Origin of the sequence: Hymenobacter rigui (assembly GCF_003944715.1) — a bacterium.
GTDB lineage: Bacteria > Bacteroidota > Bacteroidia > Cytophagales > Hymenobacteraceae > Hymenobacter > Hymenobacter rigui.
Genome location: NZ_RWIT01000020.1, coordinates 1 through 57671, shown reverse-complemented (window position 1 = coordinate 57671; position 57671 = coordinate 1). Strand labels below are relative to the sequence as shown.

At 60.0% G+C, this 57671-nt stretch carries 45 protein-coding genes and 2 tRNA genes (1 of these 47 running past the window's edge); 20 read left to right on the top strand and 27 right to left on the bottom strand.

Annotated elements, in window-relative coordinates; genetic code table 11:
* A protein-coding gene (locus EI291_RS20970; RefSeq protein ID WP_125424244.1) for a SusC/RagA family TonB-linked outer membrane protein crosses the window boundary here: on the bottom strand, positions 1–1324 show its 5' portion. It extends 1688 nt beyond the left edge of the window; only the first 1324 of its 3012 coding nucleotides appear in the window; its start codon is at positions 1322–1324; its stop codon lies off the left edge, out of view.
* A gap of 267 nt (positions 1325–1591) precedes the next feature.
* On the opposite strand from EI291_RS20970, the gene EI291_RS20965 reads away from it, so the two are divergent.
* Positions 1592–2626: a LacI family DNA-binding transcriptional regulator gene (locus EI291_RS20965; RefSeq protein ID WP_125424243.1), complete on the top strand. Its 1035-nt coding sequence runs from the start codon at positions 1592–1594 to the stop codon at positions 2624–2626.
* A gap of 121 nt (positions 2627–2747) precedes the next feature.
* Positions 2748–3581: a 4,5-DOPA-extradiol-dioxygenase gene (gene ygiD / locus EI291_RS20960; RefSeq protein ID WP_125424242.1), complete on the top strand. Its 834-nt coding sequence runs from the start codon at positions 2748–2750 to the stop codon at positions 3579–3581.
* Positions 3582–3651: 70 nt separating this feature from the next.
* On the opposite strand, the gene EI291_RS20955 is transcribed toward ygiD, so the two are convergent.
* Positions 3652–4065: a hypothetical protein gene (locus EI291_RS20955; protein ID WP_125424241.1), complete on the bottom strand. Its 414-nt coding sequence runs from the start codon at positions 4063–4065 to the stop codon at positions 3652–3654.
* 362 nt (positions 4066–4427) lie between these two features.
* On the opposite strand from EI291_RS20955, the gene EI291_RS20950 reads away from it, so the two are divergent.
* A complete protein-coding gene (locus EI291_RS20950) occupies positions 4428–7133 on the top strand; it encodes an MGH1-like glycoside hydrolase domain-containing protein (RefSeq protein ID WP_125424240.1) in 2706 nt (901 codons plus the stop codon).
* Here EI291_RS20950 and EI291_RS20945 read toward each other — a convergent pair.
* From EI291_RS20945 to EI291_RS20910, 8 genes are all read right to left on the bottom strand, one after another.
* Positions 7084–7323 carry a hypothetical protein gene (locus EI291_RS20945; protein ID WP_125424239.1) on the bottom strand — a complete coding sequence of 80 codons (240 nt, stop codon included), beginning with the start codon at positions 7321–7323 and terminating at the stop codon, positions 7084–7086. The two genes, EI291_RS20950 and EI291_RS20945, sit on opposite strands and share 50 nt — an antisense overlap.
* Positions 7324–7560: 237 nt before the next feature.
* Positions 7561–8010 (bottom strand): ankyrin repeat domain-containing protein, encoded by a 450-nt coding sequence (locus tag EI291_RS20940; protein WP_125424238.1) that lies wholly within the window; start codon positions 8008–8010, stop codon positions 7561–7563.
* 138 nt (positions 8011–8148) lie between these two features.
* Positions 8149–9186 carry a bile acid:sodium symporter family protein gene (locus EI291_RS20935; RefSeq protein ID WP_240635623.1) on the bottom strand — a complete coding sequence of 346 codons (1038 nt, stop codon included), beginning with the start codon at positions 9184–9186 and terminating at the stop codon, positions 8149–8151.
* A 91-nt stretch (positions 9187–9277) separates the two neighbouring features.
* Positions 9278–10519: a PepSY-associated TM helix domain-containing protein gene (locus EI291_RS20930; protein ID WP_125424237.1), complete on the bottom strand. Its 1242-nt coding sequence runs from the start codon at positions 10517–10519 to the stop codon at positions 9278–9280.
* Between the two features lie 95 nt (positions 10520–10614).
* The gene (locus EI291_RS20925; RefSeq protein ID WP_125424236.1) at positions 10615–13098 is read right to left on the bottom strand and encodes a TonB-dependent receptor; all 2484 of its coding nucleotides are present in this window, start codon (positions 13096–13098) and stop codon (positions 10615–10617) included.
* Positions 13099–13424: 326 nt separating this feature from the next.
* Complete coding sequence (katG, locus tag EI291_RS20920; RefSeq protein WP_125424235.1) at positions 13425–15722, bottom strand: catalase/peroxidase HPI; 2298 nt, start codon at positions 15720–15722, stop codon at positions 13425–13427.
* Between the two features lie 313 nt (positions 15723–16035).
* Complete coding sequence (locus EI291_RS20915) at positions 16036–17100, bottom strand: LLM class flavin-dependent oxidoreductase (protein ID WP_125424234.1); 1065 nt, start codon at positions 17098–17100, stop codon at positions 16036–16038.
* A gap of 86 nt (positions 17101–17186) precedes the next feature.
* Positions 17187–17834: a CatB-related O-acetyltransferase gene (locus tag EI291_RS20910; RefSeq protein WP_125424233.1), complete on the bottom strand. Its 648-nt coding sequence runs from the start codon at positions 17832–17834 to the stop codon at positions 17187–17189.
* Positions 17835–17899: 65 nt separating this feature from the next.
* Between EI291_RS20910 and EI291_RS20905 the strand changes: the two genes are divergently transcribed.
* Complete coding sequence (locus EI291_RS20905) at positions 17900–18670, top strand: sulfite exporter TauE/SafE family protein (protein ID WP_125424232.1); 771 nt, start codon at positions 17900–17902, stop codon at positions 18668–18670.
* A gap of 23 nt (positions 18671–18693) precedes the next feature.
* Here EI291_RS20905 and EI291_RS20900 read toward each other — a convergent pair whose 3' ends face one another.
* Complete coding sequence (locus EI291_RS20900) at positions 18694–20352, bottom strand: serine hydrolase (protein ID WP_170172753.1); 1659 nt, start codon at positions 20350–20352, stop codon at positions 18694–18696.
* A gap of 221 nt (positions 20353–20573) precedes the next feature.
* Entirely contained in the window at positions 20574–21029 is a 456-nt protein-coding gene (locus tag EI291_RS20895) for a hypothetical protein (protein WP_125424230.1), read from the bottom strand.
* A gap of 219 nt (positions 21030–21248) precedes the next feature.
* Between EI291_RS20895 and EI291_RS20890 the strand changes: the two genes are divergently transcribed.
* Together EI291_RS20890 and EI291_RS20885 are read left to right on the top strand one after the other, a co-directional pair.
* Positions 21249–22274: an SDR family NAD(P)-dependent oxidoreductase gene (locus EI291_RS20890; protein ID WP_125424229.1), complete on the top strand. Its 1026-nt coding sequence runs from the start codon at positions 21249–21251 to the stop codon at positions 22272–22274.
* A 57-nt stretch (positions 22275–22331) separates the two neighbouring features.
* Positions 22332–23195, top strand: a complete 864-nt coding sequence (locus EI291_RS20885) for a prolipoprotein diacylglyceryl transferase (protein ID WP_317127676.1) — start codon at positions 22332–22334, stop codon at positions 23193–23195.
* 50 nt (positions 23196–23245) lie between these two features.
* Here the strand turns inward: EI291_RS20885 and EI291_RS20880 are convergent, their stop codons facing one another.
* Entirely contained in the window at positions 23246–24115 is an 870-nt protein-coding gene (locus tag EI291_RS20880) for a bestrophin-like domain (protein ID WP_125424227.1), read from the bottom strand.
* 166 nt (positions 24116–24281) lie between these two features.
* On the opposite strand from EI291_RS20880, the gene EI291_RS20875 reads away from it, so the two are divergent.
* Genes EI291_RS20875 through EI291_RS20860 form a run of 4 tightly spaced genes read left to right on the top strand, consistent with a single transcriptional unit; the run spans position 24282 to position 26633 of the window.
* Positions 24282–25682: a radical SAM protein gene (locus EI291_RS20875; RefSeq protein ID WP_125424226.1), complete on the top strand. Its 1401-nt coding sequence runs from the start codon at positions 24282–24284 to the stop codon at positions 25680–25682.
* A gap of 2 nt (positions 25683–25684) precedes the next feature.
* Positions 25685–25969 (top strand): hypothetical protein, encoded by a 285-nt coding sequence (locus tag EI291_RS20870; protein WP_125424225.1) that lies wholly within the window; start codon positions 25685–25687, stop codon positions 25967–25969.
* Between the two features lie 51 nt (positions 25970–26020).
* Positions 26021–26302, top strand: coding sequence for a hypothetical protein (locus tag EI291_RS20865; RefSeq protein WP_125424224.1), 282 nt, complete (start codon positions 26021–26023; stop codon positions 26300–26302).
* Between the two features lie 49 nt (positions 26303–26351).
* On the top strand, positions 26352–26633 hold the full coding sequence (locus tag EI291_RS20860; protein ID WP_125424223.1) for a hypothetical protein: 282 nt from the start codon (positions 26352–26354) through the stop codon (positions 26631–26633).
* A 104-nt stretch (positions 26634–26737) separates the two neighbouring features.
* On the opposite strand, the gene EI291_RS20855 is transcribed toward EI291_RS20860, so the two are convergent.
* From EI291_RS20855 to EI291_RS20845, 3 genes are all read right to left on the bottom strand, one after another.
* Complete coding sequence (locus EI291_RS20855; RefSeq protein ID WP_170172752.1) at positions 26738–27238, bottom strand: DUF5004 domain-containing protein; 501 nt, start codon at positions 27236–27238, stop codon at positions 26738–26740.
* A 310-nt stretch (positions 27239–27548) separates the two neighbouring features.
* Positions 27549–28373 (bottom strand): DNA-formamidopyrimidine glycosylase, encoded by an 825-nt coding sequence (gene mutM, locus EI291_RS20850; RefSeq protein WP_125424221.1) that lies wholly within the window; start codon positions 28371–28373, stop codon positions 27549–27551.
* 149 nt (positions 28374–28522) lie between these two features.
* Complete coding sequence (locus tag EI291_RS20845; protein WP_125424220.1) at positions 28523–29413, bottom strand: M48 family metalloprotease; 891 nt, start codon at positions 29411–29413, stop codon at positions 28523–28525.
* 245 nt (positions 29414–29658) lie between these two features.
* On the opposite strand from EI291_RS20845, the gene EI291_RS20840 reads away from it, so the two are divergent.
* Positions 29659–31665, top strand: a complete 2007-nt coding sequence (locus tag EI291_RS20840; protein WP_170172751.1) for a T9SS type A sorting domain-containing protein — start codon at positions 29659–29661, stop codon at positions 31663–31665.
* 17 nt (positions 31666–31682) lie between these two features.
* Here the strand turns inward: EI291_RS20840 and EI291_RS20835 are convergent, their stop codons facing one another.
* The 5 genes from EI291_RS20835 to EI291_RS20815 form a co-directional block, all read right to left on the bottom strand.
* A complete protein-coding gene (locus tag EI291_RS20835) occupies positions 31683–33464 on the bottom strand; it encodes an ABC transporter ATP-binding protein (protein WP_125424218.1) in 1782 nt (593 codons plus the stop codon).
* A 133-nt stretch (positions 33465–33597) separates the two neighbouring features.
* Complete coding sequence (locus EI291_RS20830; protein ID WP_125424217.1) at positions 33598–35292, bottom strand: MFS transporter; 1695 nt, start codon at positions 35290–35292, stop codon at positions 33598–33600.
* A gap of 111 nt (positions 35293–35403) precedes the next feature.
* Positions 35404–37569 carry a hypothetical protein gene (locus EI291_RS20825; protein ID WP_125424216.1) on the bottom strand — a complete coding sequence of 722 codons (2166 nt, stop codon included), beginning with the start codon at positions 37567–37569 and terminating at the stop codon, positions 35404–35406.
* Positions 37570–37740: 171 nt separating this feature from the next.
* A tRNA-Glu gene (locus tag EI291_RS20820) sits at positions 37741–37812 on the bottom strand.
* A 125-nt stretch (positions 37813–37937) separates the two neighbouring features.
* Complete coding sequence (locus tag EI291_RS20815) at positions 37938–38654, bottom strand: TVP38/TMEM64 family protein (protein WP_205701644.1); 717 nt, start codon at positions 38652–38654, stop codon at positions 37938–37940.
* Positions 38655–38831: 177 nt separating this feature from the next.
* Here EI291_RS20815 and EI291_RS20810 point away from each other — a divergent pair, with 177 nt between their 5' ends.
* On the top strand, positions 38832–40619 hold the full coding sequence (locus tag EI291_RS20810) for a glycoside hydrolase family 15 protein (RefSeq protein ID WP_125424215.1): 1788 nt from the start codon (positions 38832–38834) through the stop codon (positions 40617–40619).
* A 204-nt stretch (positions 40620–40823) separates the two neighbouring features.
* Here EI291_RS20810 and EI291_RS20805 read toward each other — a convergent pair whose 3' ends face one another.
* The 5 genes from EI291_RS20805 to EI291_RS20785 form a co-directional block, all read right to left on the bottom strand.
* Positions 40824–42998 carry a bifunctional alpha,alpha-trehalose-phosphate synthase (UDP-forming)/trehalose-phosphatase gene (locus EI291_RS20805; protein WP_125424214.1) on the bottom strand — a complete coding sequence of 725 codons (2175 nt, stop codon included), beginning with the start codon at positions 42996–42998 and terminating at the stop codon, positions 40824–40826.
* 140 nt (positions 42999–43138) lie between these two features.
* Entirely contained in the window at positions 43139–43504 is a 366-nt protein-coding gene (locus tag EI291_RS20800) for a DUF4260 domain-containing protein (protein ID WP_125424213.1), read from the bottom strand.
* Between the two features lie 345 nt (positions 43505–43849).
* Positions 43850–44443 (bottom strand): Crp/Fnr family transcriptional regulator, encoded by a 594-nt coding sequence (locus EI291_RS20795; protein WP_125424212.1) that lies wholly within the window; start codon positions 44441–44443, stop codon positions 43850–43852.
* A 200-nt stretch (positions 44444–44643) separates the two neighbouring features.
* Positions 44644–47394 (bottom strand): alpha-L-rhamnosidase-related protein, encoded by a 2751-nt coding sequence (locus EI291_RS20790; RefSeq protein ID WP_125424211.1) that lies wholly within the window; start codon positions 47392–47394, stop codon positions 44644–44646.
* Positions 47395–47499: 105 nt separating this feature from the next.
* A tRNA-Glu gene (locus EI291_RS20785) sits at positions 47500–47571 on the bottom strand.
* Positions 47572–47875: 304 nt separating this feature from the next.
* Between EI291_RS20785 and gap the strand changes: the two genes are divergently transcribed.
* The 5 genes from gap (at position 47876) to EI291_RS20760 (ending at position 53766) form a co-directional block, all read left to right on the top strand.
* Positions 47876–48883: a type I glyceraldehyde-3-phosphate dehydrogenase gene (gene gap / locus EI291_RS20780; protein WP_125424210.1), complete on the top strand. Its 1008-nt coding sequence runs from the start codon at positions 47876–47878 to the stop codon at positions 48881–48883.
* A gap of 106 nt (positions 48884–48989) precedes the next feature.
* The gene (locus tag EI291_RS20775) at positions 48990–50084 is read left to right on the top strand and encodes a hypothetical protein (RefSeq protein WP_125424209.1); all 1095 of its coding nucleotides are present in this window, start codon (positions 48990–48992) and stop codon (positions 50082–50084) included.
* A gap of 76 nt (positions 50085–50160) precedes the next feature.
* On the top strand, positions 50161–51030 hold the full coding sequence (locus tag EI291_RS20770) for a diacylglycerol/lipid kinase family protein (protein WP_125424208.1): 870 nt from the start codon (positions 50161–50163) through the stop codon (positions 51028–51030).
* Positions 51031–51126: 96 nt separating this feature from the next.
* On the top strand, positions 51127–51471 hold the full coding sequence (locus EI291_RS20765; protein WP_125424207.1) for a translation initiation factor: 345 nt from the start codon (positions 51127–51129) through the stop codon (positions 51469–51471).
* A gap of 162 nt (positions 51472–51633) precedes the next feature.
* Positions 51634–53766 carry a glycoside hydrolase family 97 protein gene (locus EI291_RS20760; RefSeq protein ID WP_125424206.1) on the top strand — a complete coding sequence of 711 codons (2133 nt, stop codon included), beginning with the start codon at positions 51634–51636 and terminating at the stop codon, positions 53764–53766.
* A gap of 181 nt (positions 53767–53947) precedes the next feature.
* Here the strand turns inward: EI291_RS20760 and kdsB are convergent, their stop codons facing one another.
* Positions 53948–54706, bottom strand: coding sequence for a 3-deoxy-manno-octulosonate cytidylyltransferase (gene kdsB, locus EI291_RS20755; protein WP_125424205.1), 759 nt, complete (start codon positions 54704–54706; stop codon positions 53948–53950).
* 241 nt (positions 54707–54947) lie between these two features.
* Between kdsB and EI291_RS20750 the strand changes: the two genes are divergently transcribed.
* The 3 genes from EI291_RS20750 (at position 54948) to EI291_RS20740 (ending at position 57534) form a co-directional block, all read left to right on the top strand.
* Positions 54948–55967 (top strand): LysM peptidoglycan-binding domain-containing protein, encoded by a 1020-nt coding sequence (locus EI291_RS20750; RefSeq protein WP_125424204.1) that lies wholly within the window; start codon positions 54948–54950, stop codon positions 55965–55967.
* Between the two features lie 114 nt (positions 55968–56081).
* Positions 56082–56840 (top strand): TIGR02757 family protein, encoded by a 759-nt coding sequence (locus EI291_RS20745; protein ID WP_125424203.1) that lies wholly within the window; start codon positions 56082–56084, stop codon positions 56838–56840.
* 172 nt (positions 56841–57012) lie between these two features.
* Positions 57013–57534, top strand: coding sequence for a hypothetical protein (locus EI291_RS20740; RefSeq protein WP_148103435.1), 522 nt, complete (start codon positions 57013–57015; stop codon positions 57532–57534).
* Positions 57535–57671 lie beyond the last annotated feature (137 nt).

Here is a 57671-nt window from a genome sequence, read left to right as displayed (position 1 = left end):
TGTCGTTGAAATATTCCTGCGCCGCCAGGGGGTTCACCACGTCGCCGGCCTTGATGAAGAGGGAGCCATCAGGGTTGCGGAGCGGCTGCGTGGGGTTCCACTGCAGCGCCTGCCCGATGAGGGAGCCTCGGAAGCCGGCGTCGGTGGTAATGTTGGCCAGCTCTTCCCGGAACTGGCTGGTGGAAATGTTCATGTCGAGGCCCAGCTTCTTACTCTCCAGAAACTGCAGGTTAGTGGAGAGGTTGGCGCTGTACTTCTTAAAGCCGGTTTTGCGCACAATGCCTTCCTGATCCAGATAGCCCAGCGACAGACGGTAGCGGCCGGTTTCGCCACCACCGCTCATGGCCACGTTGTAGTTCTGTAGGTAGCCTTTGCGCAGAATGGCATCCAGCGCATCTACGTCGCCGCCCTTGTCGGTAGCAGCGGGCACGCCGTAGTAGGCAATGGCCCGGCGGTACTGACCGGCATCCAGAAACTCCGGCCGCCGCAGCAGCTGCGAGAAGCCGTTGGATACGCCCACGCTGAGCACTGGTGCCCCCGAACGGCCTTTTTTGGTGGTGATGAGCACTACCCCGTACGCGGCCCGGGAACCGTAAATAGCCGTAGCGGAAGCATCCTTCAGCACGGTCACCGATTCCACGTCGTCGGGGTTCAGGAAGTTGAGCGGGTTGCTGTCAGCCCCGGTTCCTACGTCGGCGGAGGCCACCAGACCGGGGCGTGCCGAGCGGCCGTCGAGCGGCACGCCATCCACCACGTACAGCGGCTGGCCCGTACCGGTCACGGCCGAGTTACCCCGGATGCGAATGGTTGCTGGTCCGCCGGGCTGGCCACTGTTGTTGCTCACCTGTACCCCCGATACCCGCCCCTGAATGAGCTGGTCGGGCGAGGCGTAGGTTCCTTTGTTGAACTCCTTAGGGGTAAGGGTAGTAACGGCTCCGGTAAGGTCGCTTTTCTTGGCGGTGCCGTAGCCAACCACCACTACCTCACTCAGCGCCTGGGCATCCTCGGAAATGGTTACGTTCAGCGCTACCGGCTCGGTGCCCACGGTAACGGTGCGGGTCTGGGCTTTGTAGCCTATTGAGGACACGACCAGCTCATAGCTGCCGGGCGCTACCCGCAGCTCATATTTACCGGTAACATCGGTAGGCGCAGCCTGGGTAGTGCCCTTTACCAGTACCGTGGCACCCACAACGGGTGTCCCGTTGGGCTCCGTTACCGTACCCCGGATCAGACCTTGTCCCAGTACGCTGCCAACCAGCGTCAGAAAGACGACCAGCAGGCCGGCGCGCAATAGCAGGGCGCGCGGTTGTAAAAATACAAACATAAGCAGTTGGTTTTTTGGTGGGAACTGTTCTAAAGGTGGGTGATTACTCACCACAAAATCAAGCAATTAAATACCAGCAAAAGCGTGTTTTTTTCCGAAATCGGTAACGTAATCGATTTCGGAATCCAAAACTTTTTTAGCTTGAGTCACATTTTTCCCCGCTCCTTGTCAGCCGTAGCCCTCGGCCGACCGATTGCCCGTTGCCGCGCCCCTGCCACACACACCAGGGATGATGGATTCCCACCTCCGTTCAATCAGCCTCATACCATGAAAAGAGCGACCCTGCGCGACATTGCCCAATCATTGGGCGTTACAGTAGCCACCGTGTCGCGGGCCCTGAAAAACTACCCGGACATCAGTAAGGCCACCAAGCAGACTGTACTGGCCGCTGCTGAGCGGCTACACTATGCCCCACACCCAATGGCCGTTAAGCTGCGCCAGCAGGCCTATAAGGTGGTGGGCGTGGTGATTCCCGACATCATCCACCCGTTCTTCTCCGATGTTATCAGTGGTATCGTGGACGTGATGGAAGATCTGGGCTACCACATTATCCTGAGCCAGAGTAACGAGAGCTACGAGAAGGAAATCCGGGTGACGCAGATGCTGCAGGCCACCGGAGTAGATGGCCTGCTGGTATGCCTCTCCAACGAAACCGTGGATGTTGGTCATCTGCAGGCCTTGCAGGAGTATGATGTGCCCGTGGTGCTGTTTGATAAAATCAGTCCGCTGCTGGAAGCTAGTAGTGTGGTAACCAATGACTTTCAGGGTGCCTATGATGCCGTGGCTCATCTACTCGACCAGGGCTACACCCGCGTGGCGCACATCAAAGGCCCGCCGCACCCCGAAAATACTCGCCAGCGCTTTGCCGGCTACCGGGCGGCACTGGCGGCCTACGGGCTGCCCTACCGCGCCGAGTATGTGGCCGAATGCACACACGTAACCCAGGATGAGGGTGCCTTTTTCAATCGGCAGTTTATGGCCTTGGCCGAGCCGCCGGAAGCTCTGTTCGCCGTTACCGATTCCGTAGCCATCGGGGCTATTACAGCCCTGAAGGAGGCCGGCTGGCGGGTGCCGCAGGATATGGCCGTCATCGGGTTCAGCGACTGGGCCGTATGCCGGCTGCTGGAGCCCAGCATCAGTTCAGTATCCCAGCCCGGCTACGATATCGGCCGCCGGGCCAGTGAGCTGCTATTGCGGGAGATTCGGCAGCTGCGGGAGGCGCTGCCGCTGGAACACAGCCAGCTGGTGCTCGATGCCCGGATACAGATCCGGCAGTCGTCGCAGCGGCCGGTATCGGTCTGATTTTCTTATCCTACATCAAGGCACCGCCGCTTAACGCCGGGTACTTTTGTTATCGTTATTTCGATAACCATATACAACGACGCGCCTTCAGTTGGTAGGAGCGTTGCCGGTTGCCACTGCCATGAACTCCCTGCAAGACCTCCACAAAGCCGCCAGCGGCTTCCAGAAAACGGCCAAAATGCCCGTGCTCTTCGTGGGCCACGGCTCGCCCATGAATGCCTTGGCCGATAACCCGTTCACGCAGGCTCTGCACCAGCTGGGGCTGGATATCCGCAACCGGCAACCACCCCGGGCGGTGCTGGTGGTGTCGGCGCACTGGCTCACGCGCGGCACCTTCGTGGCCGTAAATGAGCGGCCCGAAACCATTCACGACTTTGGGGGCTTCCCGCAGGAGCTGTTTGAGATGCAGTACTCTGCACCCGGCGCGCCCGATGTGGCCCGGGAAGTGCTGAAAGCCCTGCCCGACGCGCACCCCACCGACGAATGGGGCCTTGACCACGGCACCTGGACGGTACTGCACCACATCTTCCCGGAGGCCGATATTCCGGTGTTCCAGCTCAGCATCGACTATCACCAGCCCATTACCTACCATGCTGAGCTAGCCCGGCAGCTGCAGTTTCTGCGGCGGCGGGGCGTGCTGATTCTGGGCAGCGGCAACATCGTGCACAATCTGCGCCAGAGCATGCCCAAATTCATGCAGGATGACGCAACGCCCTACGCCTGGGCCTCGGAGTTTGATGAGTGGGCCAAGCGCAAAATCGACCAGCGCAACCTGCTGGCCCTGACCCACTACCAGCAGGCCGGCGCCAGCGGCCCCCTCGCCGTGCCCACCCCCGACCACTACATTCCGATGCTCTACAGCCTGGCTCTGGCCGAGCCCGACGACGACATCCGCCACGCCTACGAGGAGGTGAGCTACGGCGGCATGAGCATGCGCACGTTTGTGGTAGGGTAATACCACCAGTATCGTATTCAGAGTCAAATCCGCCTGTTTTCATGTGACTTGAAAGCAGGCGGATTGCGTGTTAGGATACGGTGCGGTCAGCCAGCTGATTAATGCGCGGCTGGATAAACCATATACCTACCGGGTAAAACCAGAGCAGAAAAAACTCGCCCACACACTCACTGAACTGAGCCTGACGCTGCAGCTCCACGCTGCGCAACGCGCGGGCTACGTAATACAGGCTGTAAAATATGCAGGCCATGGACAGCAGATGCAGCGGCACAATAGCCAGCGCCCATGCCGGCTGAAAAGAAGACCCAGTTGTCGAAAACCCGCGCGGTAGTACAGCCAGAATCAACAGGATGTACAGGCCGGGAATGGTAAGGGCCGTATGCAGCCACCGCACGGAGGCAACAGTTCCGGCAGGTAGCAGCCGGGTCAGGTAAGCACCCAATGCCCATAACCACCCGAACAGGCTGCCAAGCATCAGTAGCATAACGCAGGAGTAGATGGCAAAGAAAATGGGGAGCTGTAGCTGTAGTAAAATCAGGGCCATACTGCCCCCCATCATCACGCCAAATGGCAGAACAAACGTGAGTAGGAATAAAGCCCAGGGCTGTAGGCGTAGGAAAAAACTCATCTGCGGAACATAGTAGAAACTCCGCCAAAGATAGAGCCGTACCAGAATGCAGTTTGTGACGATGAAGGAAGATTTCTCTGAACAATGCCAGCCGGAGGATGCACACCCATCCGTCGGCATTGACCGGTTTTGGTGCTGTATGGCCCGAAACCGTGCAAATCCATAACCAGCCGCGCCCACAACCGTACCTTTGCGCTTGGAGCATTCCTTCAGATGCCATGATGCAAGAACAACTACGCCTACAGGAACACAGTACCGGGGCGGCGGCCTGGAAGAAATTCGGCCCCTACCTCACCGAACGGCAGTGGGGCACGGTACGCGAGGATTACAGCCCCGACGGCAACGCCTGGAACTACCTCACCCACGATATGGCCCGCAGCGTGGCCTACCGCTGGGGCGAGGAGGGCCTGGGCGGTATCTCCGACGACCGGCAGCACCTGTGCCTGGCTGTGGGCCTCTGGAACGGGCAGGATGAACTGCTGAAGGAGCGGCTGTTCGGTCTCACCAACGGCCAGGGCAACCACGGCGAGGACGTGAAGGAGTTGTACTACTACCTCGACAGCACCCCCTCGCACTCCTACATGAAGATGCTCTACAAGTATCCGCAGCAGGAGTTTCCGTACGAGGAGCTGCGTCAGGAAAATGCCCGCCGCACCCGCCAGGAGCCCGAGTTTGAGCTGCTCAATACCGGCATCTTCGCCGAGAACCGCTACTTCGACGTGTTCATCGAGTACGCCAAAGCCGGCCCCGACGATATTCTGCTCCAGATAACGGCCCACAACCGCGGCCCAGAGGCGGCCCCGCTGCATGTGTTGCCCCAGCTCTGGTTCCGCAACACCTGGGCCTGGGGTTACCCCAACCAGTCCGCCGCGCCGCTGCTGCGGGCCACTGGTGCGGCCACGGCCCAGGCCGAGCACCCGGCGTTGGGCCGCTACCACGTCTACTCAGATCAGCCTGCCGCCTTGCTGTTCTGCGACAACGACACCAACTACCACCGCACTGGGGGGCCCTCGGGCACGCCCAAAAATGGCCGCTACTTCAAGGACGGCATCAACGATTACCTAGTAGAGGGCGACTACACAGCTATCAACCCCCACCGCCAGGGCACCAAAATGGCCGCCCACCACAGCCTGGAAATCGGGCCGGGGGAGGCGCGGGTGGTGCGGTTCCGGCTGAGCTTGCAGGAGTTGGCCATGCCCTTTGCCGATTTCGACGCCATAGTGGCCGAGCGTCTGCGCGAGGCCGACGACTTTTACAGCTGCATGCAGCAGGAAGTGGCCGCTGATGCCGACGCCCGCAACATTCAGCGGCAAGCGTTTGCGGGCATGCTCTGGAGCAAGCAGTTCTATTATTATGATGTAACGCAGTGGCTGGACGGCGACCCGGCGCTGCCCCGCCTGCCCGCCCGCCGCCGCAAGGGCCGCAACAGCAACTGGCGCCACCTGCACAATGAGGACATCATCTCAATGCCGGACAAGTGGGAGTACCCGTGGTATGCGGCCTGGGACCTGGCGTTTCACTGTATCCCGCTGGCTATGGTGGACGCCGACTTTGCCAAAAACCAGCTGCGGCTGCTGTGCCGCGACTGGTACCTGCACCCGAGCGGGCAGCTGCCGGCCTACGAGTGGAATCTGAACGACGTAAACCCGCCCGTACACGCCTGGGCTACCTGGCGGGTATATCAGATGGATAAAAAGCTCCACGACGGCGAGGGTGATACTGCCTTTCTGGAAGCGGTTTTTCATAAGCTGACGCTAAACTTCACGTGGTGGGTAAACCGCAAAGACAAGAGCGAGCGGAACATCTTCGAAGGGGGCTTTCTGGGGCTGGATAACATTGGTGTATTTGACAGAAGCGCTCCGCTGCCCACCGGCGGCTACATCGAGCAGAGTGACGGCACCAGCTGGATGGCCATGTTTGCCCTGAACATGATGCGCATGGCCATGGAGCTGGCCCGCACCAATCCTGTCTATCAGGAAATTGCCGGCAAGTTCTTTGAGCACTTCCTCTACATTGCCGATGCCATGACCCGCGGCGGCGACGGGCAGTTCAATCTCTGGGACGACGAAGACCAGTTTTACTACGACGTCCTCCACACCCCCGACGATGCCCGCACCAAGCTGCGCGTACGCTCCATTGTGGGCCTGATTCCGCTGTTTGCGGTGGAGGTAATTGATGAAGAGCTGCTCAACTCCCTGCCCGAATTCACGGAACGAGCCCGCTGGCTGCTGGAAAACCGCCCCCACCTGGCCCAGTTGGTGGCCCGGTGGCAGGAGCAGGGCAAAGGTGCCCGCCACCTGCTGAGCCTGCTGCGCCGCAGCCGCCTGCGCAACCTGCTCAAGCGGATGCTCGATGAGCAGGAATTCCTGTCCGATTTCGGCATCCGGGCCATGTCGCGCTACCACCTCGATAACCCTTACGTGTACAGCACCCCCGATACCGACTTCACGGTGCAGTACGTACCCGGCGAGGCCGAAAGCAGCATGTTTGGCGGCAACAGCAACTGGCGCGGCCCCATCTGGTTTCCCATCAACTACCTCATCATCGAATCGCTGCAGCGCTTCCATGCGTATTACGGCGACGCTTTTCAGGTAGAATACCCGACCGGCTCCGGCAAGCGGTTTAATCTGGCCGAAATTGCCGAAGCGCTGTCGGGGCGGCTTACGCGGCTATTCCTGCAGGATTCAACCGGCCGCCGTCCCGCTTTTGCCGATGACGAACTGCTCCAGACCGACCCCCACTTCCGCGACTATCTACTCTTCCACGAGTACTTCCACGGCGACACCGGCCGGGGCCTGGGGGCCAGCCACCAAACCGGCTGGACGGGCCTGATTGTGCGGCTGCTGCGGTATCAGCAACCACACAGCCAGGAGCTTAATTCGACGGCGGGAGCAGCCACGGCAACGCAAGCGCCTGCTCAATAGGGCCGTTAAACACCAATCGGCTCTGACGTAGCGTACCCGCGTACACCTCTATACCCGAGCCATCGGCCGGAATGAAGATGCGCACAGTTTCGTTGGCCTGGGGCCGCACGTAAGTGATGCCGGGCTGAGGCGGTTCAACTGGACCGGAAATCTCAAAAAAACCGGCGTTAGTCAGTTGGGAATCAAGCATGTACTTAAGTATGGTTGTTTCGGGAGCACAAAGCCCAATTTGCCCTTACTTAGTTCCGTGGTTCTGGAATATTTACTAATCAATTGTCATATTGTACAGCTTTGAGTGCTTATTCTGAATAGAACTAAAGCCGGATAAAGTAAAACAAGTAGCCCAAAGTTTAATACGTACTCAAGCCTGCAAAACAAAGGGCCGGACAGAAATGTCCGGCCCTTTGTATATAAGCAAAATGCAATATTATTGCTTGCTCTGGATCAGCTTGAGTACCTCGGCATTGCCGCCTTCCTTGGCATTGGCCAGTACGTCTTTACCGTCCTTATCCTTGGCTTTGGGGTTAGCCCCCCCGGCCAGCAGGGCCTGCACAATCTCCAGGTTACCCTTGGCGGCGGCGGCCATTAGGGGAGTGGTTCCGAATGAATCGGGCTTATCTACCTGGGCCTTGTGCTTGAGCAGCGTTTTTACCACTTCAGGGTGGCCATTCTCAGCGGCCAGGAACAAATAGGTCGTCGGGAAGCCCGGCATCATTTCCACCGTGGCGTTGACATCGGCCCCGGCGGCCAGCAGCGCCTCAACGGCAGCGGCCTGGTTTTTCACCACGGCGGTATATACTTTCTGGGTTGGAGTCTGGGCCTGGGCGGCAGCTACGGTTGCGAGAAATAGGGCAAAACCGAGAAGAAATTTTTTCATGCCGGGAAATACACGCGGAAAGGAAGAGCAAAATCAAAGATACACCCAGCCTGCCGGAATATCCCAATTTCGCCGCCCGGCTTCACCGACTGAAACGGGTAGTCCTTCCGGACTTGCGTAATGACAACCAGAATTGCACTATGCCTCCGTTTGGCGGCCCATCTGCTGGGCCATCATGCTGGCCAGAATAATCTGCAGCGCGTGGTAAAGCATCAGAGGCAACAGCAGCAGCCCGGTGGCGGCCATGCCCGGAAACAGCAGGCTGGCCATTACGCTGCCGTGCACCAACGACTTCTTGGAGCCGCAGAACAAGGCCGTAATCCGGTCTTCGCGGGAGAAGCCCAGCAGCCGGCTCAGACCCCACACTACGCCAAAAATAGCGAGGTACAGCCCCACCATGCCCAAAGCCAGCAGTGCCACGTCGCGGGCGGCGTAGCTGCGGAATATGCCTTCCTCAAACGACTCGCAGAAGGCCGTAAACACAATCAGCAGAATGACCACCTGATCGGAAATGCGAAGGGTGACTTTGTGCTGCTCGGCAAAGGCCCCGAAGCGCCGGTTGAGCAGCACGCCCGCTACCACCGGCACAATCACCTGCCAGAGCAGGCTCACAGCCAGGCTCCAGAGGTGGCCACTATCGGCGGAGGTTTGCAGGAAAAGGCTGGTCCAGAGCGGGGTAAGCACAATGCCCAGCAGGCTGCTGATGCTGGCATTGAAAATAGCCGCTGGCAGGTTGCCCCGCGCCATGCTCACCATAACTACAGACGAGGATACCGTGCTGGGCAGCGCGCACAGAAAGAAAATGCTTTGCCACAGCTGCTGGCCTTTCAGCCCGTCAAACAATGGCCGCACTGCCAAAGCCAGCACCGGAAACGCCACAAATGTGATGAGCTGCACCACCACGTGCAGCCGCCAGTTGCGCAGGCCCGCCCGCAGCTTATCAAGGCTCAGGCGCAAGCCATAGAAGAAGAAAATCAGGGCTACGCCGGCCGTAGTTATGGCTTTCCACGGTATAGGGCTGGTTTTGCTCCCTACCGCCGGGAAGAAATACGCCAGTACCACCATGCCCAACAGCCCCAGCAGAAACCAATCGAGCAGGCCCGCCCGGCGCAGCAGCGCTACCAGGCGGTTTTCGGTGGGGGGCAGGGGTGTGGGAGCAAGTGGTTGAGGCATCATAGCGGGCAAAATAAAAGCGTCGGGCTAAATAGTAGCCCGACGCTCCGAAAACGTACGATTATAGCCGCCGGAAGGTTAATTCCGCCTCCGACTACGCAGCCATGGCCACGCGGCGCAGTTTCCTGCGTTCTTTCTTTAATCGGTTCAGCCACAGAATGAGGCCGGTGATGGGAAATGTGAAGCCCAGTACGCACACCACCAGGCTGATGATTTTGGACGGCCATCCAAAAATAGCCCCCGTGTGCACCGGCTTGAACATGCCCCGTACGCGCTGGCCCAGGTTGCGCTGCTCGTAGGTTTGCTGGCGCAGCACCTGCCCCGAATACTGGTCGAGGAATACCTCGTCGGTAGCATTTTCATACACCGCATTGGGCCGCAGCGTGGCTACCCGGATGCTGCCGGTGGGCTCCTTGGGAAGTTGCAGCGCATAGGAAACGGCTAGGGGAGCCAGCTGCCGGGCCCGGCTGAGGGCCGCGTCAGGGGTAAGGGCACCGGTGGGGGCGGCTACGGCTGGTGTTACAGATACGGGCGGCTCGGGCCGCTCCATAGGCGAGTTAGTAACGGCGTAAATGCTCTTGTTGAACCACTCAAACGACCACGCCAACCCCGTAAAAGCAAACACAAACAGGAACAACGCCGAGTAAAAACCGAGCACAATGTGCAAGTCGTGGTTGAGGCGTTTCCAGCCCCCGCTCCACTTTACCTTCAGCCGCTGCTTCACGGCTTTGCGGGTAGCCGGCCACCACAGCACCAGGCCCGTACCGATGATGAACAGGAACATGAGGGTACTCACGCCCACGATGAGCTTGCCCACGGGGCCGCCCACCATACCCCGGTGCAGGGTCATAACGGTGAAAAACACCGTTTCGCGGTAATTCAGCTCCCCCGTTACGGCGGCAGTGTAGGGGTTCACGAAAACCACTGGGCCCCGGCCGCCTTCGCCGCCCTTACCTTTTTCTCCTTTTGCACCCGTCCCTTCCCGCTGACGGCTACGGCCTTCCTCAGAGCGGCCGGCTGTAGCTTTGTTGCCTTCCGGCTTTTTGCCGCCCTCCGGGCCGCCTGCCAGACTGAACTCCACGGTGCGGGTGGGGTCGGCGTATACTTTCACGCCCGCAATTTTGGCGTCGGCTTTGTAGGCTTTCACCGCTTCCTGCAGGCGGACCAGGGGTAGGGCTGAAGTAGCGGCGGGCTGCACAAAGTACCGCTCGGAGTGCCAAGCCTGCTCCAGCTCTTTCTCGAATACCAGGATACCGCCCGTCAGGCACACGGCGGCAATAACCAACCCCGAAACCAGGCTGAGGTAGAGGTGAATGTTGCGGAAAAACGTCTTCATAGCGCAGAAAAACACAGATCTGAAAAGTTGGCCTAAAACCCGGAGGCCACTGGTTGCAGCCAGCCGCGTCCGGGTTTTATTCACTCACCAATTACCTACAGGCGGTAGCCCACGGTGGCCGCAAACTGGCGGGGAGCAATGGGGTTCACGCTGTTGTCGTCGTGCACGTTGTAGCTGAGTTGGTTGAGCACGTTCGAGAGCTTCAGGCGCAGGCTCAGGCGGTCGTAGGTGTAGCCTACGGAAGCGTCGAACTGAGTGTAGGCAGGCAGCGGAATCAGGCGGTAGTTGTCGTTCACTATGTTGCCGCGGGTGCTACGGCCGGCCTGCCGCTCGCCAATGTACAGGGTAGTTATGCCCAGGTTCAGCCCATTCAGCACGCCGCCATCGAAGGTGTAGAACACACTGGCGTTGGCCGTGTGGTTGGGGTTGTAGCGCAGCAGGCTGCCCACGGTGTACACGTTGCTCTTGGTGTAGGTGGTGCGGTTGTAGCTGTACCCGCCAATCACCGACCAGCCCTGCATCGGTTTGCTCTGCACGTCCAGCTCCACACCCTTGCTGGTTACCTCGCCGGCCAGCTCCTGGGCCGTCGGAAACGTCTTGTTATAATTGGGCGCATCCACCAGAATCGTTTGGGCCAAATTGCTGTTCACGATGCGGTAGCCCGTGAGGTTGGCCGAAAGCAGACCGTTGAACAGCTCGTTCTTCACGCCCACCTCGTACTGGTTGATGAGCGAAGGCGGCAACGCGGCCCCGGTGTTATCCTGGCCGGCGTTGGTGTTGAAGGAGTTTGCGTAAGAAGCGAAAACCGACATGGTTTTCAGCGGCTGATATACCAGCCCTACCCGGGGCGAGAAGGCGTCGTCGTAGCGTTTGGTGCGGGTTTCAGTTTGCTTGGCGTAGCCGTACAGGAAGCTGCCGGTTTCCTGGTAGCTGTAGCGCACCCCAGCCAGCAGCTTCAGCTTCTCGGTAATTTCGATGAGGTCCTGCACGTACACGCCCACCCGGCGGATAGGGGCGTACGTGCGGGTGTTGCGGGTGAAGTTGGGTACGGTGCTGTTCTCGGCGTAGCGGGCCGGCTCGAACACGTTGATGGAATCGTACCTGGCAATGGGGTTGTAGGCAATGGAGCGGGTGTTGTACTTGTCGGCGTCCATGCCCACCAGTACCGTGTGCTTCAGGAAGCCCGTCCGCACCTGGCCCGTTACGTCCAGCTGGCCCAGGAAGTAATCCTCCTTCGCCTCACTGGCCTGCAGGTTGCGCACCAGGTTACCGTATAGGGCCGGACTGCCGGTGAGTACTTTGATGGGTTTACCGTTTTTGTCCACGCCGCTGAACACGTCCACCGAGTCGCGCACACTGCTGGGGCGGGCGGCGGAGCGAAGGTTGTTGCTGAAGCCCTGGTAGGCCGCCACGCCGCGCACCTGCCAGGTGTCGTTGAGGTGGTGCGTGAGCGTAGCCGTAGCCGATTTCTGCTCCGTGGCAATATTGGCCCAATCGGTGTTCAGGAAACGGCCGCGGGGCACATCCGGAATGCGGTAGTTGATGGCCCCCACCCCGAAATCAGGTGTGCGGTTGTCCTTCAGGTAGTCGCCTTCCAACAGAAAATCGGTCTTCTTGCCGATTTTGAAGAGCAACGACGGGTTCACGTAGAACCGCTCGCCCTTCACCGCGTTGCGGAAGCTGCGGCTGTTTTCGTAGGTGGTGTTCACCCGGAAGGCCACATGCTCGCTGCCATTTACGGCCCCGTACACGTCCAGCATGGGCTTATAGAAGTCGTAGCTGCCCACGCGCAGACCAATGGAGCCGCCCGACTCGAAGCGGGGCTTCTTGGTTACCAGGTTCAGCACGCCCCCGGCGGCCACGTTGCCGTACAGAATGGCGTTGCTGCCCTTCAGCACCTCAAACCGCTCCAGCGAGCTGGTTTCGGGCAGAATGCTGTTATTGTAGCGCACCCCGTTCTTAAAGGTGTTGCTGCTGCCAAAGGCAAAGCCCCGGCCCGAAATTTCCTCCTGGTAGCCGCCCGTGTTGCCGCTCACGTACACGCCGCTCACATTAGCCAGCACGTCACTCACGCGCAGCACCTGCTGCTGCTCCAGCGTCTGGCGCTCTACAGTGAAGGTACTCTGGGGCAAATCGAGGGGTGCTATGGCCACTTTGCCCACGGCCACGGGTCGCTCGTTGAGGCTGCGGCTGCCCGTTACGCGTACCTCGTTGAGCTGCTGCTGGGTCTGCTGTACCGTAAAGGCCGGGAGGGTAGTGGTTTCGCCCGCCACAATGGTAGCGGTAATTTCCTGGGTGCCGTAGCCGAGGCTGCTGATAGCCAGTTGATAGGAACCCGCCGGAGCCGAGAGGCGGAAGCTGCCATCCGTGCCCGTGCTGGTACCGAATGCGGTGCCTTTCAACGCCACCATCACACCTTCCACCGGCTGGCCCTTCTCATCCAGTACCCGGCCCGCGAGGCGGCCGCGCTGGGCCGTATCGTCGTCACCGTGATGCAGCTCAGTAGCTACAGCTTTGGAAACGACAGGGGCGGTGGTTGTCAGGGAAAGGAGAAGCAGGAGGGGTAGCGGGCGGGCCATCAGAGCAGAAAGATTGTTTAGACTGATTTAAAACAATGCAAAGCTCGGCTCTATTTAGATAGATTCAAAACAGTTACTTAGAAAAAATCTATATAGTTAAATTACACATTAGCAAACAGGCTGTTACTGCGCAAAATTCGAAGATGGGTAAGTCGCTTCAGACCGGCGGTAGTAATCCGTCAGACCGGGTTCTTTTAGCTGACACCCGCACGATGGCACCTGCCGGCATCCATAGAACGACGTGCGGCCCGCTTCAAAAAGCAACGCCCGGCCCCGCAGTACAGCGAGGCCGGGCGTTGCCGAAACAAGTAATTCAGGTAAGGCGGTTACGCTTTTACGTCGTAGCGGTCCAGCATCATCACTTTATCCCAGGCCTTTACAAAGGCTTTCACGAAGCGCTGGTGCCCATCCTGCCCGGCATACACTTCCGCCACGGCCCGCAACTGGCTATTGGAGCCAAACACAAGGTCGGTGCGGGTAGCTGAGAAGCGTTTCTCACCGGTTTTCCGGTCGTTGAGCGTGAGGGTATGGCCCTTTGCATCGGCCTTTTTCCACTCGTAATCCATGCTGGTGAGTACGGTGAAGAAGTCGTTGGTGAGTACGCCCACACGGTCCGTGAATACGCCGTGGTGAGAATTATCGTGGTTGACGTTCATGGCGCGCAGGCCACCGGTCAGCGCTACCCACTCGGGAGCAGTGAGGTTGAGCAACTGCGCTTTGTCCAGGAATAACTCCTCGGGAGCTACTTTCGCTGCAATCTTATTAAAGTCGGCGTCGAGGTAGTTGCGGAAACCGTCGGCCACGGGCTTGAGCCAAGTGAACATTTCCACGTCGGTCAGCTCCTGGGTCGTGTCGCGGCGGCCGGGAGTGAAGGGTACGTTGGTGGGCACACCGGCATCGGCGGCGGCTTTTTCCAGGGCCGCGCAGCCGCCCAGCACAATCAGGTCGGCCAGCGAAACCTGCTTACCGCCGCCAGCCTGCTCGTTGAATTTCGATTGCACCGTGCGCAGCTTCTCGATAACCGGAACCGTACGCTGGTTTACTTCCCAGTCCTTCTGCGGAGCCAGGGCGAGGCGGCCACCGTTGGCACCGCCGCGTTTGTCACTGTGGCGGTGGGTAACGGCCGCCGAGAAGGCCGTGAATACCAGATCCGAAACCGATACGCCCAGGTCCAGAATGTCCTTTTTCAAAGCATCCACGTCCGCGGCGTCGATGATGGCGTAATCGGCTACCGGAATCGGGTCCTGCCAGAGCAGGTCGTTTTCGTTGCGCTTTTCGGGGCCCAGGTACCGCTCCCGGGGACCCATGTCGCGGTGGGTGAGCTTGTACCAGGCTTTCGAGAAGGCCTGGGTGAAGGCGTCAAAGTCGTTGAGGAACTTCTCGCACACCTTGCGGTATTCGGGGTCTTCCTTGAGGGCCAGGTCCGTGGTCATCATCATCAGCGCGTGCGTCTTACCGGGGATGTGCGCGTCGGGCGTGCGGGGCGCATCGGAATCCACGGGCGTCCACTGCAACGCCCCGGCGGGGCTGCGCGTCTGCTTCCACTCGTGGCCGAAGAGATTTTCCAGGTAGCTGTTGTCCCACTGCGTGGGGTTCTGCGTCCAACTGCCTTCAATGCCGTTGGTCATCGTGTTTTCGGCGTTGCCCGAGCCCACGGGATTGTGCCAGCCCAGGCCCATCTGCTCCAGCGGGGCAATTTCGGGCGGCATGCCAATTTTGGCGGACGGTACCATGCCATGGCTTTTGCCGAAGGCATGGCCGCCGGCAATCAAAGCCACGGTTTCCTCGTCGTTCATGGCCATTCGGGTGAAGGCCACCCGAATGTCGCGGGCTGAGCCCATCACGTCACCGTCGGCATAGGGGCCTTCGGGATTCACGTAGATAAGGGCCTGGTGCGTAGCGGCCAGCGGGTTTTCCAAGTCGTAGTCGGCGTCGCCGTTCTGGCCGCGCCAGCGCTTGTCCCGGTTCACCATCTTGTCGGGAGACTCGGCGGTGCGCAGGTCATGGATTACTTCCGGACCCCAGTACGTCACGTTGTCGGCCTCCCAGGCATCTTCGCGGCCCCCGGCAAAGCCGTAGGTGGGGAAACCCATAATTTCAAGGGCGCAGTTGCCGGTCAGCACGATGAGGTCGGCCCAGGAGAGGGAGCTGCCGTACTTCTGCTTGATGGGCCACAGCAGGCGGCGCGATTTGTCCACGTTGCCGTTGTCCCACCAGCTTTCGATGGGAGCGAAGCGCTGCATGGCCTGGCCCGCGCCGCCGCGGCCGTCGGCAATGCGGTAGGTGCCGGCCGAGTGCCAGGCCATCCGGATCATCTGGGGGCCGTAGTTGCCGTAGTCAGAGGGCCACCATTCCACGGAAGTAGTCAGGAACGACTTGATTTCCTGCTTCAGTGCCTCCAGATCAATGCGGCTGAAAGCCTCGGCGTAGTTGAAATCTTCCCCCAGTGGGTTGGCCTGCGGGCTGTTATTATGCAGCAGCTCCACCTTCAGGCGGTTGGGGTACCAGTCGGACAATGCGGGCGGGGTGCCCGTGGCACCGCCAATCCGGTCGCCGCCGAAGGGGCACTTACCCTGCATGTCAAAGCTTGTGGTGTCGGTCTTGTCGTGGTTGATATGAAGCATGGGGTGTTGATGGGTAAGAAAGGCAGTTCAGTATGCCTAACGTAAAGCCTTGATTATGAAGAATAGATGGAGCTGACGTCCCGGAAAGGGGGTAACAGGCTAAACTGTACGCGAATTGACGAGTCAGGGAGGTGTCGGATTCCTACATAATTCCGGCATTTGCGACCTTGTCCCGGTTGCTTCAATCCCGACTATGGTCCGCAGTGAGTTGGTCTTGACTACAAATAGTTGAAGGCGAGTAGAATGTAAAAAAACACCCCGGCTGATGGGCCGGGGTGTTAAGCAGGATAAGAATGCAGCTGCTAGGACTGCTTTACACGAACTGGGCTACAGAGCGCGGGGTCGAGTGGTTAGGCAGGGCAAAGGCATCGGCCAGCAGCTCATAGGAGCGGAGCCGGTCGTCGTAGTCGTGGGTGATAGTCACGGCTACTACTTCATCCACGCCGTAGGCGGCGGCCAGGGCTTCCAGCTCGGCTTTCACCTTATCGGGAGTGCCGCTCACGATGCGGGTGTGGTGGTAAGCCAGGCGGGCCTGCAAATCGGCGGAGAGGTGGCGCACGTTTACCGTTTCTACCGCCTCAATGGGTGTAAACTGGCCGGTTTCCAGCTTCAGCATCTGCAAAGCCAGATTATCGGCCAGGGCTTGGGCGTGGGCGGCCGTGTCGGCGCACACTACAAAGGTGGCCACGCTGGCCTGGGGCGCGGCCAGTTCGGGCGAGGGCCGGAACCGCTCCCGGTAGGTCTGCACCATGCGGGGGCCGCCGTTGGGATTGATGAAGTGGGCGAAGCTGAAGGCCGCGCCCACGTGGGCCGCAAACAGGCCACTCTGGCCGCTGGAGCTCAGCAGCCACATTTCCGGCACGGTATCCACAAACGGGGCAGCCTTTACACGGGCATGAATGGTGTCTTCCACCACCTCATCCCGCAGAAAAGCCCGCAGATCCATGAGCTGCTCGGCAAAGTCCTCGTCGCGGAACTGGTTGTGGGGGTTAAGGGCGTGGGCCGTAATCCGGTCGGTGCCGGGGGCACGGCCGATGCCCAGGTCGATGCGGCCGGGGTAGAGGGCTTCGAGCAGGCGGAAGTTCTCGGCCACCTTCAGCGGGGCGTAGTGAGGCAGCATCACGCCGCCCGAGCCCAGCCGGATGCGCTGGGTTTCGGCCCCGAGGCGGGCCAGCAGCACCTCCGGCGAGGAGCCGGCCAGCGTGCGGGTGTTGTGGTGCTCCGACACCCAGAAACGGGTGAAGCCCAGGCGGTCTGTCAGGCGGGCCAGCTCCACGGTGTGCTGCAAAGCTTCGCGCGGGGTGCGCCCCAGCGGCACCGGCGACTGGTCGAGCACGCTGAGTTGTATAGTCGGGGAAGTTGAGTCAGTGGAATTCATAGCGTCTATAACCACCGAACGACGCAGTTAGTTTAGCCGGGCCTCAACAACGGCTTATGCCCCCGGTCGGACAGGTGCGCCGGCGGCTACAGGGCCTGTTCCAGGGCGTCGAGGTTGGGTGGGGAAGCGCTGAGCCGGGCCAGATGACGGGTGATTTTGTCGGCCGGCCAGTGCCACCACGCCAGCTTTTCCAGCCTAGCAATGGTGTCTTCATCGAAGCGGTAGCGCACCACCTGGGCCGGGTTGCCGGCTACCACGGCGTAGGCGGGCACGTTTCGCGTTACAACCGCTTTGGTTGCCACCACGGCCCCATTGCCGATATGCACGCCCGGCATGATGGTGGCCTCGTGCCCAATCCACACGTCGTGGCCGACTACCGTGTCGCCGCGGGAAGGATACTTCTCCGCCACCGTCTGCCCCTGCATGGCCGCTTCCCAGCCGCCCCCGAAAATGGCGAACGGGAAGGTGGAAACCGGAGCCGTTTCGTGGTTGCCCCCGTTCATGATGAACTTCACCCCCGACGCCAAGGCGCAGAACCGGCCAATGATGAGCCGGTCACCAATGAAATCGAAGTGGTAGAGCACGTTCCGCTCGAAGTTAGCCGGGTCGTCCAGGTCATCATAGTAGGTGTAGTCGCCTACTTCGATGGTGGGGCGGGTGATGCGGTTCTTCAGAAATACCAGCTTGCGGTGGTGGGGCAGCGGGTGCAGGGTAGCTGGGTCGGGACCAGTCATAAGCAGGAGGGTAAGGGCTTAAAAGTAGGTGGTTTTGGATGGTCCGCGGTGTACCTTCGCGGCTTATGATTTCAGCATTTACTCTGGCTCTGGTTTGCGGGGCGGCGTTTCTGGCGGGTTTGGTGGATGCCATTGTGGGTGGCGGCGGCCTTATTCAGCTGCCGGCCATGCTGCTGCTGCTGAAGGGCGTGCCCACACCCACTATTCTGGGAACCGGCAAGGTATCCTCGCTGATGGGCACGGCAGCGGCTTTCCGGCGCTACGCCGGGCAAGTGCCCATTCAGTGGCGGGCGGTGGCCCCGGCGGCCGGGGTAGCGGGGGTATTCTCGTTTCTGGGGGCGCGGGTGGTGAGCCAGCTGCCGCAGGAGCTGCTGCCGAAGCTGGTGCTGGGCCTGCTGGTGGTTATTGCCGTGTACACCTTCTGGCGCAAGGATTTTGGCTCCCTGCACGCGCCCAAGCTGCCGCCCCGGCGCGAGCCGCTGTACGGCGCGCTGGTGGGCATGGTCATCGGGTTTTACGACGGATTTTTTGGGCCCGGAACCGGCTCGTTTCTGCTGTTTGCCTTTGTAGGGCTGTTCGGCTTTGATTTTATCACGTCCTCGGCCTCGGCCAAGCTGGTAAACATTGCCACCAACCTGGCGGCCCTGGCCTACTTCGCCTATACCGGCCAGATTTTGTGGGCCGTGGCCCTGCCGATGGCCGTCAGCAACATCATCGGCTCCACGCTGGGCGCGCACCTGGCCCTGCGCCACGGCACCGGCTTCGTGCGCGGGCTGTTTCTGGTCGTGGTTAGTGCGTTTATTGTGAAGCTGGGCTGGCAGATGGTTCAGGGCTGACGGCCCGCATTGGCCGGCTGCGGCTATTCTACCACTAACACCGAGTTGGTGTTGCCATTGCTGTCCTGCTCGGTGTTGGGGTTGGACGGGTCGGGCTGCCAGCGGCCATCCACCACGAGGCGGTAGGTGTAGCGGCCCTTGGCCAGCGGCAGCGTGCAGCGCCACTGGCTCCCTTCCTTCCGAAACAAGGTATAAAGTGGCTGCCACGCGTTGAAGCTGCCGGCCAGCGTAACCAGTCGGGCATCTGCAAAGCCCGGTACCCGCAGCGTGACGTTTCCCTGGTCGGGGGTGGTGAGTTGGGCCAGCAGGTGGGCGGCAGTCGCATCGGTGGGCTGCATGGCTAGGTAGCGGCGGAGCGCCGCGGTGGCGGCCGGGTAGTTGCCCTGCTTCAGGGTCCCGTAGGCGCTGGCCCGCACCATAGCGGCTGAGTTGGGGTAGGCTGCGGTGCCCAATGCCAGCAAGGCGTTGGCTTGCGCCGGGTGTTGGTATTCGGTGAGGTGTTCGGCTATATCCAGCACATCGACTTCGGCCAGCTGCGGCGCGGCTGTTGGCTTCAGAAATGGCCCGGCGGCGGCTTCCGGGCCCACTTTCAGCACGCGGCGGCTTACCTGCACGGGTGGACTCTGGTAGGCGTCGTACTGCAGAAAATCGGCCACGGGCCGTACCGATTGGCCCAGCACCCGGGCCGGCAAAGCGGCCAGCAGGCTTAGTCCCGCCCGGCTATTCGTGAAATATACCATGCCCTGCCCACGAGTGCGCGACACGTAGGCAAAGCATCGGAAGTCGCCATTGTCGCCCCAGTGCCAGAAGGCTTGGGCATGAGGCTTCTGCGCTAGCCCTACACCTAGCCCCCACCCGATAACCGTTGATGCCTGGGTGGTATCGTGCAGGGTGCGGCCGGTGGCTACCTGGGGCGTGAACAGGGCCTGTGCAGTGGCCGGCTGCAACCCCTGCCCGTTCAGCAGGGCCACCAGAAACCGGCCGTAGTCGGCCGCCGTGGTTTGCAGGGAGTAGGCCGCATTGGGCTCGGTGAAGCGGGTGAGGGGAGTTACCTCGCCGAAACGGTTGTGGGGCGAGGCGTGGTTTGCCTCAAAAGCGGGCTGCCACTGGTAGCTACTGCGGCTCATTCCCAGCGGCTGAAACACGTACTGCTGCGCCAACTCCTCCAGGTTTTTGCCCATAACGGTCATCACCACGCCCTGCAGGTACACAAACCCTTCGCCGGAATAGCTGAAGCGCTGACCCGGATCAGCAATGAAATTCAGCTGCCCGTTGCGCCAGTTGGGCAGGCCTGATTGGTGCGTAAGTACCATGCGGGCCGTGATGCGCCGGCCGCGGGCATCGTGCTCCAGGGCCCGATACGGCACATACTGGTACAAGGGCTTGTCTAGGTTCAGCTTGCCCGCATCCACCAGCTTGAGCACCAGATAGGCAAAAACCGGCTTGCTCAGTGAAGCAGCGGAAAATACGGTCTGCGCATCTACCGGCTGCGGTTTGCCTGCTTCCCGCACGCCCAGCCCTTTCGCCCACACCACACCTTTCTGGCTGATGACCGCCATGCTGACTCCCGGAACGCCCGCACTATCGAGCAAGGGGAGCAGACGCGCTTCTGGAACTGCCGCTTTTTGGGCAAAGGCTGGGCTAACAATCAATACAAGCAGGGCAAACAGGCAGCTTTTCATACAATAGGAGAGTAGCAGTGCTGAATATGTAGCTACAATGTATAATACACTACTATGTAATGCAAGGTATAGAGTTAAAAAAAATATCGATAGTTCACGCAGGACTTCTTTCTGTACAATCAGTAGGGCAGGGCATACCATGTTTTATGCAACAATGGCCCTGCTCACACAACCTGTTGTTGTGGGGCAGGGCCATTAGCTGCGGTAGAAAATCCGGGAGATTATTCGCCACCCGGCAGACCGGGAACGACATTGCCCTGCACACCCTGCGTGCTTGGAACGCCCATTTTCTCCTCCCGTTTGCGCTGGTATTTATCAAACTGCGCGGCAGTGAGGGTTTCCTTCAGCATTTCCAGGCGCGACTGGCCAATGTCATCCACTACGGCGGCCATTTTGCGCACGTCCTGGCGGTATTTCTGGCGGGCTGTTTCCACTCCCCGCACACTGATCAGGTTGATTTGCCGCACCTTTTCTACCTGCTGTGGATTCAGCCCCAGGGCCTTTTGCATGTTGTCGGTGAGGGCGTTGGCGCGGGCGGTAACCTGCTGCTCATTCAGGGCAGGAGCTGCCGGCCGGGTAGCGGTGGCCGCTGGCTTTGGTCGGGCAGGAGTGGTTTGAGCGAAGACTGCCGAAGAGCCGGTCAGGGCCAGTACAGCCGTCAGAAGGGAAATTTTCATAGAAAAGTCAACAAGAAACGAGCCGGGAAAACGGGTGCCGGACCGTAAATGCATCAGTAAAGATGGTGCCAGTTTTGGCGAAGTCGACTGCCACAACGCCGAAACGTCTGAATCTATTCCCCAGGCCCCGCAAAAATATGCGCGCCACCAGATATAGTGCGTAACCTTTCCGCCCGATTTGCTTACAACGCATATCCTGTTCCCTGTTTTTTCTGCCCGATGAAATCCGATACCCGCAACTCCCTGCTGGTGGCTGCCGCCAGTGCCATCGGCCTGTTCGCCGCCACGCTCTACGCTAACCGCCGCGGTTCCTACGACCTGCGCGGACGAGTCGTGCTCATTACCGGAGGCTCCCGCGGACTGGGCCTGATTCTGGCCCGGCAGGCCGTGGCCGAAGGAGCCCGCGTCGCCATCTGTGCCCGCGACGCTGACGAGCTGGAGCGGGCCCGCCAGGAACTGGCCGCCGATGGAGCAGACGTGCTTGCCCTGGCCCGCGACCTGTCGGAACCCACCGAGGTACGCACGCTGGTGGCGGAGGTGGAGCAACGCTTCGGATCGGTGGAGGTGCTCATCAACAACGCCGGCCTCATCAGCGTCGGGGCTCTCGACCACATGGAAGTGCGGGATTACGAGGATTCCCTGAAAGTGCATTTCTGGGCCCCACTACACGCCATGCAGGCCGTATTGCCCGCTATGCGCCGCCGGGGCGAGGGGCGTATTGTGAATATTGCCTCGGTGGGCGGTAAGGTGGCGGTGCCGCATCTGGTGCCGTACAGCGCCGGTAAGTTTGCGTTGGTGGGCCTTTCTGAAGGCTTTCGGGCCGAGCTGCTGCAGTACGGTATTCAGGTAACCACTGTGTGCCCCGGTCTGATGCGTACCGGCAGCCCGCGCAACGCTACGCTGAAAGGCCAGCACGAAAAGGAGTACGCCTGGTTCAGCATTGCCGATTCCTTGCCGGCCATTTCGATGGATGCTGAGCGGGCCGGCCGCGAAATCTGGAATGCCTGCCGCCGCGGCGACGCCGAGGTAATTCTGGGGCTGCCAGCCAAGCTGCTCTCCCTCTTCCACGGCTTGCTGCCCGGTACCACCGCCGACCTGCTCAGCTGGGCCAACCGCAGCCTGCCCGGCCCCGCCGACGTGGTCGGCAATGAGCGGCGCTTCGGCTACGAGGCCGAATCCGAAGCGACTAACTCGTGGCTCACCACCCTCACCCGCAAAGCCGAAGCGGAAAACAACGAGCGGTAATTGAGTTGCTGGTTGTTAGGTGCTGGTAGTCAGCAGCCGAATTAGCTTTACGAAAGCATGTCATTCCTCGGCTTTGCTCGGAATGATATGCTCCAGGGAATGACGTTCTTCGTATCATTGCCACCGACAACAGACCACCAGCAACCGGCAACCGATTTGACTTATCCTGTCCATCTTTCGCTAGGGCCGCTAACCTTGCCCGTGCATTTGTTGCTGGAGGTGTTGGCCTATTCAGTTGGTTTCAGGGTGTATCAGGCGCTACGTCGCCGCACGCACGACCCGATTTCGGAGGAAAACCGTCTCTGGATATTCGTAGGCTGCGCGGCCGGGGCGCTGTTGGGCTCCCGGGTGCTGGGGCTACTAGAGCACCCGGAGCTGCTGGCGAATCCGCCCGGCGGCTGGCTGTACTACTTCACCAACAAAACCATTGTGGGCGGCCTGCTGGGCGGGCTGGTAGGCGTGGAGCTGACCAAAAAACAGCTCGGCGTCACCACGTCCAGCGGTGATTTGATGGTATATCCGGTCATTCTGGGCATGTGCATCGGCCGCCTCGGCTGCCACCTTTCGGGCCTCGAAGACGGTACCTTCGGCACGGCCAGCAGCTTACCCTGGGCCATCAACTTCGGCGACGGTGTACTGCGCCACCCCACCAACCTCTACGAAATCCTGTGGCTGCTGCTGCTGGCGGCGCTGCTGTGGCTGGCTGAGCGCAGGGGGCCGCTGCCCAACGGCTGGCGGTTCCGGTTTTTCATGGTAGGCTACCTGCTGTTCCGGCTGCTGGTGGAGTTTCTCAAACCCACGCCCGCCCCGGCCGGTTGGGGCCTCACGGCCATTCAATGGGCCTGTGTGGCGGGGTTGGGTTATTACGTCTGGTTATTTATACGTAAGCGGCAGCCGGCTCCGCAGGAAGCTTATGCCTAACCAGGGGTAGTCCGGGCCGTTTTTGCGTCATCATCTGACCCATGGTGCAGTTACGGCACTTTGGGCAGGGCTTTGAGGGGTACCATTACTTTATCCAGCACCACTTGGTACACGTCGGGCGTTACGCTCACGTCGCCGAGGTAGGGGTGGTCGAGGGCCACAATCAGGAAGATCATCAGGCCAACCATCAGGGCCAGCATACCCGTCAGTAGGGCATGGAAGCGTAGGTTTTCCACTACGAAGCAGTAAGAAAACGCAATGGTAACGAGGGCTCCCACTAGCACCACCGCCCACAGCACCCCCGGCACTCCGTTACCAATGCTTTCGATCCGCTGCCGCCGCAGCTCCACCAGTCGGTTAAAGGTTTCGATGGCCTCGCCATGCAGCACCTGCTGAGCCGACGTGTTTACATTGGTACGCAGCAGCTTCAACTGGAAATCGGTCAGCACGGCCCGCTCGGCGTCGTTGGCCATGCCTCGGCGCTGCGCCGGCCACGACTGCTGCACAATGAACTCAGTGTATTCGCGCAGCTCGCGCTGCAGGGGCTGGCTTACGCTGTCGGGGTAGCCGCTTAAGTCGCGGTAAAGCACAGCCAGCTGGGCGGCTTCCTCGGAGGCAATACCTGAGGCGTCGGAGTAGTTCTGCCAGGTAGCCACCGTGAGCAGGCCCAAAGTAAGGCCGTAAAGCACCGTGACGCCCGAGAAAAACCAGCCTACGGTGCCGTTATCAATCAGAGCGGCCATACGGCTGGAATGCAGCCGACGGTGCGTGATAGACAAGCCTAACAGGGAGATAACAACGGTCAGCCCCACAATCAGCAGCGCCAGCAGCCAGGTGGGCATTTCGTAAAGCCAGATCATATAGCGCAGGGAGGGGTCCACGGAATACAACGCGGCCTCCCAAAACGGCTTGGTTTCCATTGGAAGGAATGAAGTGAGGGAATAGACAGGGAGACAGGAGGCGGTATCATACCGCAAACGGTTGGGTTTGGTTGCTGTCGGAAGCTTGGAGGAGTGTAGCTGGAAATCTGAAAATTTATAAGATCTTCAGCCCCAACCTTTCCTCCCTATTCGGTTTCCTGCGAGTATGCCCGAACGTCCCTATACCTACTACGACTTTACCCTGAGCCTGTGTCCGCATTGCCTGCGGCGGGTAGAAGCCAAGATTGTGTTTGAAGATGGCAACGTGTACATGCTCAAACGCTGCCCCGAGCACGGCCGCCAGCGCGTGCTCATTGCCACCGACGTGGAGTACTACAAGAGCATCCGCAACTACGTGAAGCCCAGCGAAACACCCCGCCGCTTCAATACCGCCACCCACTACGGCTGCCCCTACGACTGCGGCCTCTGCACCGACCACGAGCAGCACAGTTGCCTCACCGTCATCGAAATAACGGACCGCTGCAACCTCACCTGTCCCACCTGCTACGCCGAAAGTAGCCCCCTGCACGGCCGGCACCGCACCCTGGAGGAGGTGGAGGCCATGGTAGATGTGCTGGTGGAAAACGAGGGGGAGCCCGACGTGGTGCAGATATCCGGCGGCGAGCCCACGCTGCACCCGCAGTTTTGGGAAATTCTGGATATGTGCAAGCGCAAGCCCATCAAGCACCTGATGGTGAACACCAACGGCGTGCGCCTGGCCAAGGATGAGGAGTTTGTGGCCCGCCTGGCCACCTACGCCGGCGCTTTTGAGGTGTACCTGCAGTTCGATTCGTTCCGGAAAGAGGTGCTGGAAAGCCTGCGCGGGCGCGACCTGCGCGAGGTGCGGATGCAGGCCCTGGAACACCTCAACAAGTACAACCTCAGTACCACGCTGGTGGTTACCCTGCAAAAGGGGCTCAATGATGATGAAATGGGCGAAATCATCGACTTTGCCCTGAAGCAGAAGTGCGTGCGGGGCGTTACGTTCCAGCCCACTCAGGCCGCCGGCCGCCTCGAGCACTTCGACCCTGCCACCGACCGCCTCAGCCTCACCGAGGTGCGCCAGGGCATCATCGACCAGAGCCCGGTGTTCACGGCCGAAGACCTGCTGCCCGTGCCCTGCAACCCCGATGCGCTGGCCATGGCCTACGCCCTCAAGCTCGACGGGGAGGTATTCCCGTTGACCCGCTACGTGGACCCTGCCGACCTGCTGCAGAGCACCGGCAACACCATCGTGTATGAGCGGGACCCGCGCCTGCGCCAGCACCTGCTCAAGCTGTTCAGCACGGCCAATACCGTGGACACCGTGCTGCCCGAAATGAACCAGCTGCTGTGCTGCCTCCCGCAGGTGCAGGCCCCCAATCTGGGCTACGACAACCTGTTCCGCATCATCATTCTGCAGTTCATGGACGCCTGGAACTTCGACGTGCGGGCCATCAAGAAGTCCTGCGTGCACATCGTCAGCAAAGACCTCAAGATTATTCCCTTCGAGACGATGAACATGCTCTACCGCGACGAGGAGAAACTGGCCCGCCTGCAGGTGCTGCGGGATATTCCGGTGCTGTAGACATGGAACCAACCCCCGCTCCCAAACACTACATCGGCCGCATTCTGCTCATCAACCTGGCGCTGGTACTGGTGCTGCACATTGGTCGGCAGCTGCTCACCGGCGGCTATGAGGGTATATTCATGCTGCTCTTTGTTTTGGCTTACCTGAACGTGATGGGATGTATTGGCTGCCTGGTGAGCGGCCGGGGCAAAACCAGCATCGGGTTTCTGCTGGCGGCGCTGCTGGTGTTCGTCATCGGTTTCGGCGACTGCGCCACGCACCTGCGTCTGGGCGGCATGCACTAATTCCCCTCGCTACGTTAGAGCCAACGCCGACCTCCCGTAAAGTCCCCCACGATGCAACAACCCGAACCGCCACCGAAACCCGAAGAAACGACCAGTGACCTGCTAGCTAAAATTGTGGCCGCCAACTTCGTCGTTTTGTTGGTATTAGGAGCGGTTTGGGGCATGGGGATAATGCTGGCGCTGCCGGTTCTGAATATGCTCATTGGTTTGGGCCTGCTGTTTACCCGGCACCGAAAACTGGGTAAGATTATGCTGCTGTCGGGGCTGACGGTGGCGCTACTGGGCCTGGGTACCTGTGCAATCATTCTGAGTAATCTGCACGTAAACCACTGAGTCGTGCTGTGCGTGTCAGCAATACAACAGTTCACTAACTCCTCTCCTTATGTCGGAGCCAACGCCCACTTCCCGTATTCTGCGCAACAACCTGCTGGCCGTGTTGGGTGCGGCCGTGCTGCTGGGCCTGTTGGCCAAGCCCACCGATGGCGCTACCGTGGTACTGTTTGTGGTGGTGTACCTGGGACTGGCGGTTGTCAATATTGTGCTGGGGTTTGTACACTGGAAGCAGGGCCCCGCCGCTTATTTTCTAAGCGCGCTGCTGGTATTTCTGATTGGGTTTGGCTCCTGCGCGGCTATGTTTATGCTGGGCGGGCTGGGCAAAATCTGAGATGCCCGACCTGAGCAAACCGGCCCTGAAAACAACACGGCCCCGCTGGTGCCAGCGGGGCCGTGTTGCAAATTGTGAACGGTGGTTGGAAATCAGGGAGGCGCTTAGCGCGAGAATACGGAAGTGTAGGTGGTAGCACCCTGGTCGCCCTTCTGCGTGAGCTTCACGCGCAGGGTGGTGGTGGTCAGCTCTTCCACGAAAAAGTGGCGGGTAACATTGGGCTGGCTGACGGTGAGCGAGTCGCCGGCTAGTTTCCAGCTGCCGGTTACCTGCTGCGGTGCTTCGGCATAGGCTTTCAGTGCTGCTTCATCCAGCACATAGCCACCATCGGTTTTGAACGTGTGCAGATTGTCGCGCTGGGCGGCTTTCATGCGGGGCAAAATATCCACGGCGGGGGTAGCGGCGGCTCCCTGAGCGGCGGTGGTCAGCGTGAGGCTGGTGAGATGCCAGGGGCCAGCGGCCAACAATTCCGGCTTCGACTGCACTGTTTCAGCGGCAGCTGCCACTTCCTGGGCGGGGTCCTTAATCTCCTCAATCTCTTTCTCACACGATGCAAACACCAAAGTGCTTGCCAACAGGCTCAGGAATACGGGCAGTTTTTTCATGAAAAGGGTTTTTGGTGAATGTGCAACAACACGCTTTTCGGCGTAGTACAACTTCGGCATGTGCCTCACAATTAAACGTCCAACTTCTCTACTACAGCGGTTGCCTTCGACTGCCGCTGTGCAAATCTAACTAATTATAAATCGTACTGGTTCAGGTGGTTGTAAAATTTGGCCGATTCTTCCAATGATGTATCTAAGAAGTGCTATAATTGGTGTATTTTCTTGATTATTTGACAGTTAAATCCATGAAAAACAAAATAGGCCGGTTCTGCAAGCAGGCCGGCCTAAGTAAGTTGCTAGTTGTATTATTCTATGGTTGAATTTCCGGCTGGCACCGTGGGCAGGTGTAGGTGGCGCGGCCGCCCACATAGGTTTTTACTATTTGCGTGCCTGGGTGGCGTGGGCAGTACAGGTGCTTATCGGTGCCGGGAGTCGCGGAATCATCCCATTCACGTGCATGAATAAGAAAGCTGGCCGGGAAATTCCGGTAAGTAGCTTCGTGAGTAATAGCCGTTTTAAGAACCAGCTGGATGGCCGCATGCAGCCGCTTGAATTCAGCTTCGGTAAGCGTAGCCGCAATTCTTTCCGGATGGATTTTCGCCTGAAACAGCACTTCGTCTACTATCCAGTTACCCAGGCCGGCTGTTATGTGCTGGTCGAGCAGCAGCGGCTTGAGCAGGGTTTTGCGGCGGCTCAAAGCCGTGCGCAGCTGCTCGATGGTAATGGCAAGGGCATCGGGGCCGAGCTTCTTGGCTTTCTGGTAAGCCTCCGGACTTTCCGCCAGCCGGATACGGCCAAACTTGCGCGGATCAACAAAGGCAATGCGCATCCCGGAGACCAGGTGCAGGGCCACCCGCGTAAAGCGGGGCGCATCGGCCTCGTGGCGGTAAGCGCCCACGTCGCCGGTCATGCCGAAGTGGAACACCAGCACCTGCCCGCTGCTCAGGTGCAGAAAGCAGTTTTTGCCAAGGCGGCTCGTGCCCGTAATGGTGTGCCCAATTAAGGCTTCGCGCAGCACCTCCTCGCTCATCGCCAGCACGTGGTTGTCTTTCACCTCAAACGCAGCAATGGTTTCAGCTACTACCAACTCATCCAGAAAGCGTCGGTAGGTTTCAACTTCGGGTAATTCGGGCATCAGCGTACAAGTAGAAGGGAGAGTATTGCCCCAACGGCGGACACAGGTGGCGGGTTGAGGTGAGTTGCAAAACAACAAAGCCGGCCTCCCCGCAGGGAAACCGGCTTGTGAAAGCAACAGCGGCGGACCGCCTATACTATATGAGGGTACTAAGAGGGGTCAGAAAGCGAGGCTACCTGCCGGCCGCTGGTATCGAAAATGCTGCCCGACCGGCTAACATACAGGCGGCGCTGCCGCCCGTCAATTAGTACGTACGGGTAGTTTACGCTTTCGGAGCGGGTGAGGCGGCCAACTACCTGCGCCGTGCGGGCCCCGGCATCAAAGCGCACTACGCTCAGGCGGTTGGTAATGTAGTAATCCTCACCGGGGTTGTCGCGGAAGGTGATTTTGCCCAGTACGCTAACCGGCGCCGCCGAAGCTGCCGCTACCGTCCGTACGGGAGCAGTAGCCCGGTTGGCTAATACGGCCGGGGTGGCAGAAGGCGCTGCCGCGCGGGTAGTGGCTACAATCTGCTGGTTAGCCCGCAGCCAACCGTCGCTGATGGCCGTAAGGCGGGTGCTGCGGCCGGGGTGCGTAGGGGAGGCCTCATCATCGGATACGACGGCCATGCCGGCCTGGGCTTCCGCCATGCTGGCCCCCATCTTCCGCAGCACGAAACCGGAGAATTCATCGGCTTCCAGCTCGTCGGCCGGGTTGGAGCCCCCGGGGCGCAGGGTATGACCGTTGAGGTGGTGGCCCATTTCGTGGGCCAGAATGCTGATGCCGGCCCAGTCAGTACGACCCGCCCGGTTCACGGCGGCCACAAACTGCGGGTTATATAATAGGTAGCGCTGTCCGCCATACACTACGGCAGCGGCATTTTGCACCTCCGTAGTAGCCCGCAGCTGGAAGCGAGGCTTCAGGCCCACCACATCGGTGATTTCGCGCAGCACGTCGCGCTGCCCGCCAGTGGAGGACTGTGCCTCAGCGGTGCCGGATAAACAAAGCCACCCGGCAAGCACCAAGCCTGCGAAGCGGCGGAAAAAGCGGAGGTGGTTCATGGAAAAGTGCTTTTTAGGAACTAATGAGTTTGCAATTACCTTGCCGAAAGTGCCTGCGCGGAACTGATTGATTCTGTATCCGGAGAGGATAAATTGGACGGTTTTTGTTATATTATGAAATCTTAATATAACCTTGCAGCCAAGGAGGAAGCGGAAAGAAGGGTAGCTGGCAAAATTCGTCTCTTATGAAAAAAACACAATTGGTTTTGGAAGGGTTCCTGCGGAGTTGCTTGCCGGTACTGGTATTGCTGCTCCTGACTGGGCCACTCCATGCCCAGGAAGCCTGCATGCTGGAGCCGGTGCCACTGGCACAGCGCGTGGCCCAGGCTACCCTGATAGTGGAAGCACGCGTGGAATCCACTCACAGTCAGGATACCGGACCGCACATCCTCACCTTCAACGAACTGGAGGTATTTAAAGTATTCAAGGGAACGATGCCTGCCGGAGTGCTCAGCGTGGTTACCGCTGGCGGCACCGTGGGCCTGCGGCGGGAAGAAGTATCGAATGAGCCCGGGTTTTCCCTCGGGGAGCAGGGGATTTTCATGTTGCAGCCAAATCCTGTCCAGTCAGCCAATTATAGGTTGACGGCTGGGCCGCAGGGGCTTATCCGTTATAACCTGGCCACGGTAACGGCTGCTGACCCGTTCCGGCGGTATGCTTCCATTACGCAGGAGGTGTATCCGGCCCTGGAGCAGGTGGTGGGGCGGGCTTATACCGCTATTCACCCCAACAGTACCCTAGAAACTCGCCTGAGCCAGTCGGCCCGCCCCGGTGCCACGGCTGGGATCACCGGATTCAGCCCAGCTACGGTTACGGCCGGCACCGGCACAGTTCTGACAATTAGTGGATCCGGGTTTGGTGCTTCGCAGGGAACCAGTACCGTGGGGTTTGCCAATGCCAACAACGGGGGTAGTTCTTCTGTAACCCCTCTGGCAGTGGATTATCTGAGCTGGTCGGATTCGGAAATCAGGGTGCGGGTGCCAGCTGCTTCAACTGGTAACGCGGGCCCGGCCGGCACCGGCAAAGTAGAGGTGACGGTGGGCGGCTCGGCCACCCTGAGCACAGATGTGCTGACCGTAAATTATGCCCTGAGCAATGTGCTGTATCAGGATGCGGCTTACCAGGTAGCCATGGTGGGAAACAACGGGGCCGGAGGCTACACGCTGACATACAACGAGAATTTTGCGGCCAACACGGCGGCCAAAGCTTCTTTTGAACGTGCCCTGACCACGTGGCGCAACGGGGTGGGAGCCAACCGGATTATTGCTCCCACTACTACTGCCATCAACAGCAACGTTGCTAATGATAACGTGAACGTAGTGTCATTCGACGATGCCACGGAGCTGTCGGCGGGCGTGCTGGGCGTTACGTATTCCTATTACTCCGGATGCATCAGCGGCGGCACAGTGAGCTGGATTCTCACGGGCACCGACTACATATTTGATGGGGAGCGGAACTGGCAGTTCGGGCCGGCCGCCCCCACGGGCGGTCAGTTTGATTTTGAGAGTGTGGTGCTGCACGAGCAGGGGCACGGTATCCAGCTGGGGCACATCATCAAGCCCGGAGCCGTAATGCACTACGCCATTGCGGCCAATACCCAAAACCGGGTGCTCAATACTACTACTGAGGTAGGCGGCGGCAATGCCGAAATTGATTTCAGCCTCGCCGCTCTGCGCTGCGGTAATGCGCTGTACGTGCGGCTGGCTTCCACACTGCCCGTTACGCTAGTGCGCTTTGAGGCCGTCAGCACCACGGCCGGCGTGCAGCTCCGCTGGCAAACGGCCGCCGAGGTACACAGTGCCTATTTCGCCGTTGAAACTACTCTGGATCCGGCCGGGGAGTGGCAGGAGCTGACGCGCCAGCCGGCTGCCGGCACCAGCAGTACGCCCCGCTCGTACCAGTATCTGGACACGCAGCCTCTCACTGCGCAACGCTACTACCGACTGCGGGAGCAGGATACGGATGGCACGGTGCAGTACTCGGGAGTGGTGATGGTGGTACCGGGCCGGGTAACGGAGTTGAGTGCATTTCCGAATCCATTCACGGATGCCCTGCAGGTACTGCTGCCCGGCACAGGGGCGGCTACGCTACGGCTTTACGATGCCGCAGGCCGCGTGGTGACGCAACAGCTGGTGCCTGCCGGGCAGGTGCAGCACACGCTGGACGGTACCGCCTTGCGGCCGGGCATGTACGTGCTGGAATACCAGGACCAGAACGGCCGGAAAAGCCATACCCGGGTATTGAAGCAGTAAAGCTGGCCACAACGGGCCTATTTCACCAATGCGCCTTTCATCACCTCCCGCTCGCCAATCTGCTGGCGCCACATGGCGTAGTACAGGCCACGCTGGGCCAGCAGCTCATCGTGGCGGCCGGCTTCGGCAACGTGGCCGCGCTCCAGTACAAAAATCCGGTCGGCGTGCAGGATGGTGCTGAGGCGGTGGGCAATGAGGATGGTAATGTGCTGGCGGGAGCCGGATAACTCCCGCACCGTCTGGCTGATTTCTTCCTCGGTAAGCGAGTCCAGCGCGGAGGTGGCTTCATCGAACACCAGCAGCGTGGGATGGCGCAGCAGGGCCCGCGCAATGCTGAGGCGCTGCTTTTCGCCGCCCGATACCTTCACGCCGCCTTCACCGATTACCGTATCCAGCCCCAGCGGAGCACGGGCCAGCAATGAGTCGGCCGCGGCCTGGTGTAGCGCCAGCAGGCACTGGGCATCGGTGGCCTGAGGAGCCACAAAGCGCAGGTTTTCCCGGATGGTGCCTGCAAACAGCTGGGTATCCTGCGTCACGAAGCCAATCTGCTCCCGCAGGGCATCCAGATCCAGCTCCGGGCCGGGAATACCGTTGTACAGGATGTGCCCCTGCGCCGGCGGATACAGCCCCACCAGCAGCTTTACCAGGGTGGTTTTGCCCGAGCCCGAGGGGCCTACGAAGGCAATGGTTTCGCCCAGCTTGGTGCGGAAGCTAATGCCATCCAGGGCCGGCGAGCTGGCCGTGAGATGCTGGAAATGCACGTCCGCAAATTCCAGCGTTTCAATTTTATCAATCACCTTCGGGTGAGTTGGCTTCACTTCCTTGGGTGTGTCCAGAATCTGCTGGTAGTTGGCCAGGGAAGCTTCCGTTTCGCGGTACACGTTGATGATGTTCCCCAACTCCTGCAGGGGCCCGAAGACGGCGAAGGAGTAAAAGAAGAACGAAATAAACTTGCCCGGCAAGATTACCCCCTGCACCACCAGGTACACCAGCATGAGCAGAATCACGTTGCGCATCAGATTCACAAATGTGCCCTGCACAAATGACAAGGACCGCAGATAGCGCACTTTTTTCAGCTCCAGCTTCAGGATTTTCTCCGTGGTATTATTCAACCGCTTTGTCTCCTGCTGGGCAAGCCCGAGGCTCTTGATGAGCTCAATATTGCGCAGACTTTCGGTGGTGGAGCCGGCCAGAGCCGTGGTTTCCGCTACAATGGTCTTCTGAATAACCTTGATGCGCTTACTTAGAAAAAAGCTCAACGAGCCCAGCAGCGGGATGGTCAGGAAGTACACCACCGCAATGGGCCAGTACACGCTGATGGCGTACCACGTCACGAAGATGATGCCCACCAGCGAGATGAACAGCACATTCACGAAGCTCTGAATGAGCTTTTCGACATCGGTGCGTACCTTCTGGAGCTTGCCCAGCGTCTCGCCCGAGCGTTGGTCCTCAAACACCTGATACGGCAGCTCCAGGGAGTGCTGCAGGCCATCCGAATACAGCTCGGCCCCCAGCCGCTGGGTGATGACGTTGGTGTAGTAATCCTGGAAATTCTTGGCAATGCGCGACACCATGGCCACGCCCAGGGCCTTGAGAATGAGCAGCCCGGCTCCACCCGTGAGAAACACCCAGAACGTAGGGTGCTGAGTAGTTTTCAGGGCCGGCGATACGTACCGGTCAATAATCTGCCCCAAGATATAGGGGTCGAGCAGGGAGAAAATCTGGTTGATGGCGGCCAGTAGCAGCGCCAGCGCCAGCAGGCCCCAGTAGTGGCGCAGGTAGCTGTAGAGTAGTTTCATTCGGAAACGAGAGAGGGGAGAGGAGTCAAAAGCCGGAAGCCCCCAGGAAGGTTTTGTGCCGGGTTGCTTCCGGTACATTACCCAGGGACAAAAGTACCTGAGTACGGCGCATGTGCCTGCGTAGTACTTGTGTTTAGGTAGCCTCGCCGGCCGTACCGGCTACCAGCCGGGTGCTGCCGGGCACCATAGGCAGCGAATCGGGAATGGGGCGGTAGTGCTGGGCAAGCAGGTGGGTTACGTGGGGCGGCTCCGGGCCTTCGTGCAACTGCCGGATCTGATTTTTCAGGTCGGCTTCGTCGCGGCTTACGCCCCGCTCGTGCTGCTGGGCGTGCTCCTCCCACGATTCAACCATGAAGTATTCCACCATCCGGACAGGGTCGGCCAGGTCGGCGTACAGGCCCCAGCCAATGGCGCCTTCGCGCCGCCGGATGCGGCCCAGCTGTTCCATCAGGTACGTAAAGGGCGGGCGGTTGCGGGGCTCAATGCGGTAAGTAGTGGTGATGATAACCGGACCCTCAGTGGGAGTGGGGGCTTCGGCCAGCACTGGTTCCAGTCGGGGGCGGGCCGGTGTGTGGTCAAGGGTTTCGGGGGACGTGCGCAGAGAGAATTTCAGCACCAGCAGCGTGGTTAGACCCAGCCAGCCGGCCGCCCCGCTGAGGGCCACCGTCACGCCCAGCCGCTCCGCCACCGTGCCCCACACCACCGAGCCCAGCGCCATGCCGCCCTGAATGGTTAGCAGGTACAGGCTGATGGTACGGGCCTGTACCCAGCGCGGCACCACCGTCTGTACGCCTACACTGAAGGAGTTCAGCACCAGCATCCAGGCCATGCCCACCAGCGTGAGCAGCCCGTACAGCAGCCACCGGTTATCAGCGTAGCCCAGACCCAGCAAGCCGCCGGCAAACGCCGCCGTGGCCAGCGTTACGCGCCAGTCGATGCTGAGGCGGCGGTTGAGACGGGGCAGGGTTACGGCGGCAATTACGGCACCCAGGCCCATGCAGGAGAGCAGCATGGAGTAAAACGATGTGGGCAGTTGCAGGCGGCGTGCCACCACGGCCGGCATCAGGGCAAACAGGGCGCTGGCTCCAAACGTGAAGCTCACGCCCCGCACCAGAATATGCTGCACGGCCGGCGCAAACCGCGCGTAGCGCACCCCGCCCCGAATAGCGGCTATTACCCGTTCGGTAGCCAGGGTGGAGGTGGCCTGGGGCTCACGCTTCCAGCTATACACCATGTAAATGGTGGCCAGAAATGACAGTCCGTTCAGCAAAAACGCCGCGCCCGCCGAGAAGTATCCGATTACTAAGCCGCCCAGCGCCGGCCCGAAGGCCCGGGCCAGGTTGAAGCTCACGCTATTCAGCGCAATGGCCTGGGGCAACTCCTGGCGGGGTACCAGCTCCGGGGTTACTGTCTGCCACACCGGGTTGTTCAGCGCCCCGCCCAGGCCCAGCAGAAACGTGAGCGTGAGCAGCAGCCAGGGGTTGTTGAGGCCCAGCAGCGTCACGGCGGCCAGCAGCAGCGCCACGGCGGCCATCCACGTCTGGGTGGCCAGCAGCATCCGGCGGCGGTCCACCAAGTCGGCTAGCGCGCCGGCGGGCAAGCTCAGCAGGAACACGGGCAGGGCCGAGGCCGTCTGGAGCAACGCCACCAGTACCGGCGAGGCCGTCAGCTCCGTCATCAGTCCCACGGCCCCCACGTTCTGCATCCAGGTGCCAATGTTCGACACGAAGGAGGCAATCCACAGCATCCGGAAAAACGGAATCTTCAGCGGGGTGAAGGGCGACGTGGACGTGGTTGGCGGCGCGGGGGCAGTAATCGGAGCAGACATATTCCGTTCCTACGTAAGCCCGTGTCTAGAAGATGGCGCAACGCACTACCCCTCACCCGGCAATGAGTGCTAAGCGGGCGGTGGTAGTTAGGCTAGTACCTGCGTGTATAGCTACAGCCGCAGCCCGATACCGGGTCCAAGAAGAATAAAAGGCTTGCCTTCAGAGAGCAGATACCCCCCACCCAGGTATAGCGGAAAGGTAAGTTTCGCATCCCGCCGGGTTGGGGAAATAGAGCCAATAATTACTAAGCCTAAGTCACGACTAGCCTCTTTGTTACTGCTGTTTGTCAGGTTGAAAGCATTCAGCGCCACAAAGCCAGCTCCCACCTTATAGGGGCGCAGCCGATTGATTTTTTCGGGATGGTAAAAGCTCAATTGCCCTAACATGGCCAGCGAAATACCACCAAATGAAGTGTAGCTGGATTGCCCTGGGTATTTGGTAAGCAAGCCGCCCGGGAAACTTACATCAATATCAAACTTCATCCGGCGTTGTAGCACCAGCTCCAGCTTCTGCGAGAAACCGGGCTCCGAATACTGGCTTTGCGTGTGGCGAACCGTAATGATGATGGTGCTCCAGTCGTCGAGGTCGTAGGTTTTGCGGGAATTCAGCAGGCTGTTAAGGCTGATGTTGCCTACCTGGCACTGCTTGTCTTGGTAAAAAGCGGCCCGCACGGAGTTGCCATCGGGGCAGATAACCACATTATCCACAGTGCGCATCTCTATCAGCTCGCCCTTGGCATTCTGCGTTCGAATATCAAACGTCAGATACTGCTTGCCGTACAGCTGCTGTTCGGTATCAATGGCGCTGGCATTAAAGCTAAACACCACGTCGCGGATGGTACGGTCGTAAAGCACCGGACCATTGAGGCGGGTAACGGGGCGGGGGGCTTCGCCGAAAGTAACGCCCACAAAATCCAGGGGGTGGGGGCGCTGAAACTCTCGCACTGCCAGGCTCTGGCCGGTAGGCTGCCCCGTGTTGAAAATAGTAATCCGCTTCTTATCGATGGTGATGGGAACCTTAACCCGGTACACCACGGCCGCATCGGAGCGGATGCTGGAATCAGAAGGAATTACCTGAACATCCTCGAAGTGAAACCGCCCCCGGGTCAGCGACTCGCCTTCTAGGCGCACATCCACGGTTTCGCCGGGGTTTACGGTGGTGTTAGTAGTCCAGTCGCCGCCGCGGTGCCGCACGCTCACGGCGTTGATGGTGGTTTTGGGCGAGATGTTAAAGTTGGTTATATACTTGGCCAGGTCATTTTCCTTGATGTAGAGGTAGCTCTCCGTCTGGCGGTGGGTGTTGTACACGCGCAGCCAGCATAGCACCCGGTCGTTGGTGAGGTACTGACGCGTAAACAGCTCGGCAATCAGCGCGCCCCCGGCCTCTTCCTGGTCCTCGATGCGGTAGGTGCGCTTCAGGTCGAAGGTGCGGCCATTATCCAGAATCAGCTCCACTCCCTTGCGGCGCGAGTTTTCATCCAGGGTAATTTCCTTTTTATCGACGCTCAGAAACCGCAGCCGGGAGGCCTTCACGGTAAACTCCTGCCGAATGGAGGGCAGCGCGTAGGTTACGCGGCGGTTGTTGTCGGTGAGAAAGGGCCGCTCCGTTTGGGGCCGCAGGGTGAGCTGGCGGGTGCCCAGGGCATTAGGCAGCACATGCAGGCGCAATACGCCCTTTTCCTGCTCCAGCCGATAGTCGATATCCTGCCCGCGCGTCCATTCGGGCGTTACCCGGATGTTCTTGGCATTGTTGCTGCTGAGTTCAAACACCTTTTCCTCGCCCACAAACAGCTCCGTATCTGCGGGGCGAAACTCCAGCGTGGTACGCGTAACGGGCAGCAGCTTCACGGTTTCGGAGCGCGGGGCAAAGCCTACTGAGTCGGAGGGCTGCCGGAAGGTGAGGCTCAGGAATTTGTTGCTGCCCAAGTCTTTGAAGCGCAGCTTGGCCCGGTAATACTGGGCTCCATCCACGGGCGTGAGGGAATCGAGCAGGGTGAAATCGGCGGAGCGTTGCAGGCGCAGGCCCGCGCGGCCGGGCGTTTCGGGGTACACCAGTAACTCGGCGGTTTCATCGTCCTGGCGGTAATAGAAGTACAGTTGGGGCTCGCCCTGAACCTGCACCGTGTTGTGGCTGAGGCTGTAGCGGGTGGTATCGGTGCGCAGGCTCAGGTCGCGCAGGAGAGGGGCGCGCTGGGCGCGGGTGGTCTGGGCACAGAACAGCAGCAGGCAGGTGACGAAAACGCCCACCAGCCCGCGAATCCCGGAAAGATGTAACACGGCAAACAAAGGAAAAAGCGGCTCCCGACCCACCGGAAGCTATGCAAAGGTAGGACTGCGCGGCGGGCGGTTGCACGGCCCATCGGGGTTTTTATGATAAAACGAATAGGATAGGAGGCAGCCAGGAAAGCAAAAAAGGCCTTCCGCTGAGTAGCAGAAGGCCTTTTGAAGTAGTCCGTAGGGGAATCGAACCCCTGTTGGTAGAATGAAAATCTACTGTCCTAACCCCTAGACGAACGGACCGGGTAACCAGTGGCGGAGCGTTGTTCCGTTTTGGTGATGCAAAAGTAGTGCGTTTCCGGCTTAATGCAAATACCAGCAGCTAAAAAAACTATTGGAAATGGCTAACCGCCGCAGAATCAGATAAATTATTTTTGTTTTGCCCGGCGTCGGTCCCACCACACGTAGCCGGCAAACAGCACCACACTGACGCCCGTGACCCAGAGCAGGCCGGTTTTCAGCCGCTCACTGTCTTCGCCCAGGTAGGCCAGCAGGGCAATGAGGGGCACCACGCCGGCTACGGTAGCGGCCATAAATTTCCAGTAGCCCATACGCGCCACGCCGGCCACGAAGCTAATGGCATCGTCGGAAAGGGCGGGGGAGAGGCGGGCGATGATGACGGCCCACACGCCGTAGCGGTCTACCACGTCCAGCACTTTCTGCTCGGTTTTGCGGCCCAGCAGCTTCTGCACAAACGAATCGCCCAGCATCCGGCCCAGTGCGTAGCCCACCGAGGAAGCCGCTACCACGCCCACCAGCGCCAGCAAGGAACCCCACCACGGCCCGTAGGCCAGAATGGCCACCAGAATCAGCAGCACCACGTTCACCACAAACAAAAACATCTGCGCCACCATGCCCACCACCAGCACCACCGGTCCCCAGTACCCGAATTGCTGCATCCAGGCGGCAATGCGCGGCTGCTCGCCCGATTTGAGTACCGTCCAGGCCTCCCGGACAGTTTCCTGAAACGCGGGCCAGCCAAACCAGCAGCCCGCTAGTGCGGCCAGCAGGGCCAGGGTAATGTACAGTGGTAGACGACTGGTGCGTTTTTGGGCAGAAGGCGAGGCGGCAACGGTAACAGGCAAGGCGCAGGAGAAGCTAAGGGTGAAGACAGGACAAATCCGGCTCGGAACGGCGGGTTTCCCAGGGCATACGCACCCGGCGAATCGGTGGCTGACACAACCTCTGCGGCGCGGGCGGGGTACTATCAACTACCATACGGCGCCCGCAGCCTCCGGGACGCCGGGCAAATTCCCTGCTTCATGATAAAACATACCTATGATTTCGGCCTGATCGGCAACTGCGCTTTCCTGGGCCTGATTGGCACCGATACGGCCGTGCGCTGGCTCTGCTGGCCCCGCTTCGACAGCAGCTTCGTGTTCGGTTCGTTGCTGGATGAAGAAAAAGGCGGCGAATACAGCATCCGGCCCGCCGATTCGACGCAGGAGTTCACCTCCCATCAGACCTACCTGGCCAACACCAACGTGCTGCAGACCGACATTGCCACGGCCGACGGCAGCTACCGTGTTAAGGACTTTGCGCCGCGCTTTCCGCAGTATGAGCGGTACTACAAGCCGCTGATGTTTATCCGGAAGGTGGAGCCGCTGCAGGGCACGCCCCGCATTCGGGTGGCGTGCCGGCCGGTGGGCCAGTACGGCGAGCTGGAGCTCACGCGCCGCCGCAGCTCTAACCACATTGCGTTTCTGGGCCTCGAAGAAGAAATCCGCCTCACCACCAACATCCCGCTCACCTACGTGCTGGAGGAGGAAGACTTTGTGCTTAACGAGCCCAAATACCTGGTGATGACCTACGGCGCACCCCTGGAAGCCCCGCTGGAAAGCACCGCCGAGCGGTTTCTGCGCGCTACCATCGACTACTGGCGTACCTGGGTGAAAAGCACCAGCATCGGCAGCTTCCAGCAGAGCCAGGTGCTGCGCTCCGCTTTGGCCCTCAAGCTGCACCAGTACGAGGATACCGGGGCCATCATTGCCGCCACCACCACCAGCCTGCCCGAGGCCCCCGGCAGCACCCGCAACTGGGACTACCGCTACTGCTGGATGCGCGACACGTACTACATCCTCACGGCCTTCAACAACATCGGGCACTTCGAGGAGATGGAGCGGTACTTCCACTACATCGTGAATATTTCCAGCAAGGTGCAGGACCGGTACCAGCCGTTGTACGGCATCAGCGGGGAGTCGAAGCTGGTGGAGCAGGAGCTGCCGCTGGCCGGCTATCAGGGCAACCAGCCGGTGCGCATCGGCAACGACGCCTACACACACATTCAGAACGACGTGTACGGGCAGGTGCTGGTGGCGCTGCTGCCGCTGTACGTGGACTGCCGCTTCCTCGACCCCGAGCGGCGGGCTCCCGAAAAGCTGGTGTACGACACGCTGGCCCTTATCGAGCAGACTATGGACCAGCCCGACGCCGGCCTGTGGGAGTTCCGCAACCTGGCCCAGAAGCACTGCTACACTTACCTTTTTCACTGGGCCGGCAGCCACGCCGCCCGCAAGGTGGCCCGGGCCGTGGGCAACACCGAGATGGAAGCCCGCGCCGAGCGCCTCATGCGCGTGGCCGCCGACCACATTGAGCAGTGCTATAACCCCGAGCTGCAGGCCTACACCAACGCCATGGGCTCGCCCCACCTCGATGCCAGCGGGATGCAGCTGATACTGATGGGCTACCTCGACCCGGCCTCGGAACGCGCCCGTAAGCACCTAGAGGCACTGGAAAAGTCCCTGAAAACCCCCGAAGGACTGTTTTACCGCTACCGCCACGCCGACGACTTCGGCACGCCCGAAACCACCTTCCTCATCTGTTCCTTCTGGTACGTGGAGGCCCTGGCCAGCGTAGGTCGGGTGGAGGAAGCCATCCGGGAGTTCGAGAAGCTGACCACCTATACCAACCATTTAGGTTTGCTGGCGGAAGACGTGGACGCCAAAACTGGCTCGCAGTGGGGCAATTTTCCGCAGGCCTACAGCCACGTGGGGTTAGTAAATGCCGCCTACCGCATTGCCCAGAAATTGGCGAAACCCAATTTCGTGTAGGCAGACGCTGGCGAGTGAGCGTCATTGCGAGGAGGCACGACGAAGCAATCCGTCCTTTTTAGTGCTTCAACCGTTGACCTAAACAAAAGCCCCTGACGCCAGTGCGGACGTCAGGGGCTTTTGCATGAAACAGAGTTGGGCGTAGGAAAAGGACGGATTGCTTCGCTTCACTCGCAATGACAGGTGCCCTTTCGCAATGACGAGTTACAGCAGGGCCCGGAGCAGCTTGCGCACGTCGGTAGTAGAGGCGACGTGGTAGCGGGCCAGGGAGCGGCTGGCGGTACCTACTTTGATGGTGTAAGCTTCGGGCGGCATGGCCCGGAAGGTGTCCTCGTCGGTCCGGTCGTCGCCCAGGGCCAGGGTGAAGGCGGGCTGGTACGTAGCCAGCCAGCGGGCGGCGGCCGTACCCTTATGGATGCCGGCCGTCTTGATTTCGATGACCTTATTACCTTCCATTACCTGCAGGTCGGTGTTGGCCGTCATGAAGGAGAGGTGGTTGAGCAGGTCGCGGGCCCGTACGGCCCCCAGCTCGGCGTCGGCACGGCGGAAGTGCCACACCAGCGAGTACTCTTTCTGCTCAATGAACGAGCCGGCGGTGCGGGCCACGTACAGCTCCAGAATCGGCCGGATGTCGCGCTGCCACTCATTGCTGAGTGTTTGAAACAGCTGCCAATCCTCGCCCGCGGCCCGCAGCCACACGCCGTGCTCAGCAATAAAATCAACCGGTAGGTGGCCCAGCCATTCCTGCAGGGTGGCCCGGTCGCGGCCACTGATGATGACCACGCGGTTCTGCGGATTATCGGTGAGGGCGCGCAGCAGCAGCAGCAGCTCCTGGTCGGGTTGGGCGCGCTGGGGATTGGGGTGGAAAGGAGCCAGCGTGCCGTCATAATCGAGCAGCAGCAGGCGGGATGGAGCGGCGTGGTAATCGGCCAGCAGCTGCTCCACTACCACCGGTTTCAGGGTTTCGGTATCCAGCGTGTGCTGCTTCATTTTGCTGTAGGCCAAGCGTGCCATGAACAGCTTGGTCCAGGCAAACACATTGTACTGGCGCACCAGGGCCTGCATGGCGCTCATGCGCTGCTGCTGCTCGTCCTCGGGCATCACCAGCGCATCGTGCATGGCCTCGGCCAGTTGGCCGGTGTCGGTAGGGTTGATGATGAGAGCATCTGACAGCTCCCGGGCCGCACCGGCCCGCTCACTCAGAATCAGTACGCCTTTCTGATCAGCCTTGCTGGCCACGAACTCCTTGGCCACCAGATTCATGCCGTCGCGCATGGGCGTCACCAGGGCCACTTCGGCCAGGCGGTACAGAGAGGCCAGCTCTTCCAGCGGGAAGGAGCGGTAGAAGTAATGAATGGGCGTCCAGGAAATAGTGCGGTACTGGGCGTTGATGCGGCCCACCAGTTCGTCGATTTCCTCCTTGAGACTGGCGTATTGGGCCACCTGGTCGCGGGAGGGTACCACCACCATAATCAGGCTGACCTGTTCGCGCCACTCGGGGTAGCGCTGAATCAGCAGCTCAAAGGCCCGCAGCCGCTGGGCAATGCCTTTGGAATAGTCGAGCCGGTCGATGGAGAGAATTACGCGCACGTCGCGCAGGGCCTCACGGTAGGTGGCCTCGTGCTGCTGTGCCGCCTCCGAAGCCGCTGCTTCCACGTACCGCTCGTAGTCAATGCCCATCGGAAAAGCATCGACCAGCACCGTGCGCGAGCCGGTTTCTATCTGTCCGTTCTGGGCCGAGAGGCCCAGGAGCTGAGCTACCGCACTCAGGAAATGGCGCATGTAGCCGAAGGTGTGGAAGCCCAGCAAATCAGCTCCCAGCATGCCTTCCAGCAGCTCGGTGCGCCAGGGCAACACCCGAATCAGCTCGTAAGACGGGAACGGAATGTGCAGGAAGAAGCCGATGGTGGCCTCGGGGCGGGCTTTGCGCAGCATGGCCGGCAGCAGCAGCAGCTGATAATCGTGCACCCAGATGGTATCTTCAGGACCGGCCAGCTCCAGCACGGCCCGGCAGAATTTCTCGTTCACGGCCACGTAGGCATCCCAGTGGGCCTGCTCGTAGGTAGCGTACTGGGTGAAGTAGTGAAAGGTGGGCCAGAGCGTGGAGTTGCTGAAGCCCTCGTAGAAGTCCCGGATTTCGGCTTCGGTCAGGAACACCGGCACCATGCTATCTTGGCGCAGTTGCTCGCACACGTACTCTTCTTCGGCCGCATCTTCCACAAAGAGCCCCGGCCAGCCTACCCACACGTTGCCCTCCTGGCGGTAAATGGAGCCCAGACCGGTTGCCAGCCCGCCTTCGCTGGGCTGAAACGTGAGGCTGTCATCAGTGCGAAGGATTTTGGTAGGTAGTCGATTCGAGACAATAATGGTGCGCGACATAGGCCATTTTGGATTGGTGAACCCATGGGTTTACGGGAGAAAACCGGCGGCGGCCATTAGTTTGTTTCCCGGTTTCTGTTATCACCCCCGTCTCGTAAGTAGCTAAGCTCAACCATACAAAGGAACTGCCCGCCCCACATCTAAGCCTCCACCAACTCCCGGCCAACACGGCCCAGGTGCGTATCCTGAAAGCCGGTTTTATACTTGAGCCCGTAGCCCAGCAGCCGGTCGAAGGCCGAATGAAACAGTAGCACCGAGCCGGCCAGCAGCAGCAGCGGCTGCCCCAGCACCCAGCCGGCCAGCCCCACCAGCAGGGCCAGGGCTTTGTGGTGCACTATGTTGTAGGTGAAGGCCCCCACGCGGGGGCCAGCCAGGTAGCCCAGCATGCCCAGATCGGGCACCAGAAACAGGGCCGGCAGCCACCACCACGCATAGGGTAAGTGGGCAAAAATCAGCATTGCAGCCAGGAGTTGGGCCAGTTCTTCGAGTTTGAGCAGGGTTTTCATGGGGTTTTGGAATGTAGTAGAACAACATCCCAAAGGTCAGCCTCCAGCCCGCCGCAATTCGTTAACAAACGCTAAGAAATCCGGCCAAACCGCCGTAGAGACGCGACAGTTGAAGTCTCGTCATTGAACGACTCAATCAGCACTGCCTACGCAACGAATCTGCCTACGAAGTTGCTGAAACCAGTAGAATGGTCATGCTGAGCTTGCCGAAGCATCTCTACCGCCTCGCTTGAATAGTATTGCAGCGAAGCGGTAGAGATGCTTCGGCAAGCTCAGCATGACCGTTCTAGGTATATCTTCAGTAAATTCAACCTCAGCAACAAAGAGACGCAAGATATTGCGTCTCTACATTGGTCCAGCATCGTTGGACAACAGGCGGGCCCGGATGCGGCTGAGCGACACGGGCGTTACGCCCAGGTAGGAGGCCACGTACTGCTGGGGGATGCGCTCCAGAATCTTGGTTTTGTGGCTGCGGAGCAAAGCGTGGTAACGCTGCTCGGGGCTCAGCAGCAGCAGCTCGGTCAGGCGGGCGTCGGTGCCCAGCAGGTGATACTCGGCCAGCAGCCGCCCAAACCGCTCGTACACCGGGTACTCATCGAACAGCCGGCGCAGTAGGGCGTACGGGAACGTAACCAGCTCCGTGGGGACCAGGGCCTGAATACTGAATTGGCTGGGCTGGCCGGTGAGGCAGCTTTGGTAGCTGCCCATCAGGTGGTTTTCGAAGAAGAAATACGTGGTGCGCTCCTCGCCGTCGGGCCGGGTGTAGTACAGCCGGCAAGCCCCGGCAAGCACCAGCGCCAGCTCCGGAGCAGCCTGTCCCTGCGTTACAAACTCCTGCTTCCGCCCCAGCTGATGCATACGCAGCCCGGCCGCCAGTGGGGCCCACTCATCCTCGGTGAGAGGCACAAACCGGTGAATGTAGGCGCGGAGTGGGTGCATGCGTGCAAGGTAGCGGCAAAACCAGCAACCCGGTTGCAGGCAGGTGCGGGATGAGAGATGGAAAAGGACGAATAAAAGAACGTCATTCTGAGCTTGCCGAAGCATCTCTACCGCTTCGTCTGAATAACGTTGCGACGAATCAACAGAGAAGCTTCAGCTCCGCTCAGCATGACGAACATATAAGGAACTGGCCCTGACGACTACTCCACCCGCGTTACCCGCAGGTAGTCGAGCATGGCCTGGTTCACCTCCCCGTTCATGTTCTCGTTGGCAGGCTCGAAGCTGAGCGTCAGCGTATGCGTGCCCTTGGGGAGCTGCACCAGCACGGGGTTGGTAAAGCCCCAGTTCGACCATTCCGCCACGCCGCGCTGGGGCAGCACCACGGTGCCCAGCGGCTGCCGGCCCAGACGCAGCGTGCGGATGGCGCACTTGTTGTCGGTGTTGAGCGGGCCGTTGCCGTTGGCGTAGCGGAAATCCAGGGCGTAGAGGCCGGTTTCGGCAACGGTAACCGGAATGGCCAGGCGGGTATTCACCGTTTTGCTGATTTCCACGAAACCCGCGCCGCTGAACCCTCTGTACAGCTTGCCCGATTTGGGGGCACCGCTTTCCAACTGCACCAGCTGGGCCGGGCGGGCGGCCACCACCAGCGGCTCACTGGCAAACGACTCTAGGCCCTGCCCGTCCACGGCTACCACTTGGTACTCGGCGTAGGCGGCCGGCGTTACGGCCACGCTGGTTTCGGTGGTGCGGGCCGCAAACTGGCCGTTGCGCAGCACCTGGTAGGCGCTGGCCCCGGCCACCGGGGCCCAGCTGAGGCGGCCGGCGGCGTAGCGCACGGCGGGCGTTTCGGGGGCAAACTGGTTGGCTACGCGGTTGGTGCCCGCTGCCACCGGGGCCTGGTTTTTCAGAGTGATGCGCACGGTGTGGCGGCCGGTGAGCGTAGTGGGAATTGTGGCGTCGGGCAGGGGCTGGCCGTCGAGGGTGATGGTGCTGATGTCGCGGCCGAAGCCCTGCAGCTCAATATCCAGCACTGCGTTCCGGTAGCGGAAGCCGGTCAGCTCCCGGCGGCCCTGCAGCGCCTGGGGCACAAACGGCCGCAGCACCAATCCTTCGGGCTCGAAACGCATCCCGAACAGCACCTTGTACACCAGCCCCAGGCTGCCCGATAGGCTCCAGAGCATGTTGCTGCTGTTGATCTGGGTGCCGGCGAAGTCGCCGTTGTCGGCCACGAAGTTTTCCTTGTTGGTCAGGAACAGCGCCGCCGGCCGGTACACCGCCGCCATACTTTCCAGCACCGACGCCTCATTGCCAACCTCAGCTCCCGCCAGCGCCCAAAAGCTCTGCACGAAGGGCCACACCGCATTATTATGGTAAGGCGGGATGCCGGCAATCTGGGGGTAGATGCACGGAATGCCGTAGGCCGTCACGGGCGTGCGGGCCACTACCTGCCGGGCCCGGTCGGCGTCGGCCACGCCGTAGAGTACGCTCAGCGCCTCCCCCAGGGCCTCGGCTTTGGGCGATAGGCTCAGGAAATTACGGCCGTACCGGAACTGCCCGTAGTAGCCCTGCTCGGCCAGCCAGAGGTGCTCGTTGATGCCTTGCTTGAGGCGCGCCGCCTGCTCGCGGGCCTGCCGGGCCACCGTGGCCTCGCCCAGTCGCTCGGCCATTTGGGCCAGCACTTGGTTGGCCTGAAAATGCACGGCGTTGGTGCCCAGGTTTTCGCTCTGGTAAATATCCACCGGCTGCATCCAGCGCGGGTACGTTTGCTCCCGCCAGTCCAGAAACGACGACTCCCCGCGCACAAGGCCAGATTGCGCGTCGTAGGCATTCTGCCGGTCGTCATCCAAAGAGTTTTTGATGATCGGGTAGACCTTGCGCAGCCAGTCCTCGTCGCCCGTCACTAGGTAGATTTCCCAGGCGGCCACGGCCCAGATCATCCGGTCGGTGGAGCAGGGGTAGGCCCCGCCGGTGCCGGTGTCCTGGATGATGCGGCCGTTGGCGCTAACCTTGCGCAGCAGGCTGGTCATGGCCACTTTCGGCTGCAAGACCGCCTGCGCCAGAATAATAGAGTAGCTGATGTCGCGCGTCCACACGCCGGCCCATTCCTGGCCGGTGCGGAAGGTGCCATCGGGCTCCACGGCGCGGCGGGCTTCCTCCAGCGCCAGGTTGTAGAGCGCGTCAGGGAGGGGGTAGTCCGACGAGTACTGGGGTAGGTCGTCGGTGTTGAGGGTCTTTTTCCAGGCGGTGGCCGTGGTTTTGGCGGCGGCGGGCTGGTTCAGCACCAGCGTGACTTCGTAGATACCGTTGTCGTCGGGGTCCTTCAGCTCCAGCTCCTGTTTGCCGGCCAGGTTGGCAAAGTCCCAGCTCAGTGGGGCCGTGTTGCCGGCCACGAACACGCCTTTAAAATCCTGAGCGTAGAGCTTCTCGCCGGCATACGTAGTAAAGTAGCCCTGCTTCTTGAACGCCGCCAGCACCGGCCGCAGATCCAGCCGGATGGTCAGGGGCGTGTTGGGGGCCAGGTAGGTGTTGGCGGGCACCTCGGTTTTATCGACAAACTGCTGCCCGAACGTGAGCACCGGCGTTTCTACCGCCGTGCTGCCGGCCCGGGGAATGGCCACAATGCGGTGGTCCTGGCCCGGGGCCATTTCGTTGTCGGTGCCGTTAAGGCTGAACTTGAACGTGATGCGCGGGTCCTGGTAGGCGTTGGCCGGGCTTTGGTAGCTGGAGGTCAGTTCCGTGCGCGACACGGCCCGGGCCACGTGCGGGCCCTGCTCCACGCGGTCGGCGTAGAGGGCAAAGGCTTCGTTTTTCCAGATCAGCGGGGCTTCGGCCGGGCGCGGCGAAGCCGGCAGGGCGGCAGATTTCACGGAGGTAGCGGGTTTGGGCGTCTGGCAGGCACCCAGCAGGGCCAGGGCCAGCAGGCCGCCCAGCGCAGGGGAGGTAGTGGACATCACCCTTACCAGACGCAGAAGCCCACCCCGCGGTTGCGCGGGGCTGGAGAGCCAGCGCCGGGAAATAAAAAAGCCTTCCGCTGAGTAGCAGAAGGCTTTTTGAAGTAGTCCGTAGGGGAATCGAACCCCTGTTGGTAGAATGAAAATCTACTGTCCTAACCCCTAGACGAACGGACCGTGTTATCAGAAGCGGAGCGTTTTTCCGTTTTGATGATGCAAAGATAGGAGGCGGAACTTTCAGCGCAATACCTGGTTTTGAAAAAAATAGTCGATTCCGGATAAATGAGCTGATTTTCAGGTGGAAATTTTTTGCTGCGGGAGGGTGTGAGGGCCGTATGCCGGTCTGCCCGGCCCAAACCGGCCCGGCCCCGGCCCGCTACTTTGGCTTTGATTTGGCGAAGTACCCCCAGCCCGTTACCTTCGCTCCGCGTTTTCACCCGGCCCCTCCGGACCGATAAACCTCCCATTTCCCCATACTACTATGGCTAAAATCAAAGTTGCCATCAACGGCTTCGGCCGCATCGGCCGTCTCACGTTCAAGGCGCTGCTTCAGCGTGAGAACGTGGAAGTCGTGGCAATCAACGACCTGACTGACAACAAAACGCTGGCGCACCTGCTGAAGTACGACTCCGTACACGGCCGCTTCGACGGCACCGTAGCCTACGACGAGGAGAGCCTGACCGTAAACGGCCAGCGCATTGCCGCTCTGGCCGAGCGTGACCCCAAGCTGCTGCCCTGGGGCCAGATGGGCGTTGACGTGGTGCTGGAATCGACCGGCCGCTTCGTGGACGAGGCTGGTGCTGGTCAGCACCTGACCGCCGGTGCCAAGAAAGTGGTTATTTCGGCTCCCGCTACCGGCAACATCCCCACGGTAGTGCTGGGCGTGAACGAAGACATCCTGACGGGCTCGGAAACCATCCTGTCTAACGCTTCGTGCACCACCAACTGCCTGGCCCCCATGGCCAAGGTGCTGGATGATGCTTTCGGCATCGAGAAAGGCTACATCACCACGGTGCACGCCTACACTTCCGATCAGAACCTGCAGGACGCACCCCACAAAGACCTGCGCCGCGCCCGCGCCGCTGCTTACAGCATCATCCCCACTTCGACGGGTGCTGCTAAAGCTGTAGGGCTGGTACTGCCCCAGCTGAAGGGCAAACTGGATGGTATTGCCATGCGCGTGCCTATTCCAGATGGCTCGACTACGGACCTGACCGTAATCCTGAAAAAGGAAGTATCGAAGGAGGAAATCAACGCCGCCGTGAAGGCTGCTGCTGAAGGCCCCCTGAAAGGTATCCTGGAGTACAGCACCGATCCGCTGGTGAGCATCGACATCGTGGGCAACCCCCACTCGTGCATCTTCGACTCGGAGCTGACCTCGGCCAACGGTACGCTGGTGAAAGTGGTAGGCTGGTACGACAACGAAACCGGCTACAGCACCCGCACCGCCGACCTCATCCAGAAGCTGGGCGAGAAAATGAACGGTTAAGCCTTCGGGTTTTTGCCTAAAGTAAAAAGCCGCCTGTCCGGGAAACCGGGCAGGCGGTTTGTATTTTGCGGCCCGACGACTCTCTTACTCGATTATTGATTATAGGATGCTTTCCCCTGTAGTAAGGTATATCTACGTGAGTAGCTGCTTGCTGATAATTTGTTGCGGTGGACCAACTGATAATAAAACTGCCGCAGAGTACGGTATTTCCGTCTCACCATCCAGCAAAAACGAGGCTGGTCTGAAGAGCGCCGCGTATTCTGACCAGCAACTAGAAGCTTTTCTAGACAGCGTGGGGCATTTGCCCTCACCGCCATTAACCGATAGGGCAGCATTGTATGCCGATTCGATTTTCTACCATCAAACGTCGCGGAGCCAAACATTAACAACACAGGACTTTACTCTATTGAAGCAGGCGGCGTGGCTGGGGAGAATGACCCGAACGGAGGCGCAGCGTATTTTTAGAGATGCTACAATCGGTCAAGGCTGCAGTCGGGAGGGCTTGTTCAGAAAGTTTGCGGCGGATAGTATTTCAGTTGCGTTTTATCCTTTTAGAAACAATTCTTTCGAGGAGTACGCCATTGGTATTGGTTTTTTGGAGCGTTGCCAGCCTGCGCCTCTGTTCTTTTTTAAGAAAAATAAGTTAATAGCTATTCATGATGGTTATAGACATTACGGACTTGATTTAAAACACTACCAAGATGAAAATAATAAAACTGTTGTATACTACACTCGTGAATTTCGCAGGGGTTCTGGTATCTGGTGGAATAACCTCAATTTCTATAGGTATGATGGTGACAAACTTCTGCCAGTTCTAAACGAGCTTAAAGACGGTAATTCTCAATTATTCTGGGGATTCCGTGCATGGTGGTTGGTATTCACAATACAATCCACCAATCCCCTTCGAATAAAGATGGTGTACGATGTCACCTTACCTGATACTACAAGAGTGAATTCCGAATCGTTTGTAGTGAACGATTCAACTGTTGTTGAATATGTATGGAATGATATACAGAAGAAATTAGTAGGCCGTTATAAAGCTTCCAAATTGAGTCGAGCACAAATACTTTCCTACACTGTTCAGGAGAATGAAATGTTATTCATAAATGCTCATTACCAAGAATTGAAAAGTTCTCTACATGATTCGGTTACTCGGCCTGCTGTGCTAAATTATTTGCAAGTAATTATGAATAGTCACTGATTTTATCAGGAGATTGAAATGTAGTGTTTTATAAGCCTTTTGTTTTTTACTTTTCCTTACTCGTAGCCTTCTCCCTGTGCGCATCTGCTTTGTTCTGAACCCTACGTCCGGCACCAACCGCACCCAGGATGTGCCGGCGCTGCTCACGCGCTACGCCACGGCCGCCGGGGCCGACTTCGAGATTCAGCTGACCCAACGGGCCGGGCACGCCACCGAGCTGGCCCGGGAGGCCGCGGAGCGTGGCTGCCGGGTGGTGGTGGCCGTGGGCGGTGATGGTACCGTGAACGAAGTGGCCCGGGGCCTACTGGGAACCGGGGCGGCCCTGGGCATCGTGCCCCGGGGCTCGGGCAATGGGCTGGCCCGCCACCTGCGCCTGCCATTGGATTTGCCGGGAGCCGTGCGCCGCGCGTGTCAGCCCACGTTTCAGCGCATTGATGCGGGCCAGATTAACGGCCACTGGTTTTTCTGCACGGCCGGGCTGGGATTTGATGCCCACGTGAGCAAGCTGTTTGCCCGGGCCGGCACCCGCGGTCTGAGCACCTACGTGAAGGTGGCCCTGCGCGAGTACCGCCGCTACCGCCCCACGCCGGTGCAGGTGGAGCTGGAAAACGCCCAGCTGCTCGATACGCACTGCTACGTGCTGGCCTTCGCCAACGCCGCCCAGTACGGCAACAACGCCTACATAGCACCCCAGGCCAACATTCAGGATGGCCTGCTGGATGTGTGCCTGATTGATGCGCTGCCCATGCTGCGGGCCGTGCGGGTAGGGGTGGGGCTGGCCCTCGGTACGCTGGCAACCTCTAGCAGTGCTGCGTACCATACCAGCCGCCGCATCCGGGTGCGCGCCGCTCAGCCCTTGGGCTTCCACGTCGATGGCGACTACGTTGCCGATGCTACCGACTTCGAGGTAGAATTGACACCGCTGGCGCTGGAAGTAGCCGTGTAGTGATAAGATGGTGAACTTGTGAAATGGTGAGTTTACTTGTCTCTTTGTACCGGCTGAACGACAACTCTCCATCTCACAAGTTCACCATCACATTGTATGAAATCCAAGAACAACCGCCGGGAAGGGGTAGTGTATTCCACTAACCCCGACTTCGAATACCAGGACAACACCGAAGAAACCGCCGCCACGCTGCCCCCGCAGCAGCAGAATCTGCGGGTGCAGTTGGATAAAAAGTCGCGGGGTGGCAAGCAGGTCACGCTCGTGACGGGCTTCGTGGGCCAGGATGAGGATCTGCAGACGCTGGGTAAGCTGCTCAAAACCAAGTGCGCCGTGGGGGGCAATGCTAAAGACGGCGAAATCATTATCCAGGGTGACTTCCGCGACAAGGTCATGGCTGTGCTGCTGGAGAAAGGCTACAAGGCCAAGAAAGCCGGCGGGTAGTCGTAGAGGTCAAAGGATGGCGGCTGGTGTTTTGACGTTAAAATCAATACCGCGGGGGAATTGGGTAACGGCAGCGTAGTGGTTCCGGCTGCAGAGTGGCAACTTGCGGCGCATAACTCTTTCCTAGCCGCTGAGGCCACTACGCACTTCTATTTCATCCGCATGAACCCACTCCGTAATCCTGTTTCCACTCGCCGCCTGGGGCTGCTGGGGCTGCTGTGCCTGCTCTGGGGCACGCTTCGGGCCGAAGAAATCAAGTCGCCGAACGGGCAGCTGACGCTCAACGTCACGCTGGCCGAGGGCGGTGTGCCCACTTACTCGCTAACCTATAAGGGGCGGCCGGTTATCAAAACCAGCAAGCTGGGCCTGGAGCTGAAAAACACGACCAGTCTGCAAGCCGGCTTTACCCAGACCGACAAACAAACCCGCTCGTTTGACGAAACGTGGACGCCGGTGTGGGGTGAGTCGAAAACCATCCGCAACCACTATAATGAGCTAGCGGTGACGCTCACCCAGGCTGCCACCCAGCGCACCATGCGCGTGCGGTTTCGGGTGTTCGACGACGGCTTGGGCTTCCGCTACGAATTCCCGCGCCAGCCCAAGCTCGACTACTTCACCATCAAGGAAGAACGCACCCAGTTTGCCTTGGCCGGCGACCACAAAGCCTTCTGGCTGCCCGGCGACTACGACACGCAGGAGTACAGCACCGTTACGTCGAAACTCTCGGAAGTGCGCGGCAAGATGAAAGCCGCCACCACGCCCAACGCCTCCCAGACGCCTTTCTCGCCCACCGGCGTGCAGACGCCGTTGATGATGAAAAGCCAGGACGGCCTCTACATCAACATCCACGAGGCGGCCCTCATCGACTACAGCTGCATGCACCTGGAGCTGGATGACAAAAACATGGTGCTGGAAAGCCACCTGACCCCCGACGCCGTGGGCGACAAAGGCCTGATTCAGACGCCCGCCAACTCGCCCTGGCGCACGGTGATTGTGAGCGACAAAGCCGGTGATATTCTGCTCTCCAAGCTGGTACTGAACCTCAACGAGCCCACCAAATACCCGGACGTATCGTGGATCAAGCCGGTGAAGTACGTGGGCGTGTGGTGGGAGATGATTACGGGCAAGGGCACGTGGTCGTACACCAACCAGGAGAACATCAAGCTTGACTCCATCGACTACAAAACCGTGCAGCCCAACGGCACGCACGCGGCCAACAACACGCGGGTGAAGCAGTACATCGACTTCGCCGCCAAGCATGGCTTTGATGCGGTGCTGGTGGAAGGATGGAACATCGGCTGGGAAGACTGGTTCGGCAAGCACAAGGACTACGTGTTCGACTTCGTGACGCCTTACCCGGACTTCGACGTGGTCGAATTGAACCGTTACGCCGCCAGCAAGGGCGTGAAGATCATCATGCACCACGAAACCTCGGGCTCGGTACGCAACTACGAGCGGCACCTGGATTCGGCGTTTCAGTTCATGAACAAGTACGGCTACAACGCCGTGAAAACCGGCTACGTGGGCGACATCGTGCCGCTGGGCCACCACCACTACGACCAGTGGGTGAACAACCATTACCAGTACGTGCTGGAAAAAGCAGCTGAGCACAAGATTATGGTGAACGGCCACGAGGCCGTGCGCCCCACCGGCCTGGCCCGCACCTTCCCCAACCTTATCGGCAACGAGGCCGCCCGCGGCACCGAGTACGAATCGTTTGGGGGCAATAACGCCGACCACACTACCATTCTGCCCTTCACCCGCCTCATCGGCGGCCCGATGGACTATACGCCCGGCATCTTCCAAACGCGCATCAGCACCTTCAACCCGCAGAACACGTCCTTCGTGCACAGCACCCTGGCCCGCCAGCTGGCCCTGTACGTGACCATGTACAGCCCCCTGCAGATGGCGGCCGACATGATTGAGCACTACAACGAGCACCTCGACGCCTTCCAGTTCATCAAGGACGTGGCCGTGGACTGGGACGACACCAAAGTGCTGGAAGCCGAGCCCGGCGACTACATCACCTACGCCCGCAAGGCCAAGGGCAAAAGCAGCTGGTTTATCGGCAGCACCTGCGACGAGCAGGGTCGCACCTCTAAAATCGACCTGAGCTTCCTGGAGCCCGGCAAGAAGTACACGGCCACCATCTACGCCGACGCCCCCACGGCCCACTACGAGAAGAACCCCCAGGCCTACCAGATCCGCAAGCAGAAGGTAACCAGCAAAACCAAGCTGACCCAGTTCTGCGCCCCCGGCGGCGGCTACGCCATCAGCCTGGTGGAGACGAAGTAGAAAGGCAACGCCCGTCATTGCGAGGCGTAGCCGAAGCAATCCTTCCTTTTCAGAGTACGAATCCTTGATCTACACAAAAGCCCCTGACGCCAGCACGGCCGTCAGGGGCTTTTCGCATTTCAGGGCCTTGCGCTTCGTGAAGGAAGGATTGCTTCGCGCTGCTCGCAATGACGAGCCGCTTTTACTTTTTCCCTTCGATTTCACACAAGTGCCGCAACGCCCTTTCCACATCTTCCGGCGTGTCGATGCCGATGGTTTCCAGCTCGGTTTCGGCGGTCTGGATGCGGTAGCCGGCTTCCAGCCAGCGCAGCTGCTCCAGGCTTTCGGCCAGCTCCAGCGGGGAGGGGGGCAGTTGGGTAATGGCGTGGAGCACGTCAGGCCGGTAGGCGTAGAGGCCGATGTGGCGCAGGTAGCGGTGGTGCCGGAGCCATTCGGCCTGCGGGTGCTGGCGCTGGTAGGGCAGGGGGTGGCGGCTGAAGTAGAGCGCCTCGGCCCGGGCGTTGAGCACCACCTTGGGCAGGTGGGGGCTGAACAACTCCTCCTCGCTCACCACGGACTTCACCAGCGTGGCCAGCTGAGGCGGCTCGGGCGTGGCAAACAGCTGCACCAGCGCGTCAATCTGGGCGGGGTGGATGAAGGGCTCGTCGCCCTGGATGTTGACAATGCAGTCGGCCTGCACCTGCAGCTGCTCGTAGGCGTCGCGCACCCGGTCGGTGCCGCTGGGGTGGTCGGGATGGGTGAGCACGGCCTCGCCCCCGAAGCCCCGTACGTGGTCCAGAATACGCGGGTCGTCGGTGGCTACTACCACCCGGCTCAGGCTCGATTGTTGGGCCTGGCGCACCACCCGCTCAATCATGGAGCGGCCGGCCAGGTCTACGAGGGGCTTGCCGGGCAGGCGTGTAGAGGCGAAGCGGGCGGGAATAATACCGATGGCGAGCATAGGAAGGGGAGTCAGAAGGTGAGCGGCGCAAAAAACGGGAAAAACCAACAGACCGTCCTGCCCCGGAAGCCCACAAGGTGGTTTCGGGCGGGGTTCTTCCTGAAAATCATCAACTCCATACTGCTCCCGTCCTAGAATGGCGGTGGCTTCAACCTGAATCCGTAACTTTCGGCAAATTGTATGTAAGCGGGGCATTCTGTGCCGATATTGCTTTGCACCCGCTTTGTGCCTGCCGACAAGTATGTTCCGATTTTCGTTGCTGACTGCCGCGTTTGTTTTTACTGGTGTTTCTGCCTGGGCCGCTACCGGCCCCATTGCCCCGCCCGATTCCATTGGCGTGGAGTATCGGGGCAATAAGCTGCTGATCAAGCACCGCGTTACCCCCGGCGAAACGCTGTACGGCGTGGCCCGGCGCTATAAAGTACCGGTGGAGGATATTGTAGAAGCCAATTCTGGCCAGAAAGGCGCGTTGGTAACCGGCCAGGTTATTTTGGTGCCCCGCAACCGGGTGGTGCTCACCCAGCCGGCCGCGCCCAAAGCCACGGCTGCCGCCCCGGCCGCTACCCGCGCCCTGGCTACCGATGCTCGTGGCAACAAGGTGTATAAGGTGGAGCCCGGCGTAACGCTGTTCGCCATTGCCCGCCGCTTCCAGACAACTCCCGCCGAACTGTCCCGCCTCAACGGCTTTCCGGCCAACTACAACGTGCGCGTGGGCGAATCGGTGATTGTGGCTGGTACGGCTGCGGCCGCCCCGGCCGCGCGACCCAGCACGCCGGTGGCCGCCACGCGCCCGGCCCCCACGGCCCGCCCCGAACGGGATGAGGAAGCCGAGCGGGATGCCCGCGAAGCCCGGGAAAAGGAAGCGCGGGAACGCGCCGCCCGAGAGCGGGCCCGCGACTCGGCCAGCTCACCGGCCATCACGCCCGCCACGCCTGCTACTACCGCACCGGCTGCCGAGCGGGAAAAAGCCCCCACCCGCGCCAGCGAAATCGTGCGGCGCGTGTCGGAAAGCGGCCTGGCTACGGCCATCCAGACGGATGCTTCCGACAAGTACCTGGCCCTGCACAAAACGGCTCCGGTAGGCACCATCATGGAAGTAAAAAACATCATGAACGGGCAGTCGGTGTACGTGCGCGTAATTGGGCAGCTGCCTGATACCGGCGAAAACACCAACATCCTGGTGCGCCTCTCCAAGCGGGCCGTGCAACGCCTCGCCACCCCCGACCAACGCTTCCGCGTAGAAACCAACTACGTACCGTAACGGTGAGTTGGTGATTGAGTGACTTAGTGAGTTTGCCGTTCTAATTGCGCCAATGACCTCGATAGAACAACAAACTCACTAAGTCACTCAATCACCAACTCACCACTTCACCCCATGAATCACGCCCAGGTTCGGGCTTTGCTCGACGAGAAATACCGGCACTACGACCAGCCCGGCTTCATACCCCTCGACCCCATCAGCATCCCGCACCAGTTCACGCAGCGGCAGGATGTGGAAATCAGCGGGCTGTTTGCGGCGCTGCTGGCCTGGGGCCGCCGGCCCACCATCATCAGCAAGTGCCGGGAGCTGATGCAGCGCATGGACAATGCGCCCTACCAGTTCATCCGGCAGCATCAGGACGATGACCTGAAGCGCCTGCTGGGCTTCTGCCACCGCACCTTCTGCGACACCGACCTGCTCTACTTCGTGCACTGGCTGCGCTGGTTCTACACCCGCCACGACACGTTGGAAGATGCCTTTTTGGTAGGCCGCACCCAGAAGGAGCGGCTCGAAAACTTCCATAACCTGTTCTTTAGTCTGGACGATGCGCCCCAGCGCACCCGCAAGCACGTGGCCACCCCGGCCCGTGGCTCGGCCTGCAAGCGCGTGAACATGTACCTGCGCTGGATGGTGCGCCCCGACGCGCACGGTGTGGATTTCGGCCTCTGGACGCGCCTCTCGCCCGCCGACCTTATCTGCCCCTGCGACGTGCACGTGGAGCGCGTGGCCCGCCGCCTGGGCCTGCTGGAACGCAAGCAGGTAGACTGGCTGGCCGCCGAAGACCTCACCGCCCACCTCCGCACCTTCGACCCCCAGGACCCTGTGAAGTATGATTTCGCTTTGTTCGGACTAGGGGTAGAAGGGGAGATGTAAGATAACTAGCAGTGCTAAAATGAGAAATTATACGGTTCGAGTTGCGAGAGTTAAACGGGTAGTAGTCATTTGCTTGGGCTGTATAATCTTGTTGATTGCCGGACCATTCATAGTAGACTTGCCAAATACAAACTATACGTATGGCATTGTTCTGTTTTGGTCGTTTGCTTGTATGGGTATTGGCTACTTCCTGTTAAAGCAGTTAGCAATGGAACCTTTGCAAGTGAGTTTAAGTGCAGAGGAGCTGATTATTGATTCACCTCGGTCAGGGAGTAAACAGGTTATCAAACTTGATGACATTGCGTCATTTGTGAGTCAGGAATTCAACGGCAGCAAATCCCTGCGGTTGCGGCTCCATTCCGGAAAAAAAGTAACATTAGGCCGCAGTGATACCTTTGCTGCGAATGATGAGTTGCCAACTTTGATTGCGGATTTCCAGGAATATATATGCGGCCGGGCCGCAACCAATGAGCATCGTCACAAACCTGCCATTATTCGGGAAATGAGCTTTTTCGAGAAGCCAATTGCTAGTGTATTAGGTTGGATTATTGTAGCAGGTCTGGCTTGGTTCAGTATCGATCTACTGATGCATGGAGTGAGAGATGGAAAATGGGGGGCATTATTTATGATTTATGGCAATGGTTTGGCTTACCTGGGCTCATGGCTGGCTGTCCGCCGGAACGCCCGAAATTGATAATTACTATTCTATATAGCGGATTCATGAACGGTGTAGCTGCCGTCGCCTAGCGTACGTAAGCAGGTATATGCAAGCGTATTCGATGGATTTGCGCCAGCGCGTGGCGCAGGCGCTGACTGAGCCCGGAGCCCGGC

Excerpts from the sequence above, each read along its gene's own strand:
- EI291_RS20805 (WP_125424214.1), bottom strand. The coding sequence starts at position 42,998 with ATGTCGCGCACCATTATTGTCTCGAATCGACTACCTACCAAAATCCTT.
- EI291_RS20860 (WP_125424223.1), top strand. The coding sequence starts at position 26,352 with ATGTCGGAGCCAACGCCCACTTCCCGTATTCTGCGCAACAACCTGCTG.
- mutM (WP_125424221.1), bottom strand. The coding sequence starts at position 28,373 with ATGCCCGAATTACCCGAAGTTGAAACCTACCGACGCTTTCTGGATGAG.
- ygiD (WP_125424242.1), top strand. The coding sequence starts at position 2,748 with ATGAACTCCCTGCAAGACCTCCACAAAGCCGCCAGCGGCTTCCAGAAA.
- EI291_RS20950 (WP_125424240.1), top strand. The coding sequence starts at position 4,428 with ATGATGCAAGAACAACTACGCCTACAGGAACACAGTACCGGGGCGGCG.
- katG (WP_125424235.1), bottom strand. The coding sequence starts at position 15,722 with ATGCTTCATATCAACCACGACAAGACCGACACCACAAGCTTTGACATG.
- EI291_RS20945 (WP_125424239.1), bottom strand. The coding sequence starts at position 7,323 with ATGCTTGATTCCCAACTGACTAACGCCGGTTTTTTTGAGATTTCCGGT.
- EI291_RS20750 (WP_125424204.1), top strand. The coding sequence starts at position 54,948 with ATGTTCCGATTTTCGTTGCTGACTGCCGCGTTTGTTTTTACTGGTGTT.
- EI291_RS20885 (WP_317127676.1), top strand. The coding sequence starts at position 22,332 with ATGTCATTCCTCGGCTTTGCTCGGAATGATATGCTCCAGGGAATGACG.
- EI291_RS20830 (WP_125424217.1), bottom strand. The coding sequence starts at position 35,292 with ATGTCTGCTCCGATTACTGCCCCCGCGCCGCCAACCACGTCCACGTCG.
- EI291_RS20790 (WP_125424211.1), bottom strand. The coding sequence starts at position 47,394 with ATGTCCACTACCTCCCCTGCGCTGGGCGGCCTGCTGGCCCTGGCCCTG.
- EI291_RS20935 (WP_240635623.1), bottom strand. The coding sequence starts at position 9,186 with ATGATGCCTCAACCACTTGCTCCCACACCCCTGCCCCCCACCGAAAAC.
- gap (WP_125424210.1), top strand. The coding sequence starts at position 47,876 with ATGGCTAAAATCAAAGTTGCCATCAACGGCTTCGGCCGCATCGGCCGT.
- EI291_RS20955 (WP_125424241.1), bottom strand. The coding sequence starts at position 4,065 with ATGCTACTGATGCTTGGCAGCCTGTTCGGGTGGTTATGGGCATTGGGT.
- EI291_RS20925 (WP_125424236.1), bottom strand. The coding sequence starts at position 13,098 with ATGGCCCGCCCGCTACCCCTCCTGCTTCTCCTTTCCCTGACAACCACC.
- EI291_RS20965 (WP_125424243.1), top strand. The coding sequence starts at position 1,592 with ATGAAAAGAGCGACCCTGCGCGACATTGCCCAATCATTGGGCGTTACA.
- EI291_RS20870 (WP_125424225.1), top strand. The coding sequence starts at position 25,685 with ATGGAACCAACCCCCGCTCCCAAACACTACATCGGCCGCATTCTGCTC.
- EI291_RS20760 (WP_125424206.1), top strand. The coding sequence starts at position 51,634 with ATGAACCCACTCCGTAATCCTGTTTCCACTCGCCGCCTGGGGCTGCTG.
- EI291_RS20905 (WP_125424232.1), top strand. The coding sequence starts at position 17,900 with ATGATTTCAGCATTTACTCTGGCTCTGGTTTGCGGGGCGGCGTTTCTG.
- EI291_RS20845 (WP_125424220.1), bottom strand. The coding sequence starts at position 29,413 with ATGAACCACCTCCGCTTTTTCCGCCGCTTCGCAGGCTTGGTGCTTGCC.
- EI291_RS20900 (WP_170172753.1), bottom strand. The coding sequence starts at position 20,352 with ATGAAAAGCTGCCTGTTTGCCCTGCTTGTATTGATTGTTAGCCCAGCC.
- EI291_RS20810 (WP_125424215.1), top strand. The coding sequence starts at position 38,832 with ATGATAAAACATACCTATGATTTCGGCCTGATCGGCAACTGCGCTTTC.
- EI291_RS20800 (WP_125424213.1), bottom strand. The coding sequence starts at position 43,504 with ATGAAAACCCTGCTCAAACTCGAAGAACTGGCCCAACTCCTGGCTGCA.
- EI291_RS20890 (WP_125424229.1), top strand. The coding sequence starts at position 21,249 with ATGAAATCCGATACCCGCAACTCCCTGCTGGTGGCTGCCGCCAGTGCC.
- EI291_RS20895 (WP_125424230.1), bottom strand. The coding sequence starts at position 21,029 with ATGAAAATTTCCCTTCTGACGGCTGTACTGGCCCTGACCGGCTCTTCG.
- EI291_RS20880 (WP_125424227.1), bottom strand. The coding sequence starts at position 24,115 with ATGGAAACCAAGCCGTTTTGGGAGGCCGCGTTGTATTCCGTGGACCCC.
- EI291_RS20915 (WP_125424234.1), bottom strand. The coding sequence starts at position 17,100 with ATGAATTCCACTGACTCAACTTCCCCGACTATACAACTCAGCGTGCTC.
- EI291_RS20910 (WP_125424233.1), bottom strand. The coding sequence starts at position 17,834 with ATGACTGGTCCCGACCCAGCTACCCTGCACCCGCTGCCCCACCACCGC.
- EI291_RS20855 (WP_170172752.1), bottom strand. The coding sequence starts at position 27,238 with ATGAAAAAACTGCCCGTATTCCTGAGCCTGTTGGCAAGCACTTTGGTG.
- EI291_RS20930 (WP_125424237.1), bottom strand. The coding sequence starts at position 10,519 with ATGAAGACGTTTTTCCGCAACATTCACCTCTACCTCAGCCTGGTTTCG.
- EI291_RS20795 (WP_125424212.1), bottom strand. The coding sequence starts at position 44,443 with ATGCACCCACTCCGCGCCTACATTCACCGGTTTGTGCCTCTCACCGAG.
- EI291_RS20835 (WP_125424218.1), bottom strand. The coding sequence starts at position 33,464 with ATGAAACTACTCTACAGCTACCTGCGCCACTACTGGGGCCTGCTGGCG.
- EI291_RS20745 (WP_125424203.1), top strand. The coding sequence starts at position 56,082 with ATGAATCACGCCCAGGTTCGGGCTTTGCTCGACGAGAAATACCGGCAC.
- EI291_RS20740 (WP_148103435.1), top strand. The coding sequence starts at position 57,013 with ATGGGTATTGGCTACTTCCTGTTAAAGCAGTTAGCAATGGAACCTTTG.
- EI291_RS20865 (WP_125424224.1), top strand. The coding sequence starts at position 26,021 with ATGCAACAACCCGAACCGCCACCGAAACCCGAAGAAACGACCAGTGAC.
- EI291_RS20765 (WP_125424207.1), top strand. The coding sequence starts at position 51,127 with ATGAAATCCAAGAACAACCGCCGGGAAGGGGTAGTGTATTCCACTAAC.
- kdsB (WP_125424205.1), bottom strand. The coding sequence starts at position 54,706 with ATGCTCGCCATCGGTATTATTCCCGCCCGCTTCGCCTCTACACGCCTG.
- EI291_RS20775 (WP_125424209.1), top strand. The coding sequence starts at position 48,990 with ATGCTTTCCCCTGTAGTAAGGTATATCTACGTGAGTAGCTGCTTGCTG.
- EI291_RS20875 (WP_125424226.1), top strand. The coding sequence starts at position 24,282 with ATGCCCGAACGTCCCTATACCTACTACGACTTTACCCTGAGCCTGTGT.
- EI291_RS20940 (WP_125424238.1), bottom strand. The coding sequence starts at position 8,010 with ATGAAAAAATTTCTTCTCGGTTTTGCCCTATTTCTCGCAACCGTAGCT.